This is a genomic window from Cyanobium gracile PCC 6307 (assembly GCF_000316515.1).
In the GTDB taxonomy this organism is placed as follows: domain Bacteria; phylum Cyanobacteriota; class Cyanobacteriia; order PCC-6307; family Cyanobiaceae; genus Cyanobium; species Cyanobium gracile.
The window spans coordinates 1-54,372 of the sequence record NC_019675.1 but is presented as its reverse complement, the minus strand read 5'-3'; the positions used below and the strand labels follow the sequence as shown (position 1 = coordinate 54,372).

At 70.5% G+C, this 54,372-nt stretch carries 59 protein-coding genes (1 of these 59 only partly in view); 40 read left to right on the top strand and 19 right to left on the bottom strand.

Features of this window, described 5'->3' with window-relative positions; genetic code table 11:
* On the top strand, positions 1-568 hold the 3' end of the coding sequence (locus CYAGR_RS00285; protein ID WP_015107738.1) for a transaldolase. Its footprint begins 602 nt before the window's first position; the window shows 568 of its 1,170 coding nt (coding positions 603-1,170); the start codon falls outside the window, past its left edge; its stop codon occupies positions 566-568.
* Positions 569-651: 83 nt separating this feature from the next.
* The gene (locus CYAGR_RS00280; protein WP_015107737.1) at positions 652-1,041 is read left to right on the top strand and encodes a Crp/Fnr family transcriptional regulator; all 390 of its coding nucleotides are present in this window, start codon (positions 652-654) and stop codon (positions 1,039-1,041) included.
* Positions 1,042-1,075: 34 nt separating this feature from the next.
* Here CYAGR_RS00280 and CYAGR_RS00275 read toward each other — a convergent pair whose 3' ends face one another.
* From CYAGR_RS00275 to pyrH, 3 genes are read right to left on the bottom strand one after another with little or no spacing between them, the layout of a single operon-like run.
* Complete coding sequence (locus CYAGR_RS00275; protein WP_015107736.1) at positions 1,076-2,215, bottom strand: NAD(P)/FAD-dependent oxidoreductase; 1,140 nt, start codon at positions 2,213-2,215, stop codon at positions 1,076-1,078.
* Positions 2,212-2,751, bottom strand: coding sequence for a ribosome recycling factor (gene frr, locus CYAGR_RS00270; RefSeq protein ID WP_015107735.1), 540 nt, complete (start codon positions 2,749-2,751; stop codon positions 2,212-2,214). Before frr ends, CYAGR_RS00275 begins: the two co-directional genes overlap by 4 nt.
* A gap of 29 nt (positions 2,752-2,780) precedes the next feature.
* Positions 2,781-3,500, bottom strand: a complete 720-nt coding sequence (gene pyrH / locus CYAGR_RS00265) for a UMP kinase (RefSeq protein WP_015107734.1) — start codon at positions 3,498-3,500, stop codon at positions 2,781-2,783.
* Positions 3,501-3,600: 100 nt separating this feature from the next.
* On the opposite strand from pyrH, the gene CYAGR_RS17935 reads away from it, so the two are divergent.
* Positions 3,601-3,813 carry a hypothetical protein gene (locus CYAGR_RS17935; RefSeq protein ID WP_156818321.1) on the top strand — a complete coding sequence of 71 codons (213 nt, stop codon included), beginning with the start codon at positions 3,601-3,603 and terminating at the stop codon, positions 3,811-3,813.
* Positions 3,814-3,837: 24 nt separating this feature from the next.
* Here CYAGR_RS17935 and cobO read toward each other — a convergent pair whose 3' ends face one another.
* Positions 3,838-4,542, bottom strand: a complete 705-nt coding sequence (gene cobO / locus CYAGR_RS00260; protein WP_015107732.1) for a cob(I)yrinic acid a,c-diamide adenosyltransferase — start codon at positions 4,540-4,542, stop codon at positions 3,838-3,840.
* Positions 4,539-5,804, bottom strand: coding sequence for a site-specific integrase (locus CYAGR_RS00255; protein ID WP_015107731.1), 1,266 nt, complete (start codon positions 5,802-5,804; stop codon positions 4,539-4,541). The genes cobO and CYAGR_RS00255 overlap by 4 nt, the downstream gene beginning before the upstream one ends.
* Positions 5,805-6,007: 203 nt before the next feature.
* On the opposite strand from CYAGR_RS00255, the gene hemH reads away from it, so the two are divergent.
* The 6 genes from hemH to ppsA all read left to right on the top strand — a co-directional run bounded on the left by hemH (position 6,008) and on the right by ppsA (position 12,864).
* Positions 6,008-7,183 carry a ferrochelatase gene (gene hemH, locus CYAGR_RS00250; protein ID WP_015107730.1) on the top strand — a complete coding sequence of 392 codons (1,176 nt, stop codon included), beginning with the start codon at positions 6,008-6,010 and terminating at the stop codon, positions 7,181-7,183.
* Positions 7,164-7,778, top strand: a complete 615-nt coding sequence (locus tag CYAGR_RS00245) for a M23 family metallopeptidase (RefSeq protein WP_015107729.1) — start codon at positions 7,164-7,166, stop codon at positions 7,776-7,778. The genes hemH and CYAGR_RS00245 overlap by 20 nt, the downstream gene beginning before the upstream one ends.
* A gap of 217 nt (positions 7,779-7,995) precedes the next feature.
* Positions 7,996-9,768, top strand: a complete 1,773-nt coding sequence (gene ilvB, locus CYAGR_RS00240) for a biosynthetic-type acetolactate synthase large subunit (protein WP_043326054.1) — start codon at positions 7,996-7,998, stop codon at positions 9,766-9,768.
* Complete coding sequence (locus CYAGR_RS00235) at positions 9,750-10,106, top strand: hypothetical protein (protein WP_015107727.1); 357 nt, start codon at positions 9,750-9,752, stop codon at positions 10,104-10,106. The genes ilvB and CYAGR_RS00235 overlap by 19 nt, the downstream gene beginning before the upstream one ends.
* On the top strand, positions 10,103-10,318 hold the full coding sequence (locus CYAGR_RS00230) for a GIVxVP protein (protein ID WP_015107726.1): 216 nt from the start codon (positions 10,103-10,105) through the stop codon (positions 10,316-10,318). Before CYAGR_RS00235 ends, CYAGR_RS00230 begins: the two co-directional genes overlap by 4 nt.
* A gap of 95 nt (positions 10,319-10,413) precedes the next feature.
* Positions 10,414-12,864: a phosphoenolpyruvate synthase gene (ppsA, locus tag CYAGR_RS00225; protein WP_015107725.1), complete on the top strand. Its 2,451-nt coding sequence runs from the start codon at positions 10,414-10,416 to the stop codon at positions 12,862-12,864.
* Between the two features lie 21 nt (positions 12,865-12,885).
* Here the strand turns inward: ppsA and CYAGR_RS17930 are convergent, their stop codons facing one another.
* Positions 12,886-13,041 (bottom strand): hypothetical protein, encoded by a 156-nt coding sequence (locus CYAGR_RS17930; RefSeq protein WP_156818320.1) that lies wholly within the window; start codon positions 13,039-13,041, stop codon positions 12,886-12,888.
* Positions 13,042-13,150: 109 nt separating this feature from the next.
* On the opposite strand from CYAGR_RS17930, the gene CYAGR_RS00220 reads away from it, so the two are divergent.
* Positions 13,151-14,830, top strand: a complete 1,680-nt coding sequence (locus CYAGR_RS00220) for an NAD(P)/FAD-dependent oxidoreductase (RefSeq protein WP_015107723.1) — start codon at positions 13,151-13,153, stop codon at positions 14,828-14,830.
* On the opposite strand, the gene CYAGR_RS00215 is transcribed toward CYAGR_RS00220, so the two are convergent.
* Genes CYAGR_RS00215 through CYAGR_RS00205 form a run of 3 tightly spaced genes read right to left on the bottom strand, consistent with a single transcriptional unit; the run spans position 14,790 to position 17,805 of the window.
* A complete protein-coding gene (locus CYAGR_RS00215) occupies positions 14,790-15,605 on the bottom strand; it encodes a purine nucleoside phosphorylase YfiH/LACC1 family protein (RefSeq protein WP_015107722.1) in 816 nt (271 codons plus the stop codon). The genes CYAGR_RS00220 and CYAGR_RS00215 overlap by 41 nt on opposite strands.
* A gap of 5 nt (positions 15,606-15,610) precedes the next feature.
* Positions 15,611-16,501 carry a Tab2/Atab2 family RNA-binding protein gene (locus CYAGR_RS00210; RefSeq protein WP_015107721.1) on the bottom strand — a complete coding sequence of 297 codons (891 nt, stop codon included), beginning with the start codon at positions 16,499-16,501 and terminating at the stop codon, positions 15,611-15,613.
* Positions 16,498-17,805, bottom strand: coding sequence for a S1 RNA-binding domain-containing protein (locus CYAGR_RS00205; protein WP_043325218.1), 1,308 nt, complete (start codon positions 17,803-17,805; stop codon positions 16,498-16,500). Before CYAGR_RS00205 ends, CYAGR_RS00210 begins: the two co-directional genes overlap by 4 nt.
* Positions 17,806-17,877: 72 nt before the next feature.
* Between CYAGR_RS00205 and CYAGR_RS00200 the strand changes: the two genes are divergently transcribed.
* The 6 genes from CYAGR_RS00200 (at position 17,878) to folE (ending at position 23,090) form a co-directional block, all read left to right on the top strand.
* On the top strand, positions 17,878-18,684 hold the full coding sequence (locus CYAGR_RS00200) for a creatininase family protein (RefSeq protein ID WP_015107719.1): 807 nt from the start codon (positions 17,878-17,880) through the stop codon (positions 18,682-18,684).
* Positions 18,685-18,719: 35 nt separating this feature from the next.
* Entirely contained in the window at positions 18,720-19,460 is a 741-nt protein-coding gene (locus CYAGR_RS00195) for an aldehyde oxygenase (deformylating) (RefSeq protein WP_015107718.1), read from the top strand.
* A gap of 82 nt (positions 19,461-19,542) precedes the next feature.
* Positions 19,543-20,592 (top strand): long-chain acyl-[acyl-carrier-protein] reductase, encoded by a 1,050-nt coding sequence (locus CYAGR_RS00190; RefSeq protein ID WP_015107717.1) that lies wholly within the window; start codon positions 19,543-19,545, stop codon positions 20,590-20,592.
* A gap of 19 nt (positions 20,593-20,611) precedes the next feature.
* A complete protein-coding gene (locus CYAGR_RS00185; RefSeq protein WP_015107716.1) occupies positions 20,612-21,601 on the top strand; it encodes an acetyl-CoA carboxylase carboxyltransferase subunit alpha in 990 nt (329 codons plus the stop codon).
* 26 nt (positions 21,602-21,627) lie between these two features.
* Positions 21,628-22,338 (top strand): SDR family oxidoreductase, encoded by a 711-nt coding sequence (locus tag CYAGR_RS00180; protein WP_015107715.1) that lies wholly within the window; start codon positions 21,628-21,630, stop codon positions 22,336-22,338.
* An 8-nt stretch (positions 22,339-22,346) separates the two neighbouring features.
* Positions 22,347-23,090 carry a GTP cyclohydrolase I gene (folE, locus tag CYAGR_RS00175; protein WP_015107714.1) on the top strand — a complete coding sequence of 248 codons (744 nt, stop codon included), beginning with the start codon at positions 22,347-22,349 and terminating at the stop codon, positions 23,088-23,090.
* Between the two features lie 6 nt (positions 23,091-23,096).
* On the opposite strand, the gene CYAGR_RS00170 is transcribed toward folE, so the two are convergent.
* Complete coding sequence (locus CYAGR_RS00170; protein WP_015107713.1) at positions 23,097-23,630, bottom strand: hypothetical protein; 534 nt, start codon at positions 23,628-23,630, stop codon at positions 23,097-23,099.
* 56 nt (positions 23,631-23,686) lie between these two features.
* Positions 23,687-24,370 (bottom strand): phosphoribosylanthranilate isomerase, encoded by a 684-nt coding sequence (locus CYAGR_RS00165; protein WP_015107712.1) that lies wholly within the window; start codon positions 24,368-24,370, stop codon positions 23,687-23,689.
* Positions 24,371-24,443: 73 nt separating this feature from the next.
* Between CYAGR_RS00165 and CYAGR_RS00160 the strand changes: the two genes are divergently transcribed.
* Positions 24,444-25,751: a site-2 protease family protein gene (locus tag CYAGR_RS00160; RefSeq protein WP_043326051.1), complete on the top strand. Its 1,308-nt coding sequence runs from the start codon at positions 24,444-24,446 to the stop codon at positions 25,749-25,751.
* Here the strand turns inward: CYAGR_RS00160 and CYAGR_RS00155 are convergent.
* Complete coding sequence (locus tag CYAGR_RS00155) at positions 25,685-26,470, bottom strand: lipoyl protein ligase domain-containing protein (RefSeq protein WP_015107710.1); 786 nt, start codon at positions 26,468-26,470, stop codon at positions 25,685-25,687. The genes CYAGR_RS00160 and CYAGR_RS00155 overlap by 67 nt on opposite strands.
* Before the next feature lie 59 nt (positions 26,471-26,529).
* Positions 26,530-27,027 (bottom strand): CRR6 family NdhI maturation factor, encoded by a 498-nt coding sequence (locus CYAGR_RS00150; RefSeq protein ID WP_015107709.1) that lies wholly within the window; start codon positions 27,025-27,027, stop codon positions 26,530-26,532.
* 91 nt (positions 27,028-27,118) lie between these two features.
* On the opposite strand from CYAGR_RS00150, the gene psaM reads away from it, so the two are divergent.
* The 5 genes from psaM to CYAGR_RS00125 all read left to right on the top strand — a co-directional run bounded on the left by psaM (position 27,119) and on the right by CYAGR_RS00125 (position 30,424).
* The gene (psaM, locus tag CYAGR_RS00145) at positions 27,119-27,223 is read left to right on the top strand and encodes a photosystem I reaction center subunit XII (RefSeq protein WP_043325215.1); all 105 of its coding nucleotides are present in this window, start codon (positions 27,119-27,121) and stop codon (positions 27,221-27,223) included.
* A gap of 72 nt (positions 27,224-27,295) precedes the next feature.
* Entirely contained in the window at positions 27,296-27,883 is a 588-nt protein-coding gene (locus tag CYAGR_RS18785) for a hypothetical protein (RefSeq protein ID WP_015107707.1), read from the top strand.
* A 35-nt stretch (positions 27,884-27,918) separates the two neighbouring features.
* Positions 27,919-28,944 (top strand): protochlorophyllide reductase, encoded by a 1,026-nt coding sequence (locus tag CYAGR_RS00135; protein ID WP_015107706.1) that lies wholly within the window; start codon positions 27,919-27,921, stop codon positions 28,942-28,944.
* A 101-nt stretch (positions 28,945-29,045) separates the two neighbouring features.
* Positions 29,046-29,543, top strand: coding sequence for a hypothetical protein (locus tag CYAGR_RS00130; RefSeq protein ID WP_015107705.1), 498 nt, complete (start codon positions 29,046-29,048; stop codon positions 29,541-29,543).
* Positions 29,540-30,424 carry a hypothetical protein gene (locus CYAGR_RS00125; RefSeq protein ID WP_015107704.1) on the top strand — a complete coding sequence of 295 codons (885 nt, stop codon included), beginning with the start codon at positions 29,540-29,542 and terminating at the stop codon, positions 30,422-30,424. The genes CYAGR_RS00130 and CYAGR_RS00125 overlap by 4 nt, the downstream gene beginning before the upstream one ends.
* Positions 30,425-30,453: 29 nt before the next feature.
* Here the strand turns inward: CYAGR_RS00125 and bchL are convergent, their stop codons facing one another.
* From bchL to CYAGR_RS19450, 4 genes are all read right to left on the bottom strand, one after another.
* Positions 30,454-31,359 (bottom strand): ferredoxin:protochlorophyllide reductase (ATP-dependent) iron-sulfur ATP-binding protein, encoded by a 906-nt coding sequence (gene bchL / locus CYAGR_RS00120; protein WP_015107703.1) that lies wholly within the window; start codon positions 31,357-31,359, stop codon positions 30,454-30,456.
* Between the two features lie 135 nt (positions 31,360-31,494).
* On the bottom strand, positions 31,495-33,180 hold the full coding sequence (locus CYAGR_RS00115; protein WP_015107702.1) for a ferredoxin:protochlorophyllide reductase (ATP-dependent) subunit B: 1,686 nt from the start codon (positions 33,178-33,180) through the stop codon (positions 31,495-31,497).
* Between the two features lie 7 nt (positions 33,181-33,187).
* Entirely contained in the window at positions 33,188-34,468 is a 1,281-nt protein-coding gene (locus CYAGR_RS00110; RefSeq protein WP_051016971.1) for a ferredoxin:protochlorophyllide reductase (ATP-dependent) subunit N, read from the bottom strand.
* Between the two features lie 103 nt (positions 34,469-34,571).
* Positions 34,572-35,096 (bottom strand): hypothetical protein, encoded by a 525-nt coding sequence (locus CYAGR_RS19450; RefSeq protein ID WP_015107700.1) that lies wholly within the window; start codon positions 35,094-35,096, stop codon positions 34,572-34,574.
* A gap of 141 nt (positions 35,097-35,237) precedes the next feature.
* Here CYAGR_RS19450 and CYAGR_RS00100 point away from each other — a divergent pair, with 141 nt between their 5' ends.
* Positions 35,238-35,672, top strand: coding sequence for an oxygen-binding di-iron domain-containing protein (locus tag CYAGR_RS00100; RefSeq protein ID WP_043325213.1), 435 nt, complete (start codon positions 35,238-35,240; stop codon positions 35,670-35,672).
* A gap of 238 nt (positions 35,673-35,910) precedes the next feature.
* Positions 35,911-36,711 (top strand): BMC domain-containing protein, encoded by an 801-nt coding sequence (locus CYAGR_RS00095; RefSeq protein WP_015107699.1) that lies wholly within the window; start codon positions 35,911-35,913, stop codon positions 36,709-36,711.
* 27 nt (positions 36,712-36,738) lie between these two features.
* On the opposite strand, the gene CYAGR_RS00090 is transcribed toward CYAGR_RS00095, so the two are convergent.
* The gene (locus CYAGR_RS00090) at positions 36,739-37,371 is read right to left on the bottom strand and encodes a non-canonical purine NTP pyrophosphatase (protein ID WP_051016968.1); all 633 of its coding nucleotides are present in this window, start codon (positions 37,369-37,371) and stop codon (positions 36,739-36,741) included.
* A gap of 204 nt (positions 37,372-37,575) precedes the next feature.
* On the opposite strand from CYAGR_RS00090, the gene CYAGR_RS00085 reads away from it, so the two are divergent.
* From CYAGR_RS00085 to cbbX, 16 genes are all read left to right on the top strand, one after another.
* On the top strand, positions 37,576-38,592 hold the full coding sequence (locus tag CYAGR_RS00085; RefSeq protein WP_015107697.1) for a sodium-dependent bicarbonate transport family permease: 1,017 nt from the start codon (positions 37,576-37,578) through the stop codon (positions 38,590-38,592).
* A 68-nt stretch (positions 38,593-38,660) separates the two neighbouring features.
* Positions 38,661-38,942 carry a P-II family nitrogen regulator gene (locus CYAGR_RS00080; protein WP_015107696.1) on the top strand — a complete coding sequence of 94 codons (282 nt, stop codon included), beginning with the start codon at positions 38,661-38,663 and terminating at the stop codon, positions 38,940-38,942.
* Positions 38,943-39,153: 211 nt separating this feature from the next.
* Complete coding sequence (csoS1, locus tag CYAGR_RS00075; protein WP_015107695.1) at positions 39,154-39,465, top strand: alpha-carboxysome major shell protein CsoS1; 312 nt, start codon at positions 39,154-39,156, stop codon at positions 39,463-39,465.
* Positions 39,466-39,516: 51 nt separating this feature from the next.
* A complete protein-coding gene (locus CYAGR_RS00070) occupies positions 39,517-40,929 on the top strand; it encodes a form I ribulose bisphosphate carboxylase large subunit (RefSeq protein WP_015107694.1) in 1,413 nt (470 codons plus the stop codon).
* Between the two features lie 101 nt (positions 40,930-41,030).
* Positions 41,031-41,372 (top strand): ribulose bisphosphate carboxylase small subunit, encoded by a 342-nt coding sequence (locus tag CYAGR_RS00065; RefSeq protein ID WP_015107693.1) that lies wholly within the window; start codon positions 41,031-41,033, stop codon positions 41,370-41,372.
* 72 nt (positions 41,373-41,444) lie between these two features.
* Positions 41,445-43,817: an alpha-carboxysome scaffolding protein CsoS2 gene (csoS2, locus tag CYAGR_RS00060; protein WP_015107692.1), complete on the top strand. Its 2,373-nt coding sequence runs from the start codon at positions 41,445-41,447 to the stop codon at positions 43,815-43,817.
* Positions 43,818-43,824: 7 nt separating this feature from the next.
* The gene (locus CYAGR_RS00055) at positions 43,825-45,363 is read left to right on the top strand and encodes a carboxysome shell carbonic anhydrase (RefSeq protein WP_015107691.1); all 1,539 of its coding nucleotides are present in this window, start codon (positions 43,825-43,827) and stop codon (positions 45,361-45,363) included.
* Positions 45,364-45,365: 2 nt separating this feature from the next.
* The gene (csoS4, locus tag CYAGR_RS00050) at positions 45,366-45,668 is read left to right on the top strand and encodes an alpha-carboxysome shell vertex protein CsoS4 (RefSeq protein ID WP_015107690.1); all 303 of its coding nucleotides are present in this window, start codon (positions 45,366-45,368) and stop codon (positions 45,666-45,668) included.
* The gene (locus tag CYAGR_RS00045; protein WP_015107689.1) at positions 45,668-45,919 is read left to right on the top strand and encodes a carboxysome peptide B; all 252 of its coding nucleotides are present in this window, start codon (positions 45,668-45,670) and stop codon (positions 45,917-45,919) included. The genes csoS4 and CYAGR_RS00045 overlap by 1 nt, the downstream gene beginning before the upstream one ends.
* A 50-nt stretch (positions 45,920-45,969) precedes the next feature.
* Positions 45,970-46,632, top strand: a complete 663-nt coding sequence (gene csoS1 / locus CYAGR_RS19330) for an alpha-carboxysome major shell protein CsoS1 (RefSeq protein WP_015107688.1) — start codon at positions 45,970-45,972, stop codon at positions 46,630-46,632.
* Between the two features lie 5 nt (positions 46,633-46,637).
* Entirely contained in the window at positions 46,638-47,105 is a 468-nt protein-coding gene (locus CYAGR_RS00035; RefSeq protein ID WP_015107687.1) for a ferritin-like domain-containing protein, read from the top strand.
* A gap of 13 nt (positions 47,106-47,118) precedes the next feature.
* A complete protein-coding gene (locus CYAGR_RS00030; protein WP_015107686.1) occupies positions 47,119-48,963 on the top strand; it encodes an NAD(P)H-quinone oxidoreductase subunit F in 1,845 nt (614 codons plus the stop codon).
* Positions 48,964-48,970: 7 nt separating this feature from the next.
* Positions 48,971-50,503, top strand: a complete 1,533-nt coding sequence (locus CYAGR_RS00025) for an NADH-quinone oxidoreductase subunit M (protein ID WP_015107685.1) — start codon at positions 48,971-48,973, stop codon at positions 50,501-50,503.
* A complete protein-coding gene (locus tag CYAGR_RS00020; RefSeq protein WP_015107684.1) occupies positions 50,500-51,660 on the top strand; it encodes a CO2 hydration protein in 1,161 nt (386 codons plus the stop codon). Before CYAGR_RS00025 ends, CYAGR_RS00020 begins: the two co-directional genes overlap by 4 nt.
* Positions 51,661-51,675: 15 nt before the next feature.
* Positions 51,676-51,921, top strand: a complete 246-nt coding sequence (locus tag CYAGR_RS00015; RefSeq protein WP_015107683.1) for a 4a-hydroxytetrahydrobiopterin dehydratase — start codon at positions 51,676-51,678, stop codon at positions 51,919-51,921.
* Positions 51,908-52,876 carry a CbbX protein gene (cbbX, locus tag CYAGR_RS00010; RefSeq protein ID WP_015107682.1) on the top strand — a complete coding sequence of 323 codons (969 nt, stop codon included), beginning with the start codon at positions 51,908-51,910 and terminating at the stop codon, positions 52,874-52,876. The genes CYAGR_RS00015 and cbbX overlap by 14 nt, the downstream gene beginning before the upstream one ends.
* Positions 52,877-52,879: 3 nt before the next feature.
* Here the strand turns inward: cbbX and dnaA are convergent, their stop codons facing one another.
* Positions 52,880-54,316, bottom strand: coding sequence for a chromosomal replication initiator protein DnaA (dnaA, locus tag CYAGR_RS00005; protein ID WP_015107681.1), 1,437 nt, complete (start codon positions 54,314-54,316; stop codon positions 52,880-52,882).
* Positions 54,317-54,372: the final 56 nt, after the last annotated feature.

Genomic DNA, 54,372 nt, shown 5'->3' with positions numbered 1-54,372 from the left:
GGAGGATCCCGGCGTGCTCTCGGTGACGCGGATCTTCAACTACTTCAAGACCCACGGCTACGGCACCGAGGTGATGGGGGCCAGCTTCCGCAACATCGACGAGATCGTCGAACTGGCGGGCTGCGACCTGCTGACCATCTCCCCGGCCCTGATGGACCAGCTGCGCCAGAGTGAAGCTCTGCTGGAACGCCGCCTCGATGCCGCCCATCCGGGCACCAGCGAAGAGCGGATCCACATCGACGAAGCCACCTTCCGCACGATGATGGCGGCCGATGCCATGGCCAGCGAGAAACTCGATGAGGGCATCCGGGGCTTCTCCAAGGCGATCGAGACCCTCGAAGGCCAGCTGGCCCATCGCCTGGCCGTGATCGAGGGCGGTGCCGCCTTCACCCATGCGGTGCACGAGATCTTCCTGCTCAACGATCTCGACGGCGACGGCTGCATCACCCGGGAGGAATGGCTCGGCAGCGATGCCGTCTTCGATGCCCTCGACACCGACAACGACGGCCGTCTCGCCCCCGAGGATGTGCGCGGCGGCCTGGGAGCGCCGCTGGCGATCAGCCGCTGAAACCCGGGCCGCCCGCCGCCGCCCCGGCCTTGATCGGTTGTTCACCTTGATGGGTAAGGATGTTCCTCCTCCCCTGTTCGCGCATGGCCCACACCGTCCACGCCCTCGACACCATGCGCGCCCTCGCCGACAAGGGTGAGGTACGGGACGTCGAGGCCGGTTCCGTGATCTTCCGGGCCGGGGAGCCCGGCGACTGCATGTTCGGCCTGCTGGAGGGGACGGTGCGGCTGAGCTGGAACGCCGATGCCGGCCACGAGGACATCCAGGCCGGCGACGTTTTCGGGGCCGGGGCCCTGGTCACCCAGGACCACCGCCGCTATGGCCATGCCACGGCCCTCACCCCCTGCCGGCTGCTGGTGATGAACCGCGAGAAGTTCCTGTTCGCCGTCCAGGAGGCGCCCATGTTCGCCATTGAGCTGCTGGGCTCCATCGACCAGCGCCTGCGGGACCTCAAGGGCGCCAGCCGCTCCTGAGGCGGCCCGGGACCTTGCAAAGCGGGCCGGTCCCTCAACCCCGCTGGAACAGCAGCCGGCGGATGACCCGCTGGGCGATCTCGCCGTAGCCCATCTCCCCCGAGAGGATCTGGGCGATGCGTTGGGGCGCGGTGGGCCGCTTGATGCCGAGCTGGTAGCCCACCCGCGGCACCCGGTAGAAGACCTGGGCGATGCGCTTGCCCCAGGCCATCGAATCGCCCCAGGCCTCGCGCATGCGCAGGCTGTAGTGCTCCAGGGCGGGGGCGTCGCCGTCGAGCCAGCGGTCGAGGGCCGCGGCCGCTTCGCAGCCGCTCAGCAGGGACGGACGCAGGCCCTCGGCCAGGAACGGATCACAGAGGGAGGCGGCATCACCGACCGCCACCAGGCCCGGGCCATGGAGGGGGTGGTGGCCGTTCCAGAGGCGCAGCTGGCCGTGGCGGCGCTCCCCTGCCGACTCCGGCAGTCCCAGGCTGGGCAGCAGGGCGGAAAGCACCGCCCCGCTGTCGGCCTCCTGCTGGCCGACGAAGGTGCCCACCCCGATGCTGTAGCCGCCCCGGCGGGGAAACACCCAGCAGAAGCCGTGGTGCACCAGGCCGAACTCGAAGCGGGCCATGTCGGCGGGGTCGGGATCCGCCGCCACCTCCACCGACACGGTGGCCGCGAAACGGGGCCGGGACGGCCCCAGGCCCAGGGGCGCCGCGAAGCGGGAACCGGAGCCGTCGGCGATCACGACGGCCCGGGACCGCAGCCGCAGATCCCCCGGACCGGCGACCTCCCAGAGGCCGTCGTCACGGCGCTCGATCCGCTCGGCGCGGCAGCCATGGCGCAGGTCACCACCGGCCTCGACCACCTGCTGCCCGAGGAAGGCATCAAGGACGCTGCGGCGCACGATCCAGAACGGGGCTTCCCCGGGCAGCTCGGCCGTCACCGGATCCTCCAGGCACCAGGTGAACCGCACCCGGCGGATCACCTGGTCGACGGCGGGGGCCAGATCGAAGGGGAACCAGCGCTGCACCGAGGCCGCCATGCCGCCGCCGCAGGGCTTGGAGCGCCCCTGCTGCTGGGCCTCCAGCAGGATGACCCGCCAGCCCCGGTGGGCCAGATGGAACGCCGCCGCGCCGCCGGCGGGGCCGGCCCCGACGACGATCACGTCGGCATCGGCAGGGCTGCTCACACCTTGAGGATGTCGGCTTCCTTCTCCGCCAGGTGCTTCTCCAGCTCGGCGATGTAGCGATCGGTCAGCTTCTGGACCTTCTCCTGCTCGTCATGGCTCTGGTCCTCGGAGAATTCGCCGTCCTTCTCCTGCTTCTTGATCCGCTCGATGCCCTCGCGCCGCAGGTTGCGCAGGCCCACCTTGCCCTCCTCGGCGTACTTGGCGGCGAGCTTGCAGAGCTCCTTGCGGCGGTCCTCGGTGAGGGGCGGGATGTTGATGCGGATCACCCGGCCGTCGTTGTTGGGGGTGAGGCCCAGATCGCTCATGGCGATGGCCTTCTCGATCAGGGCCATCGAGCCCTTGTCGAAGGGCTGGATCTGGATCGTCTGGGCGTCGGGGGTGGAGATCGTCGCCAGCGACTTGAGGGGCGTTTCGGAGCCGTAGTACTCGACGGTCAGCTTGTCGAGCAGGGAGGGGTTGGCCCGACCGGTGCGGATGGTGTTGAAGGTGCGCTGGGTGGCTTCCACCGACTTGCGCATGCTGGCTTCGAGATCCATGGCAGGGGAAGGGTGGTGGGGAGGGGACGTCAGCGGGGGGGCGCCGGCACGATGCTGGTGCCGATGGGCTCACCGGCGACCGCCCGCCCGATGTTGCCCGATCCGAACAGGTCGAAGACCACGATCGGAATCGCGTTGTCCTTGCACAGGGCGATGGCGGTGCTGTCCATCACCTCCAGCTCGCCGCTCAGCACGTCGAGAAAGGTGAGGGTCTCGTAGCGGACCGCGTCGCTGTGCTTGGCGGGATCCTTGTCGTAGACCCCGTCCACCTTGGTGGCCTTGAAGATCACGTCGGCGTTGATCTCCGCCGCCCGCAGGGCGGCGGTGGTGTCGGTGGTGAAGAAAGGGTTGCCGCAGCCGGCGCCGAAGATCACCACCCTTCCCTTCTCAAGATGGCGGATGGCCCGGCGGCGGATGTAGGGCTCGGCCACCTCCTGCATGGAGATGGCGCTCTGGACGCGGGTGGGCACCCCGACCCGCTCCAGGCCGTCCTGCAGGGTGATGGCGTTCATCACGGTCGCCAGCATGCCGACGTAGTCGGCCGTGGCCCGGTCCATGCCCGCCGCCGAGCCCTTCAGGCCCCGGAAGATGTTGCCGCCGCCGACGACGATCGCCAGCTGGGTGCCGCCGGAGACCACCTCGACCACATCCTTGGCGATCGATTGAACGATGGCGGGATCGATCCCATAGCCCTGGTCACCCATCAGCGCTTCACCGCTGAGTTTGAGGAGAACGCGCCTGTAGGCCATCGACTCGTGCGATCGGCCGAACAGTAGCAACCCCTCCCGCGCCGCCACCAGGTTGCCGGCGCCGGCGACAGCCGCTTCACTGCCGCAAAGGAGCACCGCCATGGCCGTCGACCCGCCCGGATGTCCCGGCCCCCGAGGCCCCCGCAGCCCCCGCGGCAGTGACGTGATGGCCCGGCTCACGCTCTCGGCCCTGGACCGGGCCAGCACCAGCCCGGGGTTCTGGGGCGAGCCGGAGGTGCACCGGGCCCTGCTGGTCAGCGGCCTGTCGGTGCTCGTCTGCAGCCTGGCCCGGCTGCGGGCCGACCTGGACTGACCCCCGCGCTCCGGGACGACGGCTTCAGTACTCGATGCCCGCCTGGGCCTTCACCCCCTGCTCCCGGAACGGGTGGCGCACCACCTTCATCTCCGTGACCAGATCGGCACGCTCCAGCAGGGCCGGCGGGGCGCCGCGGCCGGTGAGGGCCACATGGGTGAGGGGCGGCCGCAGGGCCAGGCCCCCCAGCACCTGCTCCGGGTCGAGGTAGCCCAGCTTGAGGGCCACGTTGATCTCATCGAGCACCACCAGCTTGCGCTCGCCGTCGGCGAGGTAGGCGCAGGAGCGCTCCCAGGCGCTGCGCACCAACTGGCGGTCGCGCTCCCGGTCCTGGGTCTCCCAGGTGAAGCCCTCCCCCAGGGCATGCCAGTGGAGGTCGTCGCCGAAGCGCTCCAGGGCCCGGGCCTCCCCGGGCTGCCAGCCGCCCTTGATGAACTGCACCACCGCCACCTTGCCACCGTGGCCCAGGGTGCGCAGCACCAGGCCCAGGGCCGCCGTGGTCTTGCCCTTGCCCTCGCCGGTGAAGACGAGCACCAGCCCCTTCTCCAGGTTCCGCTCGCCCACCCGCTGCTGCTGCACCTCACGGCGGCGCTGCATGCGGCGGCGGTAGGCCTCCTGGTCCACCTCAGGGGCCAGGTCGCCCCCCGGGCCCAGCTCCTCGGCCTGGCGATCCAGGGCCCGGGTGGCGTCCGCCACGGCGGGAGAGGGGGTGGAGGCGTTCGCCGTCATGGGGAGCGGTGTCCGTTTGGGGCACTCTGGCGGAGCCGGGCCAGGGCCGTGTCGACGGCCTGCTGCTGGTCCCGGCGGGTGATCCAGTGGTGGTACGTGCGGGTGTGGATCGCCACCGAGTGGCCCATCATCCGGGCCGCCACCGTGTCGGGCAGGCCGATGTGGATCGTGCGCACGGCCCAGGCGTGGCGCAGGTCGTAGGGGGTGATCGGCAGCCCGTAGCGGTGGAACTGCTCCGCCACCCGCCGGCCCACCTGCTGCAGGGTGGTGCGGCGCAGGTCGGTGCAGACCCGGGGCAGCTCGGCGCCGCCCTCCCCCAGGCCCTCCAGGCCGAAGCGCTCCACCCAGTCGGGCTGGAACGGCCACACCTGGTGCTCCCCGGTCTTGCTGGTGGGCAGCACCCGCAGCACCCGGTCGCCCCCCGGCGCCAGGGCGGAGAGATCGCAGAAGAACACCTCGTGGTTGCGCAGGCCGTAGGTGGCCATCAGCCCGTAGGCCAGGCGCCAGCGGGGGTTGGGGATGGCCGCCACCAGCTCCAGGATGCGCGCATCGCTGGGCAGGCCCCGGAACCGGGCCACATGCAGGCCGTAGCCGCCGCTGCGCTCGCTCCAGTCGGCCGGCAGGGGGAGCGCCAGGTGGCGGGCCAGGGCCCCCAGGGCGAGACCGCACTGCTGGCGGCTGCGGCTGGCCAGGGGGTAGGTCTCCAGCACCCGCTCCAGCAGGGGCAGATCAATGGTCGCCGGCACCTCAGCCGACGCGGCGGCCACCGCCGCCAGCCGCCGCAGGTAGGGCCGGTAGGCGCCGCTCCAGGTGCTGCGGCTGCCGGCGGGCCGGCGGCGGCGGCGGGGATCGGCGAAGAAGGCGGCCTCGAAGCCGGCCAGCAGCGGCGTGAGCCCAGCGGCCTCGGCGGGGAAGCCCGCCGCTGGGGGCGCCGGAGCGCGGGATGGCGGCCCCAGGGGCACGGCGGGCGGGGCCGGCGCTGGAGCGGCCGCCCGGCGGCGCCATTGCTCCCAGGAGAAGCGGCCCCGCTCGACCGCCTCCCGCACCCGGGCCAGCTGCTCGAGGGCGGCGGCCACCCCCTCCGGGGTCGCCGGCAGGCCCAGGCTGATCCGCTGCACCGGCCGCGCCGCCGTGCCCTTCGCACAGGGCAGGGGCCCCCGCAGACCGAGCCGCTGCTGGCGGATCTCCAGCCGCAGGCCTGTGCCCGAGGCCGCCAGCTGCCGGTTCTGCTCCCGCACCAGTTCTGCCAGATCAGCTGCCACCCGATCGGGCGGGGCGGGCAGCGGCAGGGCGGGAGGTGGCGGGGCGGGCGGTGGCGGGGCGGCCGGGGGGATGGCGGGGCGATCGGGGAGCTGGGCCGGACGCTACCCCTGCCGTCCCGGCGCCGCCAGGGAGGGCCATGCTGACCTGCCGGGCAGCCGCCGGTGGGGAGGCGGGGTTACGCTCTGCCTTTCTGATCGAAGGCATGGCCAGGGTCGGCGTGCTGCTGCTGAACCTCGGCGGTCCGGAGCGGATCGAGGACGTCGGGCCATTCCTCTACAACCTCTTCTCCGATCCGGAGATCATCCGCCTGCCCACGCCGGCACTGCAGAAACCCCTGGCCTGGCTGATCAGCACCCTGCGCAGCGGCAAGTCGAAGGAGGCCTACCGCTCCATCGGCGGCGGCTCCCCCCTGCGCCGCATCACCGAGCAGCAGGCCAGGGAGCTGCAGAGCCGCCTGCGCCAGGAGGGGGTGGACGCCACCAGCTACGTGGCGATGCGCTACTGGCACCCCTTCACCGAATCCGCGGTGGGCGACATCAAGGCCGATGGGGTGGAGGAGGTGGTGGTGCTGCCGCTCTATCCCCACTTCTCGATCAGCACCAGCGGCTCCAGCTTCCGGGAGCTGCAGCGCCTCCGCCAGGCCGACCCGGCCTTCCGCCGCCTGCCGATCCGCTGCATCCGCAGCTGGTACGACCATCCCGGCTACATCAATGCCATGGCCGGGCTGATCGCCCGTGAGATCCGCAACTGCGAAGCCCCGGAGTCGGCCCACATCTTCTTCAGTGCCCACGGGGTGCCTAAGAGCTACGTGGAGGAGGCTGGCGACCCCTACCAGAAGGAGATCGAGGCCTGCGCCGCGCTGGTGATGGATCGGCTCGCCCAGCTGCTGGGCCACCCCAACCCCTCCACCCTCGCCTACCAGAGCCGGGTGGGGCCGGTGGAGTGGCTCAAGCCCTACACCGAGGATGCCCTGCGGGAGCTCGGGGAGCAGGGTGTCCAGGAGCTGGTGGTGGTGCCGATCAGCTTCGTCAGCGAACACATCGAGACGCTCGAGGAGATCGACATCGAGTACCGGGAGATCGCCACCGAGGCCGGCGTCAGCCACTTCCGCCGGGTGCCGGCCCTCGACACCGACCCCACCTTCATCCAGGGACTCGCCGACCTGGTGCAGGAAGCCATGGCGGGCCCGGAGGTGAACCTCGACATGGCGGCCCAGCTGCCCAAGAAGGTCAAGCTCTATCCCCAGGACAAGTGGGCCTGGGGCTGGAACAACAGCTCCGAGGTCTGGAATGGCCGGCTGGCCATGGTCGGATTCTCCGCTTTTCTGCTGGAATTGCTCACCGGTCACGGCCCGCTGCATGCTCTTGGACTGCTCTGAGCGCCCCAGGCGTCCCGGCCTGCGGAGCCGTTCGCTGGTGATCGCCGCCACCCTGGGGCTGAGCAGCCAGGCCCTGCCCGCCGAGGCCCGCAACGCCAGCCTGTGGGCCAGGGGAGTGTTTCCGGTGGCGAGCTTCGCGGGCTACACCAGCGGCTTCGGCATGCGCTCCCACCCCCTCAGCGGCGACGTCCGACCCCACTACGGCATCGACATCGCCGCGCCCCTGGGCTCGCCGATCCGCAGCTGGTGGGCGGGAACGGTGAGCGAGGTGATCGTCGACGGCGGCTGCGGCAACGGGCTGGTGATCCGCTCCGGCAGCTACGAGCACATCTACTGTCACCTCGGAGGACAGGCCGGCAACGGCGTCTACCGCAGCGGCGGCATCCTGCTGCGGGAGGGACAGCGGGTGGCCACCGGCCAGGTGATCGGCCATGTGGGCCTCACGGGCAGCACCACCGGCCCCCACCTCCACTGGGGCATGCGTTATCGGGGCGCCTGGATGGATCCGGCCCGAGTGTTGCGGGCCATGGCGGAGAGCCGCCGTCAGCGCAACCCAAACCCCCTCCAGCGACCTAACCTTGGTGTCTTCCGCTGATGGTTCCGAGACCCCTGCCCGGACGCCTGGCTCCCGGGCCGACCGCTCTCCCACCCTGACGACTCCCTCCCTTCGCCCGACCCCAGCCGCCGCCGTGACGCTCACGCCCCTTCCCTCCGCCATCGCCGCCGCCGGGACCAGCAGCCCCACTGTTTCCAGTCCTGTGGCCTCGGCTCCGTCGTCAGCGCCGTTGCGGGTGAGCGGGGCCTACGCCCTGATGGATGCCCTGCACCGCCATGGCGTGCGCCACATCTTTGGCTACCCGGGCGGCGCCATCCTTCCCATCTACGACGAGCTCCACAAGGCGGAGGCCCGGGGCTGGCTGCAGCACATCCTGGTGCGCCACGAGCAGGGCGGCACCCACGCCGCCGACGCCTACGCCCGCGCCACCGGCCGGGTGGGCGTTTGCTTCGGCACCTCCGGCCCCGGCGCCACCAACCTGGTCACCGGCATCGCCACGGCCCAGATGGACTCGGTGCCGATGGTGGTCATCACCGGCCAGGTGCCCCGGGCCGCCATCGGCACCGATGCCTTCCAGGAAACCGACATCTTCGGCATCACCCTGCCGATCGTGAAGCACTCCTGGGTCGTCCGCGACCCCGCCGACATCGGCCGCATCGTGGCCGAAGCCTTCCTGATCGCCGCCAGCGGTCGGCCCGGGCCGGTGCTGATCGACGTGCCCAAGGATGTGGGCGCCGAGGAGTTCGACTACACCCCGGTGGCCCCGGGATCGGCGGTCCCCTCCGGCTTCAAGCGTTCGCCGGCCCCCAGACCGGAGGCGATCGGTGCCGCCCTGGCCCTGATCCGCCAGGCCCGGCGTCCCCTCCTCTACGTGGGGGGCGGCGCCATCGCCTCCGACGCCCATGGCGAAGTGCATCAGCTGGCGGAACGGTTCCGCCTGCCCGTCACCACCACCTTGATGGGCAAGGGGGCCTTCGACGAAAACCACCCCCTTTCCGTCGGCATGCTCGGCATGCACGGCACCGCCTACGCCAACTTCGCCGTCACCGAGTGCGACCTGCTGATCGCCGTCGGGGCCCGCTTCGATGACCGGGTCACCGGCCGTCTCGACAGCTTCGCCCCCCGGGCCCAGGTGATCCACATCGACATCGATGCGGCCGAGGTGGGCAAGAACCGGGTGCCCGAGGTGCCCGTCGTCTCCGACGTCAAGCAGGCCCTGGAGGCCCTGCTGCAGGCCTCGGTGGGCGAGGGCTCCAACCGCCGCACCGACGCCTGGCTGGAGCGTATCGACACCTGGAAGCACCACTACCCCCTGGTGATCCCCCAGCCCACCGGCGAGATCGCGCCGCAGGAGGCGGTGATCGCCCTGCGGGAGCTGGCCTCCGAGGCCTTCTTCACCACCGATGTGGGCCAGCACCAGATGTGGGCGGCCCAGTTCCTGCGCAACGGACCCCGCCGCTGGATCAGCAGCGCCGGCCTGGGCACCATGGGCTTCGGCATGCCCGCCGCCATGGGCGTCCAGACCGCCTTCCCCGACGAGACGGTGATCTGCGTGGCGGGCGACGCCAGCATCCTGATGAACATCCAGGAGCTGGGCACCCTCAGCCAGTACCAGCTGCCGGTGAAGGTGGTGGTGCTCAACAACGGCTGGCAGGGGATGGTGCGCCAGTGGCAGGAGAGCTTCTACGAGGAGCGCTACTCCAGTTCGGAGATGACCGGCGGCATGCCCGATTTCCCCGCCCTGGCCGAAGCCTTCGGCGTCAAGGGCATCGGCATCACCGACCGGGCCCAGCTGCGGTCCGGTCTGGCGGAGGCCCTGGCCCATCCGGGTCCGGTGTTCGTCGATGTGCGCGTGCGCCGCAACGAAAACTGCTATCCGATGGTGCCCCCCGGCGCCAGCAACGCCCAGATGGTGGGCCTGCCCAGCCATCCCGAGCTGGCCATCGACACCATCCGCCAATGCAACGCCTGCGGCAGCACCACCGCCAGTGCCCACCTGTTCTGTCCCAGTTGCGGCGCCAAACTCTGAACCTCCTCGCGCTCCTGCTGGCCCTGGTAATCGCCTTTCCGGGTGCTGCGGCTGCTGCGGAGGTGTTCCAGGTGCGCAGCGGCACCCTGCTCCAGGTGGGTGATGGCAACCGCAGCTACCCCGTGGAACTGGCCTGCATGGAACTGGCGCCAGGCCAGGAGAGCGAGGCGATCAGCTGGCTCCGCCAGGCCCTGCCCCGCCGCACCAAGGTGAATCTCCGCCCCATGGGCCAGCGGGACGGCACCCTGCTGGCCCGGGTGAGCCTGCTGGCCGGCGGCGACGACATCGCCGACGGGCTGATCGGTGCCGGCCTCGCCCGGCCGGAGGCCTGCCCATGAGCCTCAACCGCACCGCCAAGGGCATCGTGCTGGTGCCCACCCTGCTGCTGGGCGGGGCCTTCCTGGCCGCCGGCACCTGGGTCGACGGCCCCGCCGCCGCCAACCGGGGTCTGGCCCTCACCCTCGGCGCCGTCCTGATGGGAGCCGGTCTGCTGGCCCAGCTGCTGCCCGAATCCAGCCCGCCCCCCACCGATTCCGACCCCAAACCCTGAGCGCCGGCCCAGGCACCAGCGCGACGACCAAAGATCACAGCCCGGCGCCGGCAGGGGAGGGCGGCCCCAGAGTTGGGACAGTCAGGGCGAAGGGGATGCGGGACTCCGATCGGCTTGTCGTGTCCCTGGCCAAGGTCGGCCTCGACGCCATCGCCGAGGTGGGCGGCAAGAACGCCTCCCTGGGGGAGATGATCCAGCGGCTGGAGCCCGCCGGCGTCCGGGTGCCGGGCGGCTTCGCCACCACGGCCGCCGCCTACCGGCTCTTCATCGCCGCCAACGGACTCCGGCCGGTGCTGGCCGAGCTGCTTGACGGGCTGGATGCCGACGATCTGGCGGCCCTGCAGGCGGCCGGCCAGGGGGCCCGGGAGCGGATCGGCCGGGCGGAACTGCCACCGCCGCTGGCCCAGGCGATCGTGGCCGCCTACCGGGAGCTCAGCGGCGAGCTGGCCTCTGGCGGCGGCCCGGCCGTGGTGGCGGTGCGCTCCAGCGCCACGGCCGAGGATCTGCCGGAGGCCAGCTTCGCCGGGCAGCAGGAGACGTTTCTGCATGTCGAGGGGGAGGCGGCCCTGCTGGAGGCCTGCCGGCGCTGCTACGCGTCGCTGTTCACCGATCGGGCCATCGTCTACCGGCAGCAGCACGGCTTCGATCACCTGGAGGTGGCCCTCTCGATCGGGGTGCAGCGCATGGTGCGCTCCGATCTGGCCAGTTCCGGGGTGATGTTCAGCATCGACACCGAAACCGGCTTCCGCGACGCCGTGCTGCTGACCGCCGCCTGGGGGCTGGGGGAGAACGTGGTGCAGGGCGCCGTGAACCCGGATGAGTGGCTGATCTTCAAGCCCACCCTGGAGCAGGGGTTCGCCCCGATCCTGAGCCGGCGGCTGGGGAGCAAGGCCCTGCGCATGGTCTATGCCGACCCCGGCGGCGGTGATGGCCGGGCGGTGCGCAACGAAGCTGTATCCCCGGAGGACCGCCGGCGCTTCGCCCTCAGCGACGCCGAAGCCCTGACCCTGGCGCGCTGGGCCTGCGTGATCGAACGCCACTACGGCGAGCGCCGCGGGGTGCCCACCCCGATGGACATCGAGTGGGCCAAGGACGGCCTCAGCGGCGAGCTGTTCATCCTCCAGGCCCGGCCGGAAACGGTGGAATCCCGCCGGGGCGGAGCGGTGCTGCGCAGCTGGCACCTGGAGCCGCACGAGGCCGAGGAGATCACCAGCGGCCGGGCCATCGGCGCCTCGGTATGCAGCGGCCGGGCCCGGGTGATCAGCGATCCCGGCGAGATCGCCCGGTTCATGGACGGCGACCTGCTGGTGACCCGCCGCACGGACCCCGACTGGGAGCCGATCCTGAAGAAGGCCAGTGGGGTGGTCACCGACCAGGGGGGCCGCACCTGCCACGCGGCGATCATCGCCCGGGAGATGGGCCTGACGGCGATCGTCGGCACGGGCGACGGCACCGGCCGGATCGCCGACGGCGACACCATCACCCTGAGCTGCTGCGAGGGGGACGTGGGCCACGTCTACCGGGGGGCGGTGCCGTTCCGGGTGGAGGAGCAGGCCATCGGCGACCTGCCGGCCACCCGAACCCGGATCCTGATGAACGTGGGCAACCCCGAGGAGGCCTTCCACCTGGCCTCGATCCCCTGCGACGGCGTGGGCCTGGCCCGGCTGGAGTTCATCATCGCCAACCACATCCGGGTGCACCCGATGGCCCTGCTCGCGCCCGAGCGGGTGACGGCGGCGGCCGACCGGGCGGCCATCGCGGAACTGGTGGCGGGGTACGACGCGCCGGCCGACTACTACGTGGACCTGCTCAGCCAGGGCATGGCCCGGATCGCCGCCGCCTTCCATCCGCGGCCGGTGATCCTGCGCTTCTCCGACTTCAAGAGCAACGAGTACGCCCGCCTGCAGGGCGGAGCGGCCTTTGAGCCGGCGGAGGAGAACCCGATGATCGGCTGGCGCGGGGCCTCCCGCTACTACGCCCCCGCCTTCCGCGCCGCCTTCGCGCTGGAGTGCCGGGCCCTGCGACGGGTGCGGGAGTCGATGGGGCTGGCCAACGTGATCCCGATGGTCCCCTTCTGCCGCACCCCCGAGGAGGGGGACCGGGTGCTGGAGGTCATGGCCGGCGAGGGGCTGGTGCGGGGGAGGGACGGCCTGGAGGTGTACGTGATGTGCGAACTGCCGAGCAACGTGATCGGCGCCGAGGCCTTCGCCGAACGCTTCGACGGCTTCTCGATCGGCTCCAACGACCTCACCCAGCTCACCCTGGGGCTCGACCGGGATTCGGCCCTGGTGGCGGACCTGTTCGACGAGCGGCATCCCACGGTCAAGGACATGATCCGGCTGGCGATCCGCACGGTCCGCCGCTGCGGCCGCAAGATCGGCATCTGCGGCCAGGCCCCGAGCGACTACCCCGACTTCGCCCGTTTTCTGGTGGAGGAGGGGATCGACTCGATCAGCCTCAACCCCGATGCGGTGGTGCCCACCCGCATCGCCATCGCCGCCATGGAGACCGAGCTGGACGCTGCCAGCCCAGCGGGCAAGGCGTGACGGGGCGGGGTCCGGTTCGCCTCAACAAGCGGCCTGGCGGAGCCGCACCGGCGCTGGGCCCTCCGGCGTCCCGCCCCCCTCGAACCAGAGACGCCAGAGCAGCAGGGCATGGGCACCGCAGCGCACCGCGCAGAGCGCCGCCAGACCCATGCAGAGGGGACAGTGAGCCAGACCCATCCGAAATCCGGCCCCAGGCGCGATCAGGTTCCACCATGGCACCTTTTGCGCCGATGGCGCCGATCCCGCCGTGCCCTAGAACGCCAGCAGCCCTCCACCTGCCACGGCCGTGCTGCGCCTCAGCGAGCTGAAACTGCCGCTTGACCACAGCGCCGCCGACCTGGACGCGGCCATCACCCGCCGGCTGCGGCTCGCCCCCGGTGAGCTGCGCGGCCACCACCTGGTGAAACGCAGCGTCGATGCCCGGCGGCGCGGTGCCATCGCCCTGGTGTACTGCCTCGACCTGGAGCTCGAGGGCGGCGCCAGGCGCCGTCTGCTGCGCCGCTTCGCCGGCGACCCCCACCTGCGTCCGACCCCGGACAGCCGCTACCGCCCCGTGGCCCGGGCCGAGGGGACCTCCTCGGAGCTGCGCCCGGTGGTGGTGGGCGCCGGACCCTGCGGCTACTTCGCCGCCCTGCTGCTGGCCCAGATGGGCTGGCGGCCGCTGCTGCTGGAGCGCGGCAAGGCGGTGAAGGAGCGCACCGCGGACACCTTCGGCTTCTGGCAGGGCCGCCGCCGCTTCGATCCCGGCTCCAATGTCCAGTTCGGCGAGGGGGGAGCCGGCACCTTCTCCGACGGCAAGCTCTACAGCCAGGTGAGCGAGAACCCCACCTACATCCGCAAGGTGCTGGAGGAACTGGTGGCGGCCGGGGCCGACCCGGAGATCCTCACCCTGCACCACCCCCACATCGGCACCTTCAAGCTGGCCACGGTGGTACGCGGGCTGCGGGCCCGGATCGAGGCCCTGGGGGGCGAGGTCCGTTTCGGTCAGCACGTGGTCGAGCTGCTGCTGGGGGACGGCCCCGAGCGGCGCCTGGCGGGCGTGCGGCTGGCCGACGGCACATGCATCGCCACCCGCCACCTGGTGCTGGCGCCGGGCCACAGCGCCCGGGACACCTTCGCGATGCTGCATCGCCTGGGTGTGGCCATGGAGCCCAAGCCCTTTGCGGTCGGGGTGCGGATCGAGCACCCCCAGGCCCTGGTCGACCGGGCCCGCTGGGGGGAGGCGGCCGGCCATCCGCGGCTCGGGCCGGCGGAATACAAGCTGGTCCATCACGGCGGGGAGGCCGGCGCCGGCCGCAGCGTCTACAGCTTCTGCATGTGTCCCGGCGGCCTGGTGGTGGGGGCGACCTCGGAGGAGGGCTGCGTCGTCACCAACGGCATGAGCCAGCACTCACGCCGGGAGCGCAATGCCAACAGCGGCCTGGTGGTGCCCATCAGCCAGGAGGATCTGGCGCCGTATGCCCAGGAGGGGGCGGAGGCCCTGGCCGGGATCGCCTTCCAGCGCCACTGGGAGCGGCAGGCCTTCGACGCCGGCGGCGGCGACTACCGGGCACCGGCCCAGTGGCTGGAGGATTTTCTGGAGCACAGGCCCAGCCAGGAGTCCCCCCCGGAGGCGGTGGTGGGTTCGTACCAGCCCGGCCTGCGCTTCGGCAGCCTGGACGGCTGCCTGCCGGCCTACGTGCTCGACGCGATCCGGGAGGCCCTGCCGGCCTTCGCCCGCCGCATCCCGGGGTACGCCATGGCGGGGGCGCTGCTGACCGGCGTCGAGACCCGCACCTCCTCACCCCTGCGCCTGCTGCGCCACCCCACCGAGCTCGAGAGCCTCAACACCCCGGGACTCTTCCCGGCCGGGGAGGGGGCCGGCCATGCCGGCGGCATCCTCTCGGCGGCGATCGACGGCATCAAGGTGGCCGAAGCGGTGGCGCTCAGCCTTGGGACACCACACCGCTCCACTGCACCGCCCTGACCCCGTCGCGACGCCAAGAATGGAACAGGGCCGGTTCGGCCACGGTGCAGAGCGGGCAGAGACCGATCCGCTCCGGCCCGATCCCCTGGCCTTCCAGCTGCAGCGCCGTGGCCCGTCGGATGTCGAGCCGGTCCCGGCCGGGGGCGGGATCCGGCAGCAGGGCGCCGCAGCGCTCCAGATCGGCCAGGGCCCGCTCCGGCGGCGGGCCGCTGCCCTCGGGCGCCATGGCGGCGGCCACCTGCAGGGTCACGGAGCGTTCCACCTGGTAGCGGAAGCCGGCCACGGCCGGACCGAGCGCCACCACAAGCCGATCACGGCTGGCGCCATCGGCCACCAGCGCCTCGATCGCCGCCGGCACGATCCTGGCCGCGACCCCGCGCCAGCCCGCATGGCAGGCCGCCACCCGGCCGCTGGCGGGGTCGGCGATCAGCACGGGGGTGCAGTCGGCCCCGCACACCCAGAGGCTCTGGCCGCCCAGGTCGCTGCGCAGTCCGTCGGCCTCCGGCCAGGGCTCCCGGTCGGCGGCGGAGGCGGCCAGCACAGCACCGCCATGCACCTGGCGGGTGCGGTGCACACTGACGCCGGCACTGAGGGCGCCGGCCAGCTCCTCCGGCGGCCGCCCCTGCCACTGGCGGGTGAAGAAGCCGTGCTCAAAGGCCGCCAGCAGGTCGCACTGGAGATAGTGGCCGCCATAGGTGCCCACCCAGGTCCAGCCGGGGAGGTCGTTGAAGCCGGCATCGGGCCGATCGAAGGGGGGCTCGAGCGCCTCAGCCATCCGCCTCAGCCATCGGGCAGGTCGCGCAGCAGCCAGAAGCCCTCCAGGGTGGAGGCCTCCTCGCTGGCCTGGATGGCGATGAACTGGAGGCCGCCGGCCCTCTCCCGGGCCTCCGCAAAGGCCTGCTGGGCCAGCCGCGCCTCCTCCTCCGGCAGTCGAGCCAGGATCCAGCGATCCTCGAGGCCCGCCTCCAGCACCAGCTGGCCGGCGCTGACCTCCAGCCGGGTCGGCTCCAGACCGGACAGCCAGCCGGCGATGGCCAGGGCCCGCCGGCGGCTGAACAGCCGGATCCCGGGGACCGGTGTGGCGGGATCGATGGCGGACGGCAGGGCCACCAGGCCGGGGAAGGCGATCTCCCAGCCGCCGGCCTCGGCCAGGGTGGCGGCGGTCAGGGTGGCCCAGCTCCAGCGGTCGCCCCGGGCCGCCTCGGGCAGGGGCAGGGCCACGGGGGGAATCGGCTGCGGTGGCGGGGCGAGGGGGCCGGCCATGTAGCCGGGCTCCAGGGGGTAGACGCTGGCCTGACGTTCCCGCAGCCACTCCACCAGGCCATAGCAGCGCCGGCTCGGCACCAGCTCCAGGCCGAGCCCTTCGGCCGCCCGCTGCACCATGGCCCGCATCGAGCCGCGCCAGCAGCGCAGCCGCCGCGGCGGGCCGTAGCCCTGCTCAGCGGCCGCCGCCAGGGCCGCCTCGATCGCCCCGCGCAGCCACTGGGAATTAACGCTGGCGGCCGGACAGTCCATCGACCAGCGGAAGGGGTCCGGCGTCGGCTGCAGGCCCGCCGTCGAGCAGATCAGCAGCTCCCAGCGCTTCTTGCCATCGGCCTCCAGGATCGGCCTGGAGTAGTAATCGAGCTCCCAGTCCGGGCCGGGGGCCTGCACCACTGCCGCTGCGCTCATCCTGCGTCCTGTTCCTGCTGGCGCAGCAGCGAGCGGGCCCGGTGGGCCCGGTCCTCGGCCTCGGCCATGACGGTGTCCTTGGCGATCAGCAGCTCGCCGGGGGGACCTTCGAGCAGGGCGGTGTTGAGGGCGATGCGGCCCCGGGCGGGGTCGACGGCGGTGATCAGGGCCTTGAGGTGCTCACCCTGCTGGAACGCCTCGCGCAGATCCCTCAGGGCACCCCCGGTGATCGAGGACTGGTGCAGCAGGCCGCTGACACCGCCCAGGTCGACGAAGAAGCCGTAGGGCTTGATCGACACCACCTGGCCTTCCACGAGCTGGCCCACCTCCAGGGTGGCGAAACGGGCGGCGGTGGCGGCCCGCTTCTCGGAGAGCACCAGCTTGCGGGTCTCGGCATTGACCTCCAGGAAGGCGACGCCCAGGGTCTGGCCGACGAGGGCCTCGTGATTCTCACCCTCGTTGAGCTGGGAGCGGGGGATGAAGCCGCGCAGGCCCTCCAGGTCACAGGTGACACCGCCGCGGTTGAAGCCGTTCACCCTCACCTGCACCACCTTGCCCTCCTTCTCCAGCTGGCGCACCTTCTCCCAGCTCTGGCGCAGGGCCAGGGCGCGGGCGCTGATCGTCACCATGCCGTCGGCGTTCTGCTCGCGGGTGACGAGCACCTCGATCGGCAGTCCCTTCGGGAAGCGCTCCTTGAGGTTGGTGATCACCCCCAGGCCACACTCGCTCTTGGGCATGAAACCGGGGGCCTTGCCGCCGATGTCGACATAGACACCGTCGCTCTCCATGCCGATCACCACCCCCTGAACCACCTCGCCGGTGGTGCCCACCGGGGCGTTCTCGTCGAGGGCGGCGAGGAAGGCCTCCTCGTCGAAGTCGAAATCGTCGACGGTGCGGGCCTGGCGGGAGGACTCGCCAGGGGCGGCCTCGGCGGCGGCGGCGGGGGCCCTGCCGGCCGACCGCGCCGAACCGCCGCGCCGATCCGGGGCCGGTCCGAGCAGATCGGCCATCGTCAGGCCCTCGATGCCCTCGAGATCGAAGCGGGCCTCGTCATCGGGGGAGGGCGAGGGGGACCGCACCGGTGCGGCGACCGGTCCGGAGGCCGCCGGCGGGGCACCGGACGGGCCGGGGGAGGCCGGGGCGAGAGGGGGCTCGGGCGCCGCCTCGTCCTCCTTCTTGATCATCAACACCTGGGGGGGCTTGCGCAGCGGCGCCGGGGCCGACCCGGAAGGCCTCGCCGGCGGCGTGGGGCGCTGGGCGGGGTTCCGGGGCTGACGCGGCGCGGGGTTGCCGGTTCCTGCCATGGAGGTCCTCAGCGAAGCACGGGGACCCACACTGTACGAATCACCCTTCTGAGGCCGGTCCTCTCTCCGCCGATGCCCACCAGCACCGAGCGACGCCTCGCCAGCCTCAGCTGGACGACGGTGCGTGAGCAGGCGGCCCGTCCGGGCAGCACGGTGCTCTGGCCCCTGGGCGCCGTCGAGCAGCACGGTCCGCTGCTGCCCCTGGGCACCGATGCCCTGTTCGCCGAACGGGTGGCCGCAGCGGTGCTGGACCGGCTCGATCCCGAGCTGCCGATCTGGCGCCTGCCGCTGCAGAGCCTCGGCTTCTCGCCGGAGCACCTGGGCTTCCCGGGGACCCTGAGCCTGCCGGCGGGGCTGCTGATCGACCTGGTACGCGCCGTCGGCAAAGGGGTCGCGGCCGCGGGCTTCCAGCGGCTGGTGCTCTTCAACGCCCATGGCGGCCAGATCGGCCTGCTGGAGGCGGCGGCCCGGGAGCTGCGGGTGCTCGAACCCGCCCTGGCGGTGCTGCCCTGCTTCCTGTGGCGCGGCGTCGATGGGCTCGGACCGCTGATTCCCGAACCGGAACGCAGCAACGGCCTCCACGCCGGCCTGGCCGAGACCAGCCTGATGCTGTTTCTCGAACCGGCCGTCGCCGGGCCCCTCCCCGCCGCCGACGGCCCCGGCGAGGGCCAGGCCCCGCCCGCCGGCTGGAGCCTGGAAGGGGCCTGCCCCAGCGCCTGGCGCACGCAGGAGATCAGTGCCAGCGGCGTGATCGGTGATCCGTTCGGCGCCAGCGAGGCGCTGGGCCGCGAGCTGTTCGGCCGGCTGGTGGAGAGCTGGGAGCGGCGACTGGAGGCCCTGCTGCACAGCGACTGGCCGCCGACCTCCGGCGGAGCGTGACTAAAGTCGTGGGATTGCTTATCCCCGTGGTTCCCATGCCCACCGTCGCAACCACCACGTCCGTCGATTCCTCCCTGGATCCGGTGGGCCCGATCGAGGGGAGCGACCTGCCCGACTTCAGCACCGCCGCCTACAAGGACGCCTACAGCCGCATCAACGCGATCGTCATCGAAGGGGAGCAGGAAGCTCACGACAACTACATGTCCCTGGGCACCCTGCTGCCCGACCAGGCCGAGGAACTGGCCCGCCTGGCCCGCATGGAGCTGAAGCACATGAAGGGCTTCACCGCCTGCGGCAACAACCTTGGCGTCACTGCCGACATGCCCTTCGCCCAGGAATTCTTCTCCCCCCTGCGCAACAACTTCCAGGCGGCCCTCAAGGAGGGCAAGGTGGTCACCTGCCTGCTGATCCAGGCCCTGCTGATCGAAGCCTTCGCCATCTCGGCTTACCACATTTATATTCCTGTCGCCGATCCGTTCGCCCGCAAGATCACCGAAGGGGTCGTCAAGGACGAGTACACCCACCTCAACTACGGCCAGGAGTGGCTCAAGGCCCATCTCGAGGAGTCCCGCGCCGAGCTGGAGCAGGCCAACCGCGACAACCTCCCCCACGTGCGCCGCATGCTCGACCGCGTGGCCGCCGACGCCGCCGTCCTCCACATGGAGAAGGAGGATCTGATCGAGGATTTCCTGATCGCCTACCAGGACGCTCTCACCGACATCGGCTTCACCCCCAGGGAAATCGCCCGGATGGCCGCCGCGGCCCTGGTGGGCTGAGCCGCCCCCTTCCCCACCCCTGGGGAGGATGTAGCGTCGGCGACATCCGGCCCCGCCCCTGCCGCCGCTCTCTCCTTCCTGCATGTTCGGCCTGATCGGTCATTCCACCAGCTTCGAGTCGGCCCGCAACCTGGCGCGAAGCCTGGGTTTTGAGGAGTACGCGGAGGGGGATCTGGACATGTGGTGCAGCGCTCCGCCCCAGCTGGTGGAGCGGATCAGTGTCACCAGCCCCACGGGCAAGCGCATCGAAGGGGCCTACATCGATTCGGTGTTCGTGCCCGAAATGCTGAGCCGCTTCAAGACGGCCAAGCGCAAGGTGCTCAATGCCATGGAGCTGGCACAGAAGAGCGGCATCGACATCACCGCCCTGGGGGGCTTCACCTCGATCATCTTCGAGGATTTCAAGCTGCTGCGGGAGCAGCAGGTGCGTGCCACCACCCTCGACTGGACGCGGTTCACCACCGGCAACACCCACACCGCCTGGGTCCTCTGCCGTCAGGTGGAAGAGAACGCCCCGAAGCTTGGCATCGACCTGCGCCGGGCGAAGGTGGCGGTGGTGGGTGCCACCGGTGACATCGGCAGCGCCGTCTGCCGCTGGCTCTCCCAGCGCACCGGCGTGCAGGAGCTGCTGCTGGTGGCCCGCCGGCCCCAGCCCCTGGCCGATCTCCAGCAGGAGCTCGGCGGTGGTCGCATCCTGCCCCTGGAAGACGCCCTGGCCGAAGCCGACGTGGTGGTCTGGGTCGCCAGCCTGGCCCAGGCCAGCACCATCGACCCCAGCCAGCTCCCCCGTCCCTGCCTGATGGTCGACGGCGGCTACCCCAAGAACCTGGACACCCGGGCCGCCGGCGACGGCATCCACGTCCTCAAGGGCGGCATCGTCGAGTTCGGCTCCGACATCGGCTGGCAGATGATGGAGGCCGCCGAGATGGCCAAACCGCAGCGCCAGATGTTCGCCTGCTTCGCCGAAGCGATGCTGCTGGAGTTCGAAGGGCTGCACACCAACTTCAGCTGGGGCCGCAACAACATCAGCCTCGAGAAGATGGATCTGATCGGCGCCGCCTCCCTTCGCCACGGTTTCCAGGCCCTGGGCCTGGAAGTCCAAGCAGCGATCCCCAGCCTCTCCATCACCTGATCCCCTCGCCTGAGCGCCCATGGCCCGCCGCGTCCTGCTGGAGTTCGAGAAACCGCTGGTGGAGCTCGAGGAGCAGATCGAGCAGATCCGCCAGCTGGCCCGCGATTCCGAGGTGGACGTGAGCCAGCAGCTGCTGCAGCTCGAAACCCTCGCCACCCGGCGGCGGGAGGAGATCTTCAGCTCCCTCTCCCCGGCCCAGAAGATCCAGGTGGCCCGCCACCCCCAGCGGCCCAGCACCCTCGATTATATCCAGGTCATCACCGATGAGTGGATCGAGCTGCACGGCGACCGCCGCGGCAACGACGATCGCGCCCTGGTGGGTGGTGTGGGTCGCATCGGCGACCAGCCCGTGGTGCTGCTCGGCCACCAGAAGGGCCGCGACATGAAGGAGAACGTGGCCCGCAACTTCGGCATGGCCTCTCCAGGCGGCTACCGCAAAGCCCTGCGGCTGATGGAGCACGCCGATCGCTTCCGCCTGCCGATCCTCAGCTTCATCGACACCCCCGGGGCCTACGCCGGCGTCAAGGCCGAGGAGGAGGGCCAGGGGGAGGCGATCGCCGTGAACCTGCGCGAGATGTTCCGGCTGCGGGTGCCGATCATCGCTGTGGTGATCGGGGAAGGGGGCTCCGGCGGCGCCCTCGGCATCGGCGTGGCCGACCGCCTGCTGATGTTCGAGCACAGCGTCTACACCGTGGCCAGCCCTGAGGCCTGCGCCTCGATCCTCTGGCGCGATGCGGCGAAGGCCCCCGCCGCCGCCGAGGCCCTGCGCATCACCGGCGCCGATCTGCTGCAGCTCGGGCTGGTGGATGCCCTGCTGAAGGAGCCCTCCGGGGGCAACCACTGGGCGCCGATCCAGGCCGCCGAAACCCTGCGCCAGGCCCTGCTCAGCCACCTCGCTGAGCTGCAGACCTACAGCGAATCCGCCCTGCTGGAGGCCCGCTACGCCAAGTACCGGCGCATGGGCCAGGTCCTGGAGGGGGCGACGCCGGATCCCGCCCACGCACCGTAGGGTTTGCCTCCCTGCCGTCCGGCCCTTTGCCCGTCGCTCTGATCACCGGTGCCTCCCGTGGCATCGGCGCGGCCACCGCGAGGCGTTTCGCCGCTGAGGGCTACGACCTGCTGCTGGTGGCCCGAGGCCAGGCCGACCTCGACGGGCTCGCCGCCGAGCTGCGGGCCCTGGGCCGCCGCGTTGAGACCCTGGCCCTCGACCTGACCCAGCCGGAAGCCATTGCGCCCGCCCTGACCGAACTGCTCGGGCGCGGTCTGGTGCCTTCGGTGGTGATCAACAACGCCGGTGCCGCCTGGACCGGCCCCCTGGCGGTGATGCCGATCGAGCGCTGGCAGTGGCTGCTGCAGCTCAACCTCACCAGCGTCTTCCAGGTCTGCCAGGCGGTGCTGCCGGCCCTGCGCCAGGCGGGTGGCGGGCGGATCATCAACGTCAGCAGCCATGCCGCCCGCAACGCCTTTCCCGAGTGGGGGGCCTACTGCGTCAGCAAGGCCGCCCTGGCCTCCTTCAGCCGCTGCCTCGAAGCGGAGGAGCGCTCCGCCGGCATCGCCGTGAGCACCCTCACCCTGGGGGCGGTGAATACACCCCTCTGGGACAGTGAAACCGTCCACAGTTCCTTCGACCGACGTGCCATGCTTTCAGCCGAGCAGGTCGCCGAATCCCTGCTCTACCTTGCGCGGCAATCCCACAGCCAGACGGTTGAGGACCTCACCCTGATGCCGGCCGCCGGAGCCTTCTAACCCCCCTTATGACATCCACCCTCCCCACTGGCCTAAGCGCCCGTCAGGCCGCTCCCGTCACGACCCCCATCCCCGTCAGCCTGCGGATCCGCGAACGGCTGCAGAAGGAAGGGATCCCGTTTCTGGCCAACGACAACATCTCCGACCACCTGCGCGAGGGTGAGCTCGACCAGCTGGAGATCGAGGTGGCCGGCAAGGTGCGCGACCTGCTGCGCAGCCTGGTGATCGATATCGAGAACGACCACAACACCGAGGAGACGGCCGAGCGGGTCGCCAAGATGTACCTCCACGAGGTGTTCAAGGGTCGTTACCACGAGCAGCCGAAGATCGCCAGCTTCCCCAACGTGAAGCAGCTCGATGAGATCTACACCGTCGGGCCCATCTCCATCCGTTCCGCCTGTTCCCACCACCTGGTTCCGATCCTCGGCAACTGCTGGATCGGCATCAAACCCGGTGAGCGGGTGATCGGCCTGTCGAAGTTCTCTCGCGTCGCCGACTGGGTCTTCTCCCGGCCCCACATCCAGGAGGAGGCGGTGATCATCCTCGCCAACGAGATCGAGCGGCTCTGCCAGCCCCTCGGACTGGCGATCCTGGTTAAGGCCCAGCACTACTGCATGAAATGGCGCGGGGTGAAGGAACCCCAGACCAGCATGGTCAACTCGGTCGTGCGCGGTGATTTCCGCCACGACCCGAGCCTCAAGCAGGAGTTCTTCGAGCTCGTGCGTCAGCAGGAGGCCCTGCTCAGCACCTGAGCCGGCTCAGTTGGCAGGGCGCGGCTGGACCGGCCCCACCACCTGGGAGACGCTGCGCTGGCTGCCCCCCGGGGTCGGCACCGCCACTACCACCATCACCTGGGAGGCCACATCGGCGGAGGTGAGGGCGTAGGTGGGGCCGCTGGCCCCGGCGATCAGCTGCCACTGGACCTTTCCGGGGGACAGCCGGTACCAGTGGAAGGCCGCTGGCGGCAGGGCGGCCAGCCCCTCGGCGGCTGCCGTGGCCTGGAGCATGGCCCCCTGCACGGCCTCGCCCTGGAGCAGGAGCTGGTCGAGTCCGGCGATCCGCTGCTCCACCGCCCCCTCGATCCGCTGGTCGCCGGCGATCTGCTGGCGCAGCAGCTGGATCTGCTGCTGGGGATCGGCCGTCACCCCGGGGACGCACTGGAGCGTGCCGTCCACCAGCTGGCAGCCCACAAGGTCCTGAGCCCGCAGCCCCGGTGCCCCGGGCAGTGCGGCCAGAAGCAGGGCCAGGGGCAGGGCGGCACGGGCTCGCGAAGGGCGGCGGAGGAAGGCCAAGTGGGGATCGGATATCGGGCTGCACCGATCCTGCACCCGGCAGCGCCAAACGCCAATCAACCGCCGCCGGATCCACGCACCGCTGCCACCAGGGACGCGACCCGCGCCAGGTCCTTGACGCCGGGACGCTCCTCCAGGGCACTGGAGGCATCGAGGCCATCGGGACGCAGCCGGGCCAGCAGCTCGCCCGCCGTCCCGGGGCCGACCCCCCCGGCCAGCCACCAAGGCATGGACGGGCGGAAGTGCTCAAGCCATTCGATCGGGATCCGGTGCCCGGTGCCCCCCAGCTGGCCGGGGCACCAGGCATCGAGCAGCAGGGCCTCCACCACGCCCGCGTAGGCGGCCGCCCGCTCCAGGTCCTCGGGCGTCCGCACCCGCAGGGCCTTCCAGAGGCGCACCCCCAGCCGCCCGCCCAGCTCGCGGCAGCGCTCGGCGCTCTCCTCCCCATGCAGCTGCACCACCGCATGGCCCTGCCCCGCCGCCAGCTCCTCCAGCTGATCGTCCCCGGGATCGGCCACCACCAGCACACCGAAGCAATCGGGACGGTCTGCGGCGATGGCGGGGCGGCCGGCGGCCATGGCAGCGAACAGGGCGGCCCGCTGCTCCGGCGGCACGTAGCGGGGCGAGCCGGGAACGGCGATGACCCCGATCGCATCGGCCCCCAGGGCCGCGATGGCGGTGGCCTGGGCCGGCTCCCGGAGCCCGCAGATCTTGAGCAGCGGAGTGGTGACCGGAATCAAGGCGGCAAGCCTGCCTTTCTAGGATGGAACGAACAACCCCGGCCATGGCCGGGTCTCCGAGCGGACGGTGCCCGTGGGTGAAGGCTGGCAACTGCTGACGATCCGCGGCATCCCCCTGCGCATCCACCCAAGCTGGTTCGTCATCCTGCTGCTGGCCACCCTGGCCTTCCAGCAGCAGTACGCCCTCAGCCTGGGCAGCCAGCTCGCCCCAGCGGCGCTCTGGGCCGTGGCCCTGGTCACGGCACTGGCCCTGTTCGTCTCCGTGCTGCTGCACGAGCTGGGCCATTCCCTGGTGGCTCTGCACCAGGGGGTCAAGGTGAAGAGCATCACCCTGTTCCTGCTGGGCGGCGTGGCCAGTGTCGAGCGGGAATGCTCCACGGCCCGCGGCGCCCTGATGGTGGCGGCGGCCGGCCCGGCGGTGAGCCTGGTGTTGGGGTTCGGCCTGCTGGCCTCCACCCATGCCGCCAGCCACGTGGCCCCGGTGCTGGGTCAGATGGTGGAGCGACTCGCGGCCCTCAACCTGGTCCTGGGCCTGTTCAACCTGCTGCCCGGCCTGCCCCTGGATGGGGGGCTGATCGTCAAGGCCCTGGTCTGGCAGTTCTCCGGCAGCCAGCGGCGCGGCGTGGAGGTGGCCAATGCCTGCGGCCGGTTCCTGTCCCTGCTCGCCGTCGGCATGGGGACCGTGCTGCTGCTGCGGGGCGGCGGCATCGGCGGCGCCTGGCTGATCCTGCTGGGCTGGTTCGGCCTCGGGGCGGCCCGGAACCAGAAGCAGATGCTGGTCGTCCAGCAGGCCCTCAAGGATCTCAAGGTCCGGGATGTGGCCCAGCGTCGCTTCCGGGTGCTGGAGGCCGACACCACCCTGCGGGAGCTGAGCCGGTTGCGCCTGGGCACCGCGGCGCCGCCCATCGCCGAGGCCGGCGACGACGCTCCCCCCGCCGAGCGGGAGTCCAGCGGCCCGCCGGAGTGGCTGCTGGTCTGCGACCGGGGTCGCTGGCAGGGGGTCATCGATGACGCGCCCCTCCAGTCCCTGCCGGTCCAGTGCTGGGACCGGGAAACGGTGGGACACCACCTCCAGCCCCTCTCCAGCCTGCCCGCCATCCCCGAATCCGCCCCGCTCTGGCAGGCCGCCCTCCAGCTGGACGACGGCAACCACCAGCGGCTGCTGGTGCTCAGTCCGGCGGGGTTGCCCTGTGGCACCGTGGAGCGCCCCGAACTGGGGGACGCGGTGCTCAAGAAGCTGGGACTGCGGCTGCCCGCCAATCTGCTCACCGTCGCTCGCCGGGAGAACGGCTACCCCCTGGGCATGGCCCTCGGTCAGGTGGCCCGCGGCATGGTCAGCTCGGGGGAGGTCTCACCGCTGACGGATTCGGTCAGCCGGTAACGGACGAGCCGCGGGGCGATCGCGGCCAGCTCCTGCGGCGTCAGGGAGGCCAGGGGAGGCACCGGTGACGACCCGCCGGGATCGGGGACGGGGCGCCACGGCAGCCAGCGGGCGGCCGAGCGGAGCAGATGCTCCTCCAGCTCGATCCCGGCCAGCGGCAGGGGATCGAGGTCCGGGGGATCGCCTCTGAACACCTCCCGCCAGAGGCCAGGGCAGGGGTCCAGCTGGATCGACCCGTGCTGCAGCAGGTGGCCACCGCGCCAGAGCTGGGCACTGCCCACGCGCTTGGCTCCGTTGGCGTGGACCAGGTCGGCGACGGTGCTGGTGGCGAAGCAGCTGCTGCGCTGCAGGCTGGCCGCCTGGCGGCCGCCTTGCAGCGGCAGGCCCATGGCGGCGAAGGCCTCCACCAGCCAGACAAGGGCCCGCCCATAGACCTCGGATCGGGTTCCCTGGGGCCGGGGCCACACCAGGGCATAGGTGAGATCGGCGCCATGGAGCACGGCCCGGCCGCCGCTGGGGCGGCGCACCAGGTCGAGGCGCCCCTGGCGCCGCAGGTCCCACCAGTGGGGCTCGAGCCGCCGCTGGTGCCAGCCCAGGGAGAGGGTGGGCCGCGACCAGCGGTAGAGCCGGAAGGCCGGCGCCGGCGGGCCGTCCAGCAGCCAGGCGTCGATCGCCATCTGCCAGTCCCCGCCCAGGCGCGTCGTCCCGATCCAACGCATCGGTGCCTCTGGCGTTATGGATGGGGCCGACGCCGCGGCCTCGCTGTCTGGTTGGAGGCTCAGGGCATCACGCTCCAGAAGCCGGGGTCGAGCTCGTAGCCCAGCACGGCGGCCATCTGGCCCAGGTTGGCGCGGCACTCAATCCCGCCGGTGGCGGCCCAGTGGTCGAGCAGGAACAGGCGCTGGGTGATCCAGAGCTCAAGGCTCTCGGGTGCGAAACGGATCCCCTCGGTGGGGCTGAAGCCATGGGGAAGCAGCATGGCCACATGGCGGGTGAGCTGGCCGCCGCTGCGCTCCAGCACCAGGGGCAGCCAGGGATGGAGCGCGTCGGCCCGCAGGCTCCAGAGCCGCAGTTCGGGGATCTCCGAGAGTTCGCGGGGATCCTCCGCCTCCCGGGGCCAGCCGAAGTCAAGGGTCAGTCCGCTGGCGGCGCTCAGCAGCGCGGCCGGCGCCAGCGACGCCAGGCCCGCCAGGGGGGAGAGGTCGAGGGCGCGCACCTGGGCGCCGGACACCTTCAGGGGCTCGGGAGGGGGCTCGGGGCAGGGTGGGGGCGCCATCAAGAGCTGTGACAGGGCAGGACCGGAGGCTGGACCGTAGCTCGCGATGGCCGAAGAATGGGTCGGTCAAACTCCATCCACCGTCAAGGACATGGTCACTCCGATCAATCAGGCCGAAGTGCTGATCGCCCTCATCGTGGCGGCCCATGCCGGGGTGTTGGCCGTCCGTCTCTGCTTCAGCCTCTACAAAGCCTGAAGCTGCAGCGCCGCTCCCTTGGCAAGGCCCGGGCAGGCTGCTACAAGCGGAGGGCTCGCAGCCTTCCCTCAGGTGCGCCAGACCCAGCCCCAGCCTTCCCGGCGCCAGCCCCCCGCTGCACGAAGCTCCACGGGCCGTCCGCGGCGTTCCCGGTCCCGCCAGACGCCCGGGGACGCCGCTGGTGGTCCTTTTTCGCTGCGCTCGATTCCCAGCCTCCACGGCCAGCCGGCGGTCGTCGGCTCCAGCCTTGAGCCCGTCCATGGCGACGGCGAACCCGGCGGCTGCAGCCGCGACAGCCAGCTGCTCTCCCTGTCCGCCGAGCGGCAGGAGCTGGTCTGCAGCCTGATCGGCCTGGCCGTCAAGCTGGGGCTGGTCGCCCTCACCGGCGTGAGCCTGTTCCGCCTCGCCGGCGCCTACCAGCAGCGCATGGAGAGCCAGGGTGAGATCGCCGCCGTGCTGGAACTGGAGAACGCCAAGCTGGTCAAGGCCCGGGAACGCTTCGACGCCCTGTTCATGGTGGAGGGTGAGCAGCGCCTGATCCGGGAGCAGAGCCAGTGGATCGCCCCGAACCGCCTGCGGGTGATCTGGCAGTCGAACCGTCCGTTTCCAACTGTTGAATCCGCCGCGACCGGATCCGGAAATCAGGGCACCCGTCCGTAGGTTGGGGCCCCCTTCGCCCGCGGATCAGCAACGCCATGGTGACCCCATCCGGTGAGACCGCCCTTTCCCCCGCCGCGTCCCGGGGCACGGCTGCCGGCCCTGGGGTTCCCGGAACAGCCCTGATCACCGGCGCCTCCTCCGGTGTCGGTCTGTTCGCCGCCAAGGCCCTGGTGGATCGGGGCTGGCACGTGGTGATGGCCTGCAGGGACACCGACAAGGCCCGGCGGGCCCAGGCGGCCCTGGGCATGGCCGATGGCGCGGTGACCCACCTGAAGGTGGATCTGGCGGATCTCGACAGCGTGCGCGCCCTGGTCGACGCCTTCCATGCCACCGGGCGCCCCCTGGATGCCCTGGTCTGCAATGCGGCGGTCTACCTGCCGCGGCTGAAGCATCCGGAGCGCTCGCCCCAGGGCTACGAGATCTCGATGGCCACCAACCACTTCGGCCATTTCCTGCTGATCCACCTGCTGCTGGAAGACCTCAAGCGCTCCTCCCACCCGTCGCGGCGCCTGGTGATCCTGGGCACCGTCACCGCCAATTCCAAGGAGCTGGGGGGCAAGATCCCCATCCCGGCGCCCGCCGATCTCGGCGACCTCTCGGGCTTCGCCGCCGGCTTCAAGGCCCCGATCGCCATGGCCAGCGGCAAGAGCTTCAAGCCCGGCAAGGCGTACAAGGACAGCAAGCTCTGCAACATGATCACCACCCAGGAGCTGCACCGCCGGCTGCACGGCAGCACCGGCATCGTCTTCACCTCCCTCTATCCGGGCTGCGTGGCCGACACCCCCCTCTTCCGTCACACGCCGCGGGCCTTCCAGACGATCTTCCCCTGGTTCCAGAAGAACATCACCGGCGGTTACGTGAGCCAGGCCCTGGCCGGCGAACGGGTGGCCCAGGTGACGGCCGATCCGGAGTTCGCCGTCTCCGGGGTGCACTGGAGCTGGGGAAACCGGCAGACCAAGGGGGGCAAACAGTTCAGCCAGGAGCTCTCGGAGAAGGCCAGCAACCCCGTCACCGCCCAGCGGATGTGGGACTACTCGATGCAGCTGGTGGGGCTGGCCTGAGGCGATCGCCGGGCCGGCGCCATTGCATCGGAATCTGCCGATTCAGGCGCAAGGCCGCAAGAAGCCGCTAGGAGTCATCCAGTAACCACCCCCTGGAGCCGATGACCCGCACGCTGCGCTGGGGAGTGGGACTGCTGCTGGTCGTCAGCCTGTCCATCGGCGCCTTCCTGTTCCTGCCCTTCCGCTCCTGGCTACCGGGCGGAACCGTGGCCGATGTGCCGCTGAGCCAGGTGGTGAACGGTGCCGCCTTCAACCGGCTGTTTCCCGAGCCCGAGGACGGCGACCAGCTGGTGTTCACCCAGGAGAAGCGTGGCTTCAGCGAGGCCCGGCTCAAGCATGGCGGCCAGGTGAAGGCCCTGCTGGCCATCTCCGATGTCACCACCGCTCCGGGGGCCCGCCTCAAGTTCGAAGCCAGCCAGAGCCGCCTGCAGGGCTGGCCGCTGGTGGAGCAGGGGCCGCAGGCCACCGCCCTGCTGGTGGCCGACCGCTTCCAGGTCAAGGTGATCGGCCAGAGTGAGGGACTGGATCCGGAGCAGCGTCAGGACCTGCTCGGGCGCTTCAACCTGAGGGGCCTGGCGGCTCTGCAGGGGGCAGCATGAGCACCGTTCTCGAGCGCCTTGAGCGTCTGCCCCGCCGCAACCTGACGGTGCTGGCCATCAAGGGCCTCAGCACCCTGGTGCCCGGCGGCTGGCCCAACATCACCCGGGCCGACACGCTGATCGCCGACGTGCTGGGCAGCACCGATCCGGAGCTGATCCGGCAGGTGCGGGCCCGGGCCGACGTGCTGAGCCAGGCGCGCCACGAGGGCTATGGCCGTGCCCTGAGCCTGTACGACGCCGTCAACCGCTCCCAGAAGGCCGCCGGGGGCCTGCGGCTGCTGGCCAACATCGGCGGCGCCCTGCCGCTGGTGAAGCGGGTCGCCGATCTCACCCCCACCAGCGACACCCTGCAGGCGGCGGATCTGAGCCTGAAGGTGGCCGCCGAGATGCTGGCCTTCACCCAGGTGAACGGCCTGCCCGGCGACAGCTTCGGCGACTTCGCCGCCGCCCTGGGCGACTACGCCGGGGAGGCCCGGGTGAGGATGGCCGCCCTGATCTGCTTCGATGCCCTGCTGCCCCTGGGCGACCAGGCCCTGCAGCGGCTGGATGGCCTGCTGGGGGGCCTCGACAGGCAGGACCTGCACCAGCTGCCCGCCTACGCCGGCATGGCCCGACTGCTGCCGGGGCGTGGGGATGGGGCCCATCTGACCTTCCTGCGCCGCAGCGTCGAACCGTGGCTGGGCTGGGCCGGCGGCTTCACCAGCCAGCTGGGTCTCACCGGCCAGAAGGCGGTTCAGGCCCTGGAGGGAACGCTGGGCCCCTGGCAGGGGAGCTTCAAGCAGATGGCCACCTTCCTCGACGCCTTCACCGACACCTACCAGCACACGGGCGTGCAGGCGGTGGCCCGTCGACTGGTGGAGCGGGCCGCCGCGGAGATCTGACGGGCCCGCCGGGGTCCGTCGGCTGGCGATCAGTCGAAGCCCAGCAGGTCGAAGATCTCCCGGTCCTTGAGGGATTCGGCCTCCAGCGGCTCCACATCGCTGAGCATCTTGCGGGCCAGGCTCAGGTACTCCTCCTGGACGGCCTGCACCTCCGGGGTGCTCTCCATCTCGAAGATGGTGCACTTCTTGAGCCGTGACTTGCGGATCGCGTCAACGGTGCGGAAGTGGGCCATGGTGCGCAGGCCGGTGCGCTCGTTGAACTTGTCGATCTCGTCGGTTTGCTCGGAGCGATTGGCGATCACCCCGCCGAGGCGCACCTTGTAGTTCTTGGCCTTGGCATTGATCGCCTGCATGATCCGATTCATGGCGAAGATCGAATCGAAATCGTTGGCCGTCACGATCAGGCAGTAGTGGGCGTGCTGGAGGGGGGCCGCAAAGCCGCCGCAGACCACATCACCAAGGACATCGAAGATCACCACGTCGGTGTCCTCGAGCAGGTGGTGCTCCTTCAGCAGCTTGACCGTCTGTCCGGTCACGTAGCCGCCGCAGCCGGTGCCGGCCGGAGGACCACCCGATTCCACGCACATCACGCCGTTGTAGCCCTCGAAGACGAAGTCCTCGGGCCGCAATTCCTCGGTGTGGAAATCAACGGTCTCGAGGATGTCGATCACCGTCGGCACCATCTTCTTGGTGAGGGTGAAGGTGGAGTCGTGCTTCGGATCACAACCGATCTGCAGCACCCGCTTGCCCAGCTTGGAGAAGGCGGCCGAGAGGTTGGACGAGGTGGTGGATTTGCCGATGCCGCCCTTGCCGTAGACGGCGATCACCAGGGCCCCCTCCTCAATGTTCATCGACGCGTCCTGATGCACCTGCAGGCTGCCCTCGCCATCTTCGCGGGGGTTGGTGCTCGGGGGAGACGTGAGTGTGGTGGTCATAGGAAAAACAAGGGGAAGCCGGAGAACCGGCGGATCACGCGTCAGAAACAGCCTGCTCAGGTCGGATCCCGGCTGTCAGGGGATCACGCAAACCGAAACATCGCCAGAGGGGCCCTCAACGGCAGAAGAGGGCCCTCAGCGGCTGAAGTGGGCCTTGGCGTCATAGAGGGCCTCGGCATCGATCCTCTCCAGGCCCCGTTCGCGGGCGAAGGCTTCGGTGTTCTTGCGCACCTTGCCCCGCACGAAAAAGGGAATCTTGGCGAGCTCGGCTTCACCATCGGCGGTCCAGAGGCTTTCGAGGGCTTCCCGGACGGCGGCGCCGGCGGTGGTGGTGCCCGGTGCTGGGGCGGTGGTGGCGACGGACGCCGTGACCGTGGCTGGCACCTGCGTCGGAGCCGTGGGGGCCTCGGGGTCGGCGCCCGAGGCCGCCGCCGGGGCGCCATCGCCCAGGTGGCTGCGGTGGCCGTCGACGAACTCGAAGTCGTGGCGGAACATCCCGATCAGGTGCTCCTCCAGACCCATCATCAGCGGGTGCACCCAGGAGTCGAAGATCACGTTGGCCCCCTCCCAGCCCATCTGGGGGGAGTAGCGGGCCGGCACGTCCTGGACATGCAGGGGGGCGCTGATCACGGCACAGGGCAGGCCCAGACGCTTGGCGCTGTGGCGCTCCATCTGGGTGCCGAGCACCAGCTCCGCGGCCGCCTCGGCCATGGCCTTCTCCACCACGAGGTAGTCGTCGGTGATCAGGGCCTCCAGGCCCAGCTCGGCGGCGGCGGCCCGCACCTCCCGGGCCTGCTCCCGGCTGTAGCTGCCCAGGCCCACCACCTGGAAGCCCAGTTCCTTGGAGGCGATCCGGGCGGCGGCGATGGCGTGGGTGGCATCGGCGAAGATGAACACCCGCTTGCCGGTGAGGTAGGTGGAATCCACCGACCGGGAGTACCAGGGCAGCCGGGAGCGGCGCTCGGCCTCGCTCGGCTGTCCCTCCACCTCCTCCAGCTCGGCCGGCAGCGCCAGGTCGAGCACGCCGTGCAGTTCCCGCAGGAAGGCGGCGGTGGCGCCGATCCCGATCGGCACCGTGCGCACCACCTGCTGGCCGAAGCTGCGCTCCAGCCAGCTGCACACCGGACCCGCCACCTCGGGATAAAGGCAGACGTTGGCATCGGCCGTGGGGATGCGGATCAGATCGGCGGGCCGGGCGCCCAGGGGCGCCACCACCGCCACATCGATGCCGTGCTCGGCCAGCAGCCGGGTGATCTCCAGCACGTCGTCCCGGCAGCGGAAACCCAGCAGGCTGGGCCCCAGCAGGTTGACCCGGGGCCGGCGACCCTCCGCTCGCCAGCGGGACGGGGACGGCTTGGGCGCGCCCGGCGCCGGCATCTGGCCCTTGAGCAGGGTGCGCACCAGCTGGTAGAAGGTCTCGGCCGCGCCCCAGTTCTCCTTCTTGGAGTAGGCCGGCAGCTCCAGGTTCACCATCGGGACGCCCAGGTTCATGCCTGCGGCAAGGGCGCCGGGCTGGTCCTGGATCAGCTCGGCGGTGCAGCTCTCGCCCACCAGCAGTGCCTCGGGCCGGAAGCGGTCGACGGCCTGGCGGATCGAGCGCTGCACCAGCTCGGCGGTGTCACCGCCCAGATCCCTGGCCTGGAACGTGGTGTAGGTGACGGGGGGCCGCAGCCCCCGCCGCTCGATCATCGTGAACAGCAGATCGGCGTAGGTGTCGCCCTGGGGGGCATGGAGCACGTAGTGCACCCCCTCCATGGAGGTGGCGATGCGCATGGCTCCCACGTGGGGGGGGCCTTCGTAGGTCCAGAGGGTCAGTTCCATGGGGGTCTCAGGAGAGCTGCAGCACGGCCCGGCGCCGCAGCGGGCGGGCAAAGAGTTCGGCCAGTTCACCGGCCTGGTCGCAGCCGTGGATCGGGCTGAACACCAGCTCGATCGACCACTTGGTGGCGATGCCCTCGGCCTCGAGCGGATTGGCCAGCCCCAGGCCGCAGAGCACCAGATCGGGGCGGGCGGCCCGTACCCGCTCCAGCTGCAGGTCCACGTCCTGGCCCTCGCTGAGCTGGGTGGCGGGGGGCAGCAGGGCCAGATCGGCCGCCATCAGCTGACGGTCGAGGTAGGGGGTGCCCACCTCCACCAGCTCCATGCCGCATTCCCTGGACAGGAACCGGGCCAGGGGGATCTCCATCTGGGAGTCCGGCAGCAGGAACAGTCGCTTGCCAGCCAGGACCTCCCGGTGGGGCTCCAGGGCGCGGCGCCCCCGTTCCACCAGGGGGTCGAGCACCGCGTTGAAGCGATCGGCGGGCACGCCGAAGGCCGTGGCGGCGGCGGCCATCCAGTCGCGGCTGCCCTCCACGCCGAAGGGATAGGGGGCACTCAGCAAGGTGGCGCCCCGGTGCTGCAGGGCCCGGGCGGTGGCACTCAGGAAGGGCTGGGCGAGCAGCACCCGCGTTCCCTTACCCACGGGAGGCAGATCGGTGGAGCGCCGCGGCGGCAGGCTGCGGACCGTGGCGATGCCCAGCCGCTCGAAGATCAGCCGGAAGCGATCCTCCACCGCATCGGCCAGGGTGCCCACGATCAGCAGCTGCTCCTCATCGGAGGAGGGTAGCAGGGGCAGCATGGCCAGCAGGGCGTTGTCCTCCCCCTGGGTGAAGGTGGTTTCGATGCCGCTGCCGGAGTAGTTCAGCACCCGCACCCGCCCCAGCAGCTGGGTGTTGAGGCGTTCGGCGGCCTTGGCCAGGTCGAGCTTGATCACCTCGCTGGGGCAGGAGCCCACCAGGAAGAGGGTGCGGATCTCGGGCCGGCGCTCCAGCAGATCCTTCACCAGACGGTCCAGTTCCTCGTTGGCATCCGCCAGACCTGCCAGGTCACGCTCCCCCAGGATCGCCGTGCCGAAACGGGGTTCGGCGAAGATCATCACACCGGCCGCCGACTGGATCAGGTGGGCGCAGGTGCGCGAACCCACCACCAGGAAGAAGGCGTCGGGCATGCGGCGGTGCAGCCAGACGATGGAGGTGAGACCGCAGAACACCTCCCGCTGGCCGCTCTCCTTGAGGATGTCGCCGGGAAGGCTGCCGGTGGGAGGCTGAGCCGGTGGTGCGGATACACCCATGGAGGGGATCGCCAGATATGGAGCCTCCATGGGCTAGCGGGGACAGCAGGGTCCGCGCCCGGGTGCGTTACATCTTTTCGGGATCGTGTGCGGATTCCCGCGCTCAAAGGCGGCGGCGGAATCCCTCACTGAAGCCGATGCTGCGCTCCTCCCGCTCGCCATCGGCGCTGCGGCTCAGTTTCCACACGTTGCGCCCCAGGCGGCGGGCCATGAGTCCGCCCCGCTCCACCAGCGCGGCCCCCGGCCGGGCCCCCATCAGCTGGGTCACCTCGGCGGTGCTGAGGGGAGCGCCGGTGCGGATGGCCAGCTCGGTGATCTCGAGCCGCTGGCGCAGGGCCGCCAGATCGACCGGGTGATCCGCCTCGGCGGCATCCTTCCAGTCGGCGAAGCCGTCGCCGATGCCGCCGCCCATGCGCCGCATCAGGCCGAGGCCGATGAAGGCGAGGGCCTGCTCCGGCCGCACCCCCTCATCGAGGGCCCGGGTGATCCATTCGGACACCGTGTCCTGGTCGAGAGGATGGCGCAGGGGCTGGGTCTCGCTGGCCACCCCGGGGGCGGAGGAGCCGCCGGCGGAGGGGGAGGTGGCAGGGGCGTCAGCAGGGGCGGAAGCGGTGCGCCGGGTGGCCATGGTCGCGCCTGGAAAGGTTGAACTGGAAGGTATCGGCTGCCTTCGGAGTCGCAAGGGTTCGGATGGACGCGATCCCTATGGAAAGAGGGCATCCATTCGTGTCTCCGTTCGGGCGCGGCGCGGTGCTTCCCTTCCGTCCCCATGGACCGTTCGCTCCATCCGCCCTGCGACCAGGCCTCCACCCACTCGGTCGACACAGCGGTCCTCCGGGAGGATCCCGTCGAGATCGCCTCCGGTGTGTGTTGGGTGGGGGTGCGGCTGGCCCACGGCCCCTTCCAGTGCCACAGCTGTTTCCTTGCCAATGGTGTGGCCAGTCTTCTGATCGATCCGGGCTCGCCGCTCACGATCGTGGGCACCCTGGCCAAGCTGCGCGTCATCACCGATCTGGACGCGATCCGCTGGCTCGTCTGTCACCATGGCGAGCCCGACATCTGCGCCGCCCTGCCCCTGGCGGGGGACCGGCGGCTCGAGTTCCAGCTGACGCCCTACCTCCACTTCCCCGGGGCGATGGTGTCCCATGACAGCAGCGTGCTGGGGAGGCCCCCGGCGGGCGCCTCACGGTCAGCCTGGGGGTGAGCATGACGGCGGCCGAGCCGACGGCCGACTTGCCACGGATGATGGCGCTGGCCGACCGGGCCCACTAGGCCGCCAAGGCCGCCGGCCGCGACCGGGACCGGGACCGCCCGCCGACGCCCCGCCTGGGAGTACCGTCCCCTTCTGGACTGCCCCTGGCGGCGGCCAGGGATCCCGGCGCTTCAACCACCCCGGCGATCGCCATGACCATGTGTTCCGGGGGTTGGCGCCTCGCGCCGTGATGGATTCACAGAGTTCCCGTTCCTTCCTTCGCGACGACCGGTCGGACGCCCGCAGGAAGGCGGCGAACCTGCGCATCACCGGCACCGATGTGAGCGGCGAGGCCTCCGGGGCCAGCTGCGTGATCACCACCGACAGCGAAGGCCGGCGGCTGGCGCGCCAGTCGAGCCATGTGCAGTCGATCGAACTGCGCACCTACGTCTTCCTGGATTCCCTCCAGCCCCAGCTGGCGTCGTACATGGGCACGGTGTCCCATGGCTTCCTGCCGATCCCCGGTGATGCCTGCCTCTGGCTGGAGGTCTCCCCGGGGATGGCGGTGCACCGGGTCACCGACATCGCCCTCAAGGCCAGCACGGTGCGGCTCGGCCAGATGGTGGTGGAGCGGGCCTTCGGCTCCCTGGCCCTGTACCACCGCGACCAGAGCAACGTGCTCCACTCCGGCGACGTGGTCCTGGAGGCCATCGCCAGCCGGGTGGAGCTGCGCAGCCGCTGCGAGGTCACCTGGACCGAGATCATCCGGGCGATCACCCCAGACCACGCCGTGCTGATCAACCGCCAGAACCGCCGCGGCTCGATGATCCAGGCCGGGATGAGCATGTTCATCCTCGAGACCGAACCGGCGGGCTATGTGCTGATCGCCGCCAACGAAGCCGAGAAGAGCTCCAACATCACCGTGGTGGACGTCAAGGCGGTGGGGGCCTTCGGCCGCCTCACCCTGGCGGGCAAGGAGGGCGATGTGGAGGAGGCCGCCGCCGCCGCCATGCGGGCCGTGGCCCAGATCAACGCCGGTGCCCGCGGCTGAGCGCCGCCGCATCGCCACCCGGCCGGCTCAGGCCAGCCCCAGCAGCCGCTTGAGGCCAGGGGCCATCGCCCGGGCGGCCTTGCCGCGGCTGCCGAGCCGGCTCTTGAGGTGCTCGCCCATCGCGGCATAGCTGCAGCCCGCCTCCCGCACATGGAAGATCGGGTCGTAGCCGCCGCCATGGCCGGAGGGCTCCCGCAGGATCAGCCCCCGGCAGACCCCCTCCGACTCCAGCACCACCGCACCGGTGGGATCGGCCAGGGCCATGGCACTGACGAAGGTGCCGCCCCGGTAGAGGGAATCGCCGAGCTCGTGCAGCAGCCGGTGGATCCGCTCGTGGTCGGTGGGGGCGTAGCGGGCCGAGTGCAGACCGGGGCGGCCATCGAGGGCATCCACCTCCAGGCCGGAATCGTCGGCCAGCGACCAGCAGCCGGTGAGCGCAGCCACTGTGGAGGCCTTGAGGCGCGCATTCTCCGCATAGGTGAGGCCCGTCTCCTCGATCTCCAAGCCCTTGGGCTGCTGGCGCACCTGCAGCCCCGCCTCCGGACCGACCCCCTCAAGCATGGCCGTGATCTCGGCCACCTTGTGCGGGTTGCCGCTGGCGATCACCAGCACCGGGGAGGAAGGGGGAAGGGACAAGCCGGGCCCACGGAGGGGCCCCATTGTGGTGCAGCGCGGTGGGGAAGGGGTGGGGCAGGACGGGTTGAACATTCCACCCCCGGAAAACTCCAGGGTTCCTGCCCCGGGCGGACGATAGGGAATTCGCCGCCAATCGGACGGAAGGACCGGACAACGTTGCGCGACCGGTGACGACCCAGGCCCGGATTCGTCCCTAAGTTGCCTCCACCCTTTGGGCGCCGGAGGGCGATGCAGTCGAGCCTGGTCCTACAGAACCTTCTCTCCGCGCCGGTTCTCTTTTTCTTCCTGGGCATCCTGGGGGTGCTGGTGGGCTCCGACCTGGAGATCCCCTCGCCGCTGCCCAAGCTCTTTTCCCTCTATCTGCTGCTGGCGATCGGCTTCAAGGGGGGCATGGAGCTGGCCCACAGCGGCCTGGGCCCCCAGGTCCTGCTGACGATCGGGGCGGCGGTGGCGATGTCGCTGCTGGTGCCGCTGACCAGCTTCCTGTTCCTGCGGCTGCGCCTCGACGGTTACAACGCCGCCGCCATCGCCGCCTCCTACGGCTCGATCAGTGCCGTCACCTTCATCACCGCCGAAAGCTTCCTCAACGTCGTTGAGGTGAACTTCGACGGCTTCATGGTGGCAGCGCTGGCGCTGATGGAATCACCGGCGATCGTGGTGGGGGTGATCCTGGCCAGGCTGTCGGCCCCCGCGGAGGATGCGGAGATCGGCGGAGATCAACAGAACGGCGGCGGCAGTCTGCGCTGGAAGGAGATTCTCCAGGAGGCCTTTCTGAACGGCTCGGTGTACCTGCTGATCGGCAGCCTGGTGATTGGTTACGTGGTGGCGGCCTTCAGTCCGGCCGGTCTGGCGAAGATGGATCCCTTCACGGAGAAACTCTTCTACGGAGCCCTCTGTTTCTTCCTTCTCGACATGGGCATCGTCGCGGCCCAGCGATTGCGGGACCTCAGGCAGGCGGGGGCGTTCCTGATCGGCTTCTCCCTGCTGGCCCCTCCTCTGCACGCCCTGCTGGGGCTGCTGGTGAGCGCCCTTCTGGGCCTGAGCCAGGGAAACACCCTGCTGTTCATGGTGCTCTGCGCCAGCGCCTCCTACATCGCCGTGCCGGCGGCGATGCGCATGACCGTTCCGCAGGCGAACCCCAGCCTCTACATCTCCACCGCCCTGGGTCTCACCTTCCCCTTCAATGTGGTGATCGGGATTCCGCTCTACATGGCCCTGACCCGCCAGTTCATTCCGCTCGGCTGAACCCGGCCCCCCCAGGCCGACCCTCGCCGAACCGTCGCCCCCCCCTGCCGACCCGTCGCCCCCTTCCCATGAAGCGCATTGATCTCTTTCTCAGCGAGCGGGAACTGAACCGTGTCTGCCGCACCATCACTGCGGCCGGGGCGAAGGGCTATTCGGTGATGCGGCATGTCACCGGCATGGGTCCCTCGGGTGAGATCTCCGAAGCGATGGATTTCAGCGGGCTGGGGGCCAATGCCCACGTGATCGTGTTCGTGGAGGACGAGCTGCTCGGCGCGGTGGGCACCGCCCTGCGACCCCTGCTGAAGCGCTACGGCGGGGTGGGCTTCGTCTCCAGCGCCGAGCCGCTCTGAGCCGCCGGGACGGGTGCCGGGCCGACGGAGATGGTGCGCAGCGCGGCGGCGATCAAGCAAAGCTTGCTTTTTGTGTTGCACTGATCAGCTGCCCTTATCAGCCGATCCGAAAACCTTGATGGCCGCCCGGCTCCCAATCGCTTGACGGAGGGTTTGACGGAGGAGCAAGGTTGCAGGCGAACATTCCACCCCCCTCCTCCAGGAGCAGGTAATGGCAAACGAAACCATGGGCATCGCCCTCGGCATGATCGAGACACGCGGTCTGGTGCCCGCCATCGAAGCGGCGGACGCCATGACCAAAGCCGCCGAGGTGCGCCTCATCGGTCGCGAATTCGTCGGTGGCGGCTACGTGACCGTCCTGGTGCGGGGTGAAACCGGTGCCGTGAACGCCGCCGTCCGTGCCGGCGCCGATGCCTGCGAGCGGGTGGGCGACGGCCTGGTGGCCGCCCACATCATCGCCCGTCCCCACCGCGAGGTGGAGCCGGCGCTGAACAGCAGCTTCGGCCTGGGATCGAAGGACTGAGCGGTCGGCTGACCCTCTGAGTTTTCCATCCGAACCCATCCGAACAATCCCATGAGCAAGAAGTACGACGCCGGGGTCAAGGAGTACCGCGACACTTACTGGACTCCCGATTACGTCCCCCTCGACACCGACCTGCTGGCCTGCTTCAAGTGCACCGGCCAGGAAGGTGTGCCCAAGGAAGAGGTGGCTGCCGCCGTGGCCGCCGAGTCCTCCACCGGCACCTGGTCCACTGTGTGGTCCGAGCTCCTCACCGATCTCGACTTCTACAAGGGCCGCTGCTACCGCATCGAAGACGTCCCTGGTGACAAGGAGTCCTTCTACGCGTTCATCGCCTACCCCCTCGACCTGTTTGAGGAAGGCTCCGTGACCAACGTGCTCACCTCCCTGGTGGGCAACGTGTTCGGCTTCAAGGCCCTGCGCCACCTGCGCCTGGAAGACATCCGCTTCCCGATGGCCTTCATCAAGACCTGCCCCGGCCCGCCGAACGGCATCCACGTCGAACGCGACCGGATGAACAAGTACGGCCGTCCCCTGCTGGGTTGCACCATCAAGCCGAAGCTGGGCCTGTCCGGCAAGAACTACGGCCGGGTGGTCTACGAATGCCTCCGCGGCGGTCTCGACTTCACCAAGGACGACGAGAACATCAACTCCCAGCCCTTCCAGCGCTGGCAGAACCGTTTTGAGTTCGTGGCCGAAGCCGTCCAGCTTGCCCAGGAAGAAACCGGCGAGAAGAAGGGGCACTACCTCAACTGCACCGCCGCCACTCCCGAGGAGATGTACGAGCGGGCCGAGTTCGCCAAGGAACTCGGGCAGCCGATCATCATGCACGACTACATCACCGGTGGCTTCACCGCCAACACCGGTCTGTCGAAGTGGTGCCGCAAGAACGGCATGCTGCTCCACATCCACCGCGCCATGCACGCGGTGATCGACCGCCATCCCAAGCACGGCATCCACTTCCGGGTGCTGGCCAAGTGCCTGCGCCTCTCCGGCGGCGACCAGCTGCACACCGGCACCGTGGTGGGCAAGCTCGAGGGTGACCGTCAGACCACCCTGGGCTTCATCGACCAGCTGCGCGAATCCTTCATTCCCGAAGACCGCACCCGCGGCAACTTCTTCGATCAGGACTGGGGTTCGATGCCCGGCGTCTTCGCCGTGGCCTCCGGCGGCATCCACGTGTGGCACATGCCCGCCCTGGTCGCCATCTTCGGTGACGACTCCGTGCTCCAGTTCGGTGGTGGCACCCACGGTCACCCCTGGGGTTCGGCCGCCGGCGCCGCCGCCAACCGGGTGGCCCTCGAAGCCTGCGTCAAGGCCCGCAACGCCGGCCGCGAGATCGAGAAGGAAGGCCGCGACATCCTCACGGAAGCCGCCAAGCACAGCCCCGAGCTGGCCATCGCCCTCGAGACCTGGAAGGAAATCAAGTTCGAGTTCGACACCGTCGACAAGCTCGACGTCGGCTGATCCGACATTCCGGCCCCATGCCCTGCCACCGCTGACCGAGGGTGCTCCCACCCACGCTCGGCGGGGCCGGGTTCCCCAACCCATTCCCCACAAGGATCCCCATGCCCTTCAAGAGCACCGTGGGTGACTATCAAACAGTCGCCACCCTGGAGACCTTCGGCTTCCTCCCGCCGATGACCCAGGACGAGATCTACGACCAGATCGCCTACATCATTGCCCAGGGCTGGAGTCCCCTGGTCGAGCACGTCCACCCCAGCCGCTCCATGGCCACCTACTGGTCGTACTGGAAGCTGCCCTTCTTCGGTGAGAAGGATCTCGGTGTGATCGTCAACGAACTGGAGTCCTGCCACCGGGCCTACCCCGACCACCACGTGCGCCTCGTCGGTTACGACGCCTACACCCAGAGCCAGGGCGCCTGCTTCGTCGTGTTCGAAGGCCGCTGATTCAGCGACCACAGCGGATCCCGGCCGGCGGTCGGGATCCATCACATTTGATCATCCATTCACGGGGCGGACATGGCCAGAACCACCAGTCGGGAAGCAGCTCTGGAGCGCCGCAAGGCCCTCACCAACGGCGGCAAGAAAGCCTCCGCCCAGTTCATGTCCTCCCCGGGACGGGTGCGCACGGCCGCCGATGCCCAGCGCAGCCGCACCGAGGCCGTGAGTCCCGCCCCGGCCACGCCGGCCCCGGCCCCGTCCCCCTCCCGCGTCAGCGCCGCCCCGCGCCGGGGCGCTTCCACCTCCCTGTCCTCCACATCGGTCTCCGGCCATCGCAGCAACGCCAAGCCGTTGGCGAACCCCAGCCGGAACCTGGTGCTGGAGCGCCGTGAAGCCCTCTCCCGCCGCGGCAAGCGGGCCGACACCTCCAGCGACCGCACCCGCCAAGAGGTGATGCGCGCCACCAGGCCCAGCGCCCCCGCCACCCCCGCCGTGGTCGCCAGCCCGGCCCCCACCGCTGCACCCGCCGCCGCGTCCTCCGGCCTGGGGGCATCGCTGGCCAACCGCAACGCCCGCACCGGGGAGCGCCGCAACGGCACCCCCAAGCGCACCGCCCAGCACAACCCCAGCCGGGCCATCGTCATGGCACGCCGCGAAGCCCTCTCCAAACGGGGCAAGTCCGCCAGCGCCCCCACCAGCTCCGTCGCCGCCTCGGTGGCCCGCCAATCCAACCCGGACATGAGCAGCCGCGAGCTGGCCCAGAAGGTGCGGGAGCTCAAGTGCAAGGTGGGCTCCGCCGGCAGCTCCCGCAGCGGCGGCTCCCGCCCCACCGGCCCGCGTCGCGGCCAGGCCAAGATCGATGCCGCCGCCGATGCCCACTGGAAGGTGGGGGTGAGCGAGACGGTCCGCGGCCAGGTGGTCACCGGCACCCAGGCCAACCGCTCCCTCAAGACCACCGGCAACGAGGCCAGCACCTGCCGGCCGGTCACCGGCACCGAATACCTGGGCGCCGAGATCTTCCGCACCTTCTGCCAGAGCGATCCCACCCCCCTCCAGCCCGCCAAGGTGCGGGTCAGCGCCACCAGCCACGGCAACCGGGTGACGGGCAACGAAGTGGGCCGTTCCGAGAAGGTCACCGGCGACGAGCCCGGCACCTGCAAGAACGTCACCGGCACCGAGTACATCTCCGCCAACCAGAGCACCGCCTGGTGCGGCACCACCACCCCCTCCCCCCGCAAGGTGGGTCTGACCCGCACCTCCGCCGGCCGCCCGGTCTCCGGGGTGATCGTGGAACGCTCCGAGCGGGTCACCGGCAACGAGCCCGGCGCCCATCGCCAGCTCACCGGCACCCAGTACGTGGGCGACCAGTCCCAGGTACCCGGCCGCGCCCCCGCCAAGGTCAGCAGCCTGCACACCCTGCGGGGCACCGGCATCACCGGCACCCATGTGGGCCGCAGCGAGCACGTCACCGGCGACGAACCGGGCTCCTGCCGCCTGGTCACCGGCGACGAATACATCGGCACCCAGCAGTACGAACAGTTCTGCGGCACCAAACCGGCGCCGGAAGCCCCCAAGGTGGGCTTCAGCGTCACCAACAAGGCGCTGGTGGTCAGCGGCACCCGCACCGGCCGCTCCGAGAAGGTCACCGGCGATGAGCCCGGCACCTGCAAGGCCGTCACCGGCACTCCCTACGCCGGCATGGAGCAGGCCGGCACCTGGTGCTCCTCCGACCGGCTGAGCGAGATCCGCCAGCGCACCCCGGTGCGCATGGGCACCGTGATGACCGGCATCCAGCCCGGCATCGGCGGCGTCATGACCGGTGCCGAGCGCGGCGCCTGCGAGGACATCACCGGCACCCCCTACATCGGCGGCGACCAGATGGCCGAGGCCTGCGGGGCCGCCACCCGGGAGGACGCCGATTTTCCCCAGCCCCTCAGCGCCCAGCCCTGGCAGCAGTTCAGCGTCCAGTCGCCGGCCCGGGCCGCCCAGAGCGCCCGCCAGCGGCCCGGTGGCGTCACCGGCAACAGCTACGAGCAGGGCAACCGCATCACCGGCCCCTTCGACATGGCCGCCGACAAGGTGACCGGCACCGAGCAGTTCCGCTTCGACCGTCCCAGCCAGGAGCGGGTGCGGCTGCGCCCGCCGGCGGCGGCAGCTCCGGTGACCGTCGACGAAGACGCCCGTCCCACCTCCCGGGTCACCGGCGAGGGCATTTCCGCCGGCCTCAACATCACCGGCGATGACTGGGATCGGGGCAAGCACGTCACCGGCACCGAAGGCGCTTCGGCCCGCCGCCGCAACCCCAGCCGCGTCGGCCCGATGTCGGCGATGCCCGGCTTCCAGAACAAGCGCAACGAGGCCGTGCCCGAGCCCACCAACAAGATCACCGGATCCAGCGGCAGCACCAGCGCCGGCTCCCTGATCACGGTCTCCGGCGGAGCCCGCGGCTGAACCCCTGATGCCCCGCCGCCCGGCCCCCACGATCCGTCCCCTCGCTCCGAGAGCCCCCCGGCGCCGGCCCGATGCCCCCTCCGGCGCCGACCTCTCCCGGCGCCTGGCGGCGGTGCGGCTGGGCCAGGGAGCCACCGGCAGCCCCCATCCGCTCACCGACCACGCGGCCAATGCCGCGCTCGAGAGCTACGACCGTGGCGTCAAGGACGCCTTCGATCGGATCGTGCCCGTGCTCAAGCGGCTCTCCGCCCTGCAGCACGAGGATGACTTCGTGGAGCGGGCCCAGGCCCTGGCCCAGGCGGAGCTGGGCTTCAGCCTGCCCCTGCCGATCCTGGAGAAAGCCTGGGTCAGCCAGCTCGACATGCGCAGCCTGTTCGCCTGGTGCGTCTTCGAGACCTACGAACAGACCAGCGACAGCTTCTTCCGCGACGATCCACTGCGGGGCCAGCCCGGCAGCGCCGCCGCCGAGGACTTCAACGCCTTCCTGCTCTCCTGCGGCTTCCACCTGCTGGATGTGACGCCCTGCGCCGACGGTCGCCTGGCCCATGCCATCGCCTTCGCCCTGCGGCTGCCGTTCAGCTCGATACGGCGCCGTCCCCATGCCGGGGCCCTGTTCGATGTGGAGAACACGGTCAACCGCTGGGTCAAGACCGAGCACCGCCGCTACCGGGAGGGCGTTCCCAACCCCGCCCACGACGACACCCGTTACCTGAAGGTGGTGCTTTACCACTTCAGTTCCCTCGACCCGACCCACGAGGGCTGTGCCGCCCACGGCAGTGACGACGCCCTGGCGGCCAGCTGCGGCCGCCAGCGGCTGATCGACTTCCAGCAGGCCGTGGAGAACAGCTTCTGCTGCGGCGCCTCCGTCGACCTGCTGCTGCTGGGGATCGACACCGACACCGACGCCATCCGGGTGCACGTGCCGGGCATGGACGGCAGCACCCGCCTGGATCAGTGGCTCGATGCCGCCACGGTGTACGAGGCCACGCGCCACCTGCACCCCGAAGAGGCGCGGCGCCGGATCGCCGAACTGGCGGAGGCCGCCGCAGCCTCCGTCCCCGATCCCGGCATGGTGCGGCTGATCGCCCGGCTGCTGGAGCACAACATCTCCCAGATCGACTACGTGCGCCGGTACCACGACGGCCACTACGCCGATGCGGGCCATGCCGAGCGATTCATCGGTGTGGGCATCGGCTTCAAGGAGATCCACCTGCGCAACCTCACCTACTTCGCCTACATGGACACGGTCGAGGAAGGCGCCCCCGACATGGACGTGGGGGTGAAGATCTTCAAGGGCCTCAACGTCTCCCGGGGCCTGCCGGTGCCCGTGGTGGTCCGCTTCGACTACAACGGCAAGGTGCCCGGCGCCCGGGAGCGGGCCGTGCGCCATGCCCAGCGGGTGCAGGAGGCCATCGAGAACCGCTACGCCGACCTCTTCGCCCAGGGCCTGCTCCATGCCCTGCTCACCGTGCGCGATCAGGAGCGCCACACGCCCGCCGAGGCGGTAGGTTCCACGATCAGCCTCACCACCGCAGGAGGGCACTGACCATGTTGATCTGCAAGGTGGTCAAACCCCTGGTCTCGACCAACCGCATCCCCGATTTCGAGCACAAGCACCTGCAGGTGGTCCAGGACGGCAGCACCCAGAAGGTGGCCGTCGACGCGGTGGGCTGCATCCCGGGCGACTGGGTGATCTGCGTGGGCAGCTCCGCCGCCCGCGAGGCGGCGGGCAACAAGTCCTATCCCAGCGACCTCACGATCGTGGGGATCATCGACCACTGGGACCCCGACGCTGGCAAGGCCACCCCGCCTCCTTCCGGTGCGCCGGCACCCCAGGGAGGACAAGCCTGATGGAGATCATGCAGGTCACCGGCTCCCTGGTCTGCACCCAGCGGGTGCCCGGCCTCGAGCACTGGAACCTGCGGGTGCTGCGCAGCACCAAAGGCAAGCTCAGCGTCGCCGTCGATCCGGTCGGTGCCTCCCCGGGCAACTGGGTCTTCACCGCCAGCGGTTCGGCCGCCCGCTTCGCCTGCGGCAACCCCGAAACGCACACCGACCTCACCATCGGCGGCATCATCGACTTCTGGGAACCGGACGGGTAGGCGCCCCTGCCATCGCTTCCACGCCCGTTCCTCCTCCCCCCGCCCGTCCCATGGCCAGCCGCACCCCCCGCTCCGGTCCCGACGCCACCCCCACGCCGGCACCGGCCCCTCCATCGGGGGCACCGGCCTCCCCTCCGGCAGCGGCGGCCGGGGGGGCGGCCGGAGGCGGCAGCCCGCCGGCCCTGCCACCGGCGGCGGTGGCCAAGCCGGCGGACCCCAAGCCGGCGGCCGCCACCCGGGCCCCACGGGCGGCCCGCTCCAGCCCGACGACCCGGCAGCCGCGCCGGACCACCGCCAAGCCCGCCGCTCCGGCCAGCCAGCGCTCCAGCGCCTCGAGCCCCAGCCGCCGCGGCAGCGGCGGTGCCGGCACCCCCCCCAAGACCCCCACTCCCCGTACCCCCTCCATGGCCCCCACCATCCACGGCATCGCCCTCGGTCTGATCGAAACCCGGGGCCTGGTGCCGGCGATCGAGGCGGCCGACGCCATGACCAAGGCCGCGGAAGTCACCCTGATCGCCCGCGAGTTCGTCGGTGGCGGCTACGTCACCGTCATGGTGCGCGGTGAGACCGGCGCCGTGAACGCCGCCGTGCGCGCCGGCGCCGATGCCTGCGAGCGGGTTGGCGACGGCCTGGTGGCGGCCCACATCATTGCCCGTCCCCACAGCGAGGTGGAGCCGGCCCTGGCGGCCTCCGGCGTCGGCCGCAGGGGCTGATCCCCATGGACGCCGCCCATCCGCGCGTCCTCGGCTACCTGGGCCGCGCGTTGAGTCTGGAGCTGTCCGCCGTGCAGCAGTACATGACCCAGGCCTCCCTGGTGGAGCTCTGGGGCGACACCAGTGCCGCCGAACGGTTCCGCCAGGAGACCGTCGAGGAGATGCGGCACGCCGAACGGCTGGTGCAGCGCATGCTGCAGCTGGGGGTGGCCCCCGCCGCCTCCCAGCTGCGGCCGGTCGCCCACGCCGCCGACCTGGAGGGTCTGCTGCGTCTCAATGCCGTCCTCGAGGAGGACCTGATCCAGCACTACGGCGAAGCGATGCGTTTCTGCCTGCTGATCGGCGATGGCAACAATGCGTCCTTCTTCCGTGCCCTGCGGGACGAAGAACAGCAGCATGGGGAGGATCTGGCGGCCTGGATCGGCAGCCTTGCCGCCGTCCCGTCCAGGGCCCTGCAACGGGCCACCTTCTGACGTCGCTCCCCCTTTGCCGGACCCCCTTCCCCTGTCGATCCAGCTCAGCTGGCTGATTCCCCTTTACGGGTTCAGCGGCATGCTGCTGTCGCTGCCCTGGGCGGCGGGCTGGGTGAAGCGCAACGGCCCCCGTCCGGCCGCCTACCTCAACCTGCTGGTCACCCTGCTGGCGGTGCTGCACGGCAGCCTGGTGCTGCGCGCCGTGCTGGAGCTCGGTCCCCAGCACCTCGACATCGCCTGGTTCTCGGCGGCCGACCTGGATCTGCGCATCGGCTTCGATCTGTCCCTCACCAACCTGGCGGCCCTGGAGCTGGTGACCGGCCTGAGCCTGGTGGGGCAGGTGTTCGCCCTCGGCTACCTCGACAAGGAGTGGTCCCTCGCGCGCTTCTATGCCCTGGTGGGCTTCTTCGAGGGGGCCATGGCCGGGGTGGTGCTGAGCAGCAACCTGTTCATGAGCTATTTCCTGCTAGAGATGCTCACCCTCTCCACCTACCTGCTGGTGGGCTTCTGGTACGCCCAGCCGCTGGTGGTGACCGCCGCCCGCGATGCCTTCCTCACCAAGCGGGTGGGGGATGTGCTGCTGCTGATGGGGGTGGTGACGCTGTCGGCCTGGGCCGGATCGCTGGAGTTCAACGACCTCTACGCCTGGTCGGCCAACGGGACTCTGCCGGCCCTCGGGGCCACCCTGCTGGGCCTGGCCCTCATCGCCGGGCCGATGGGCAAATGCGCCCAGTTCCCGATGCACCTCTGGCTGGATGAGGCGATGGAGGGGCCGAATCCGGCCTCGATCCTGCGCAATTCCGTGGTGGTGACCTGCGGGGCGGTGGTGCTCCTGAAGGTGATGCCTGTGCTGCTGATCTCGCCGGTGGCCATCGACGTGCTGCTGGCGGTGGGCACCATCAGTGCCATCGGCGGCGCCCTGGTGGCCATCTCCCAGGTCGACCTGAAGCGGGCCTGCTCCTACTCCACCACCTCCTACCTGGGGCTGGTGTTCATCGCCATCGCCCTGCAGCAGCCCTTCATCGCCCTGCTGCTGCTCTTCTCCCATGCCCTGGCCAAGGCCGTGCTGTTCATGAGCGTCGGCAGCGTGATCGCCACCACCAACTGCCAGGACCTCACCGAACTGGGCGGCCTCGGCTCCCGCATGCCCGCCACCACCACCGGCTTCCTGGTGGGGGCCGCCGGCCTCACCGGCCTGCTCCCCCTCGGCTGCTTCTGGAGCTTCGGCCTGATGGTGGAAGGTCTGGGTTCCCGGGCCCCGTTCTTCGCCGCCGTGGTGCTGCTCACCAACGCCCTGACGGCCCTCAACCTCACCCGGGTCTACCGCCAGGTGTTCCTGGGTGCACCCCACCCCAAGACCCGGCGGACGCCGGAAGTCAACTGGCTGATGGCCCTGCCCATGGTCACCGTCGCCGTGCTCGTCCTGGTGACGCCCCTGGTGATGGCCCGCATCGACCGGGTTCCGGGCATCGGCGCCTTCTCGAGCGGCACCGCCCTGGCCCTGGTGGGCAGCGGCCTGGCCGGCCTGCTGGTCGGCAGCCTGGTCCCGCTGGACACCTTCTGGTCCCGCTCCGTGCTGCGGCCCCTACGGGTCCTGCAGGACCTGCTGGCCTTCGACTTCTACACCGACCGCATCTACCGGGCCACGATCGTGGCCTTCGTGGCCGGCCTGGCCCGGATCACCAACGGCTTCGACCAGCTGGTGGTCAACGGCATGGTCAACCGCATCGCCGCGGTCTCGATGGGCTCGGCCGAGAGCCTCAAGCTGGGGGTGAGCGGCCGGCTGCAGACCTACGTCTTCACCGTGGTGGCCGCGATCGTGCTGCTGGTCGGCAGCCTCTTCTGGCTGGGGGGCTGAGCGGACCATGCTGAGCGCCCTGCTGCTGATTCCCTTCGCCGGCGCCCTCGGCCTGCTCTGCTGGCCGGGCGAACTGGCCACCGAGCGCATCCGCCGCGCCGCCCTGGCCCTGCTGGGCCTGCAGCTGCTCTGGAGCCTGCGGGTGCTGCTGGCCTTCGACCCCGGCCAGGCGGGCCTGCAGCTGCAGGAGTCCTTCGCCTGGGTCGACAGCATCGGCCTCGACTACCGCCTGGGCGTCGATGGCCTGGCCATGCCCCTGGTGCTGGTGAACGCCGCCCTCACCCTGGTGTCGGGGATCTGCACCCGCGACCTCAGCCAGCGCCCCCGCCTCTACTTCGCCCTGTTGCTGACGATCAGCGGGGCCGTCAACGGGGCGTTCCTTTCCGAAAACCTGCTGCTGTTCTTTCTCTTCTATGAGCTGGAGCTGATTCCCCTCTGGCTGCTGATCTCCATCTGGGGCGGCGCCAACCGGGGCTACGCCGCCACCAAGTTCCTGATCTTCACGGCCGTCTCCGGAGTGCTGATCCTGGGCGCCTTCCTCGGCCTCTCCCTGTTCACCGGCCAGGCGGATTTCAGCATCAACCCGGTGACCACCGACCAGCTGGGCATGGGCACCCAGCTGGCGCTGCTGGGGGCGCTGCTGATCGGCTTCGCCATCAAGATCCCCCTGGTGCCGTTCCACACCTGGCTGCCCGACGCCCACACCGAGGCCTCCACGCCGGTGTCGGTGCTGCTGGCGGGGGTGCTGCTGAAGCTGGGCACCTACGGCCTGCTGCGCTTCTGCCTGGGGATGTTCCCCGAGGCCTGGGCCCTGCTGGCCCCCGCTCTGGCGGGCTGGGCGGCGGTGTCGGTGCTGTACGGCTCCCTGGCGGCCATCGCCCAGCGGGACATGAAGCGGATGGTGGCCTACAGCTCGGTGGGCCACATGGGCTACATCCTGCTGGCGGCGGCGGCGGCCACGCCGGTCAGCATGCTGGGGGCTGTCTTCCAGATGGTCAGCCACGGGCTGATCTCCGCCCTGCTGTTCCTTTTGGTGGGCATCGTCTACCGCAAGACCCGCACCCGGGACCTGGAAGTGCTGCGGGGCCTGCTCAACCCCGAGCGGGGCCTGCCGTTCACCGGCACCCTGATGATCCTGGGGGTGATGGCCAGCGCCGGCATGCCCGGCATGGCGGGCTTCATCTCCGAATTCCTGGTGTTCCGCGGCAGCCTGGGCGCCTTCCCGCTGGCCACCCTGCTGTGCATGGTGGGCTCGGGTCTGACGGCGGTGTACTTCCTGCTGCTGGTGAACCGGGCCTTCTTCGGCCGCCTGGCGGTGACCCCCCCGAGCGGGGATCCGGTGGCGGACTCCCGCCTGGAGGTGCGGCTGCCGGCGGTGGCCCTGCGGGAAACACTGCCCGCCCTGGCCCTGGCCAGCGGCGTGGTGGCCCTGGGGGTGCTGCCCTTCGGCCTGGGCCGGCTCAGCGAACAGGCCACCACCGCCATGGCCCAGCTGCCGGCGATGGTGGCGGCCCTCCAGGGGGGAGGGCTGGTGTCATGAGACCGATCCCCCGCTCCCCCAAGCCGCCCCTCACCTACGCCGGGGGGCGCCCCACCAGCAGCGATCTGGTGGAGACCCTGCTGGCCGGACACACCCTGCTGGCCGAGTCCCCCGATCACCTGCTCCAGGTGGTGGACGTGCTGGAGAGCTACGGCGAGGTGCTGGATGCCTACAGCATCAATCTCATCCACCAGGCCGAGAAGCAGTTCCTGAACCCCTTCCCGGTGTTCCGCTTCCTCGATGGCGACCTCAGCCCGGCGAAGATCTGGCGCCACCTGCTGCACGATCGGATCAACTTCGAATACGCGGAGTACTGCCAGAAGGCGATGCTCTGGCACGGCACCGGCGGCCTCGATGCCTATCTTGACAGCGAAGCGTTCGCGGCCAACTGCGCCGCCATCGTCGCCCGCAAGACCCGGCGCGATCCCCTGCTGGCGGCGCTCAACCCTCTGTTCCCGCAGTTCCTCAGCGAACTGATCCGCTCGGCCGCCACCACCCATGCCCTCGGCCAGTTCTGGCGGGTGATGAGCGATCTGTTCCTCAATCTGGCCCGGGCCGAGCGGGACGGGCGCATCGATTCGATCGCGGCGGTGGTGGCCTTCATCAAGGAGGGCCTGGTGGCGGCGGCGGGGGCGCCGATCACCTACGCGGTGGAGATTGGCGACCGCCGCTTCTGGGTGCTTCCCCCCGAGGCCGGTCTGACCTTCCTAGGGGATGTGGCCGTGCCCTACGTGGAGGCGGTGTTCCTGCGCGGCACCCCGTTCCTCGGCACGGTGTCCTTCAACGCCCAGGCCCAGCAGATCTCCCCCGACCAGGCCAAGTTCATGTACGGCGCCCTCTACGCCGATCCGCTGCCCACCATGGGATCGGGCATCCCGCCCAGCCTGCTGATGCAGGACATGTACCGCCACCTCCCCGAGCGGCTGCGCAACCGCTATCTGGCCGGCATCCGCGGCGATGGCGACATGCGGGTGAAGATCTGCATGAGTTTCCAGAAGGCGATGTTCTGCGTCACCAACGCGGCCATCGCCGGCACCTTCCCCCACCCGCTCGGCACCGACGCGCCGACGGAACAGGCCGCCAACCGGGCCCACGCCGCCGCCTGGGCCGCCCGCCTCTGCGTGGCCCGCACCGACTGCCTCGACGATCCGGGCTGATCTAGGGTCAGACCCATGGATCAGCCCTGGACCCGTCGGCCCCGACCCGATCGGCTCGAGCGCCGCATCGAGTTCGACGACTACGAACGCACCCGCGTGTTCCTGGAGCGCCTCAACGGCCTCTCGGAGCAGGAGGGTCGCTTCCCCGACATCAGCTTCGGGCGCACCTACGTGAACCTCACCGTGCGCGCCGAAGCCGACGAGGACCCCATCGGCGAACCGGAGGAAACCTTCGCGCGGGCCATCGATGGTCTCCTCTGAGGGCGCCGCGTCCGACGGGGGAGACGGTGCCGCGCCCCAGGAGACGACGCTGGTGGATCTGCGGGCGGCCTACGACGCCGCCGGCATCAAGGAGGTGCTCGACCAGCTCGACCGGGAACTGATCGGTCTGCGGCCGGTGAAGGCCAGGATCCGGGAAATCGCCGCCCTGCTGGTGATCAACCGGGCCCGCACCCAGGTGGGCCTGGACACGGCGCCCCCCAGCCTGCACATGTCGTTCACCGGCCGGCCCGGCACCGGCAAGACGACGGTGGCGGCGCGGATGTCGAAGATCCTGCACGGCCTCGGATATGTCCGCAAGGGCCATGTGGTGACGGCCACCCGCGACGATCTGGTGGGCCAGTACATCGGCCACACCGCCCCCAAGACCCGGGAGATGCTCAAGAAGGCGATGGGCGGCGTGCTGTTCATCGACGAGGCCTACTACCTCTACCGGCCGGAGAACGAGCGGGACTACGGCGCCGAGGCGATCGAGATCCTGCTGCAGGTGATGGAGAACAACCGCAACGATCTGGTGGTGATCTTCGCCGGCTACAAGGAGCGGATGGACATCTTCTACCAGAGCAACCCGGGCCTCTCCTCGCGGGTGGCGAACCACATCGACTTCCCCGACTACTCCGCCATCGAGCTGCTGGCGATCGCCCAGCTGATCCTGGCGGCGGAGAACTACCGCTTCAGCCCCGAGGCGGCCGCCGCCTTCGCGGAGTACATCCAGCGCCGCATGCAGCTGCCCTTCTTCGCCAATGCCCGCTCGATCCGCAACGCCATCGACCGGGCGCGGATGCGCCAGGCCAACCGCCTGTTCAGCGGCATGGGACGGGCCCTCTCCAAGACCGACCTGATGACGATCGAGGCCGACGACATCATCGCCAGCCGAGTGTTCCATGGGGAGGTGGAGGGGCTGGATCCGGCCCGGCCCCTCACCGGCGCGGGCTGATGCTCAGCGGCGCTGGCGGCAGGCGATCTGCAGAAGGTCCCGCACCTGCTGCACCCGCCGGGCCAGGGCGGGATCGCTGCTGAGCTTCTTCTCCACCTGCTCCACCGCGTACATCACCGTGGAGTGATCCTTGCCGCCGAAGGCTTCGCCGATGCGCGGCAGCGACAGATTCGTGTTCTGGCGCATCAGGTACATGCCCACCTGACGGGACTGGCTGACGGCCCGCTTGCGGCTGGGGCTGAGCATCTCCTCAATGCGCACCTCGAACACCTCGGCCACCTTCTCCAGCACCTGCTGGGGGGTGACCGCCACCTCGTTGCCGACCGGATCGAGCATCGGGGCGAGCGACTCCACGGTCATCGGCAGGCCCGTGATCGAGGCGAAGGCCACCGCCCGGGTGAGGGCCCCTTCGAGTTCGCGGATGTTGGAGGTGAAGCGACCGGCGATGTACTGGATCAGCTCCCGGGGCAGGGCCACCTGCTCCGCCTCCGCCTTCTTGTGCAGGATCGCCATCCGGGTCTCGAGATCGGGGATCTGGATGTCGGCGATCAGCCCCATCGAGAAGCGGGAGATCAGCCGCTCCTGCAGCCGTGGGATCTGGCTGGGGGGCCGGTCGCTGGCGATCACGATCTGGCGGCCGGCCTCGTGCAGGGCGTTGAAGGTGTGGAAGAACTCCTCCTGGGTGTACTCCTTGCCCTCGATGAACTGGATGTCATCCACCAGGATCAGGTCGGCGGCCCGGTAGCGATCCCGGAAGGCCTGCATGCCGTCCTTGCGGATCGCCTGGATCAGGTCATTGGTGAAGGTCTCGGTGCTCACATAGAACACCCGCGCCTCCGGGTCGATCTCCAGCCGGTAGTGGCCGATGGCCTGCATCAGGTGGGTCTTGCCCAGCCCCACACCGCCGCAGATGAACAGGGGGTTGAACTCCCGGCCCGGGGCCTCGGCCACCGCCAGGGAAGCGGCATGGGCCATGCGGCTGTTGGCGCCCACCACGAATCGGTTGAACACGTAGCGGGTGTTCAGGCCCGCCCCGGGGCGCTGCTGGACGGGCAGGGGCCGGGCGGCAGCGTGGGCGGCACCGCTGGCCGCAGAGGCCTGCGGCCGCTCGGGGGTCGCGACCGGCGGGAGCGTGGCAGGGCCTGCGCCGTTCTCGCCCACCAGCTCCGGGGGCCCGCCCAGGGGTTCGGCATCGGGGGCCACCTCCACCTCCACCCGCACCTGCCGGCCGGCGTGCTCGCTGGCCACCGCCGCGATCATGACCAGATAGTTCTTGCGCAGCCAGCCGCAGGCGAAGCTGTTGGGGGCCTCGAGGCGCAGCAGGCCGTCGGCGTAGTCGCGGCAACGGGCCTGACGGATCCAGGTCTCATAGGTGGGCTTGCTGAGCCTGCCCTGAAGATCCTGGCTCACCCGGTGCCACAGCTGATCACCCTGCTGCACCAGGAGTCCACGACGCGATGGCCGAATATAGGCATCCCAGGCCCGGGGGTTCGTCT

Coding starts and splice junctions, on each gene's coding strand:
- CYAGR_RS00280 (WP_015107737.1), top strand. CDS start 652: ATGGCCCACACCGTCCACGCCCTCGACACCATGCGCGCCCTCGCCGAC.
- frr (WP_015107735.1), bottom strand. CDS start 2,751: ATGGATCTCGAAGCCAGCATGCGCAAGTCGGTGGAAGCCACCCAGCGC.
- pyrH (WP_015107734.1), bottom strand. CDS start 3,500: ATGGCCTACAGGCGCGTTCTCCTCAAACTCAGCGGTGAAGCGCTGATG.
- CYAGR_RS17935 (WP_156818321.1), top strand. CDS start 3,601: ATGGCCGTCGACCCGCCCGGATGTCCCGGCCCCCGAGGCCCCCGCAGC.
- cobO (WP_015107732.1), bottom strand. CDS start 4,542: ATGACGGCGAACGCCTCCACCCCCTCTCCCGCCGTGGCGGACGCCACC.
- hemH (WP_015107730.1), top strand. CDS start 6,008: ATGGCCAGGGTCGGCGTGCTGCTGCTGAACCTCGGCGGTCCGGAGCGG.
- CYAGR_RS00245 (WP_015107729.1), top strand. CDS start 7,164: ATGCTCTTGGACTGCTCTGAGCGCCCCAGGCGTCCCGGCCTGCGGAGC.
- ilvB (WP_043326054.1), top strand. CDS start 7,996: ATGGATGCCCTGCACCGCCATGGCGTGCGCCACATCTTTGGCTACCCG.
- CYAGR_RS00230 (WP_015107726.1), top strand. CDS start 10,103: ATGAGCCTCAACCGCACCGCCAAGGGCATCGTGCTGGTGCCCACCCTG.
- ppsA (WP_015107725.1), top strand. CDS start 10,414: ATGCGGGACTCCGATCGGCTTGTCGTGTCCCTGGCCAAGGTCGGCCTC.
- CYAGR_RS17930 (WP_156818320.1), bottom strand. CDS start 13,041: ATGGGTCTGGCTCACTGTCCCCTCTGCATGGGTCTGGCGGCGCTCTGC.
- CYAGR_RS00215 (WP_015107722.1), bottom strand. CDS start 15,605: ATGGCTGAGGCGCTCGAGCCCCCCTTCGATCGGCCCGATGCCGGCTTC.
- CYAGR_RS00210 (WP_015107721.1), bottom strand. CDS start 16,501: ATGAGCGCAGCGGCAGTGGTGCAGGCCCCCGGCCCGGACTGGGAGCTC.
- CYAGR_RS00205 (WP_043325218.1), bottom strand. CDS start 17,805: ATGGCAGGAACCGGCAACCCCGCGCCGCGTCAGCCCCGGAACCCCGCC.
- CYAGR_RS00200 (WP_015107719.1), top strand. CDS start 17,878: ATGCCCACCAGCACCGAGCGACGCCTCGCCAGCCTCAGCTGGACGACG.
- CYAGR_RS00195 (WP_015107718.1), top strand. CDS start 18,720: ATGCCCACCGTCGCAACCACCACGTCCGTCGATTCCTCCCTGGATCCG.
- CYAGR_RS00190 (WP_015107717.1), top strand. CDS start 19,543: ATGTTCGGCCTGATCGGTCATTCCACCAGCTTCGAGTCGGCCCGCAAC.
- CYAGR_RS00185 (WP_015107716.1), top strand. CDS start 20,612: ATGGCCCGCCGCGTCCTGCTGGAGTTCGAGAAACCGCTGGTGGAGCTC.
- folE (WP_015107714.1), top strand. CDS start 22,347: ATGACATCCACCCTCCCCACTGGCCTAAGCGCCCGTCAGGCCGCTCCC.
- CYAGR_RS00155 (WP_015107710.1), bottom strand. CDS start 26,470: ATGCGTTGGATCGGGACGACGCGCCTGGGCGGGGACTGGCAGATGGCG.
- CYAGR_RS00150 (WP_015107709.1), bottom strand. CDS start 27,027: ATGGCGCCCCCACCCTGCCCCGAGCCCCCTCCCGAGCCCCTGAAGGTG.
- psaM (WP_043325215.1), top strand. CDS start 27,119: ATGGTCACTCCGATCAATCAGGCCGAAGTGCTGATCGCCCTCATCGTG.
- CYAGR_RS00135 (WP_015107706.1), top strand. CDS start 27,919: ATGGTGACCCCATCCGGTGAGACCGCCCTTTCCCCCGCCGCGTCCCGG.
- CYAGR_RS00130 (WP_015107705.1), top strand. CDS start 29,046: ATGACCCGCACGCTGCGCTGGGGAGTGGGACTGCTGCTGGTCGTCAGC.
- CYAGR_RS00125 (WP_015107704.1), top strand. CDS start 29,540: ATGAGCACCGTTCTCGAGCGCCTTGAGCGTCTGCCCCGCCGCAACCTG.
- bchL (WP_015107703.1), bottom strand. CDS start 31,359: ATGACCACCACACTCACGTCTCCCCCGAGCACCAACCCCCGCGAAGAT.
- CYAGR_RS00115 (WP_015107702.1), bottom strand. CDS start 33,180: ATGGAACTGACCCTCTGGACCTACGAAGGCCCCCCCCACGTGGGAGCC.
- CYAGR_RS00110 (WP_051016971.1), bottom strand. CDS start 34,468: ATGGGTGTATCCGCACCACCGGCTCAGCCTCCCACCGGCAGCCTTCCC.
- CYAGR_RS19450 (WP_015107700.1), bottom strand. CDS start 35,096: ATGGCCACCCGGCGCACCGCTTCCGCCCCTGCTGACGCCCCTGCCACC.
- CYAGR_RS00100 (WP_043325213.1), top strand. CDS start 35,238: ATGGACCGTTCGCTCCATCCGCCCTGCGACCAGGCCTCCACCCACTCG.
- CYAGR_RS00095 (WP_015107699.1), top strand. CDS start 35,911: ATGGATTCACAGAGTTCCCGTTCCTTCCTTCGCGACGACCGGTCGGAC.
- CYAGR_RS00090 (WP_051016968.1), bottom strand. CDS start 37,371: ATGGGGCCCCTCCGTGGGCCCGGCTTGTCCCTTCCCCCTTCCTCCCCG.
- CYAGR_RS00085 (WP_015107697.1), top strand. CDS start 37,576: ATGCAGTCGAGCCTGGTCCTACAGAACCTTCTCTCCGCGCCGGTTCTC.
- CYAGR_RS00080 (WP_015107696.1), top strand. CDS start 38,661: ATGAAGCGCATTGATCTCTTTCTCAGCGAGCGGGAACTGAACCGTGTC.
- csoS1 (WP_015107695.1), top strand. CDS start 39,154: ATGGCAAACGAAACCATGGGCATCGCCCTCGGCATGATCGAGACACGC.
- CYAGR_RS00070 (WP_015107694.1), top strand. CDS start 39,517: ATGAGCAAGAAGTACGACGCCGGGGTCAAGGAGTACCGCGACACTTAC.
- CYAGR_RS00065 (WP_015107693.1), top strand. CDS start 41,031: ATGCCCTTCAAGAGCACCGTGGGTGACTATCAAACAGTCGCCACCCTG.
- csoS2 (WP_015107692.1), top strand. CDS start 41,445: ATGGCCAGAACCACCAGTCGGGAAGCAGCTCTGGAGCGCCGCAAGGCC.
- CYAGR_RS00055 (WP_015107691.1), top strand. CDS start 43,825: ATGCCCCGCCGCCCGGCCCCCACGATCCGTCCCCTCGCTCCGAGAGCC.
- csoS4 (WP_015107690.1), top strand. CDS start 45,366: ATGTTGATCTGCAAGGTGGTCAAACCCCTGGTCTCGACCAACCGCATC.
- CYAGR_RS00045 (WP_015107689.1), top strand. CDS start 45,668: ATGGAGATCATGCAGGTCACCGGCTCCCTGGTCTGCACCCAGCGGGTG.
- csoS1 (WP_015107688.1), top strand. CDS start 45,970: ATGGCCAGCCGCACCCCCCGCTCCGGTCCCGACGCCACCCCCACGCCG.
- CYAGR_RS00035 (WP_015107687.1), top strand. CDS start 46,638: ATGGACGCCGCCCATCCGCGCGTCCTCGGCTACCTGGGCCGCGCGTTG.
- CYAGR_RS00025 (WP_015107685.1), top strand. CDS start 48,971: ATGCTGAGCGCCCTGCTGCTGATTCCCTTCGCCGGCGCCCTCGGCCTG.
- CYAGR_RS00020 (WP_015107684.1), top strand. CDS start 50,500: ATGAGACCGATCCCCCGCTCCCCCAAGCCGCCCCTCACCTACGCCGGG.
- CYAGR_RS00015 (WP_015107683.1), top strand. CDS start 51,676: ATGGATCAGCCCTGGACCCGTCGGCCCCGACCCGATCGGCTCGAGCGC.
- cbbX (WP_015107682.1), top strand. CDS start 51,908: ATGGTCTCCTCTGAGGGCGCCGCGTCCGACGGGGGAGACGGTGCCGCG.